The organism is Klebsiella sp. CSG-1 (assembly GCF_056521145.1).
The window spans coordinates 57,672-110,523 of the sequence record NZ_JBWNLD010000012.1; the positions used below are offsets into that span (position 1 = coordinate 57,672).

At 52.6% G+C, this 52,852-nt stretch carries 53 protein-coding genes (1 of these 53 running past the window's edge); 16 read left to right on the forward strand and 37 right to left on the reverse strand.

The window, feature by feature from the left end:
- The 7 genes from AC007G_RS23615 to AC007G_RS23645 all read right to left on the reverse strand — a co-directional run.
- Positions 1-281, reverse strand: partial view of an alpha-galactosidase gene (locus AC007G_RS23615; RefSeq protein WP_094898570.1) — the beginning only. It extends 1,843 nt beyond the left edge of the window; the window shows 281 of its 2,124 coding nt (coding positions 1-281); it begins with the start codon at positions 279-281; its stop codon lies beyond the left edge, outside the window.
- Between the two features lie 113 nt (positions 282-394).
- The gene (locus AC007G_RS23620; RefSeq protein WP_032690112.1) at positions 395-1,390 is read right to left on the reverse strand and encodes a substrate-binding domain-containing protein; all 996 of its coding nucleotides are present in this window, start codon (positions 1,388-1,390) and stop codon (positions 395-397) included.
- Between the two features lie 105 nt (positions 1,391-1,495).
- Positions 1,496-2,773: an MFS transporter gene (locus AC007G_RS23625; protein WP_032696653.1), complete on the reverse strand. Its 1,278-nt coding sequence runs from the start codon at positions 2,771-2,773 to the stop codon at positions 1,496-1,498.
- On the reverse strand, positions 2,770-3,261 hold the full coding sequence (locus AC007G_RS23630) for a NanQ anomerase/TabA/YiaL family protein (RefSeq protein WP_032696654.1): 492 nt from the start codon (positions 3,259-3,261) through the stop codon (positions 2,770-2,772). Before AC007G_RS23630 ends, AC007G_RS23625 begins: the two co-directional genes overlap by 4 nt.
- A 15-nt stretch (positions 3,262-3,276) precedes the next feature.
- Positions 3,277-4,200 (reverse strand): dihydrodipicolinate synthase family protein, encoded by a 924-nt coding sequence (locus AC007G_RS23635; RefSeq protein WP_099973694.1) that lies wholly within the window; start codon positions 4,198-4,200, stop codon positions 3,277-3,279.
- A gap of 17 nt (positions 4,201-4,217) precedes the next feature.
- Positions 4,218-5,429: a PfkB family carbohydrate kinase gene (locus AC007G_RS23640; RefSeq protein ID WP_032696656.1), complete on the reverse strand. Its 1,212-nt coding sequence runs from the start codon at positions 5,427-5,429 to the stop codon at positions 4,218-4,220.
- Between the two features lie 227 nt (positions 5,430-5,656).
- Complete coding sequence (locus AC007G_RS23645; RefSeq protein WP_032696657.1) at positions 5,657-6,205, reverse strand: helix-turn-helix domain-containing protein; 549 nt, start codon at positions 6,203-6,205, stop codon at positions 5,657-5,659.
- Positions 6,206-6,305: 100 nt separating this feature from the next.
- On the opposite strand from AC007G_RS23645, the gene AC007G_RS23650 reads away from it, so the two are divergent.
- Entirely contained in the window at positions 6,306-6,965 is a 660-nt protein-coding gene (locus AC007G_RS23650) for an AzlC family ABC transporter permease (protein ID WP_064385841.1), read from the forward strand.
- Positions 6,965-7,288, forward strand: coding sequence for an AzlD domain-containing protein (locus tag AC007G_RS23655; protein WP_032690115.1), 324 nt, complete (start codon positions 6,965-6,967; stop codon positions 7,286-7,288). The genes AC007G_RS23650 and AC007G_RS23655 overlap by 1 nt, the downstream gene beginning before the upstream one ends.
- Positions 7,289-7,329: 41 nt before the next feature.
- Here the strand turns inward: AC007G_RS23655 and AC007G_RS23660 are convergent, their stop codons facing one another.
- The 9 genes from AC007G_RS23660 to fdhD all read right to left on the reverse strand — a co-directional run bounded on the left by AC007G_RS23660 (position 7,330) and on the right by fdhD (position 13,737).
- The gene (locus tag AC007G_RS23660; RefSeq protein WP_032690116.1) at positions 7,330-7,884 is read right to left on the reverse strand and encodes a P-loop nucleotide/nucleoside kinase family protein; all 555 of its coding nucleotides are present in this window, start codon (positions 7,882-7,884) and stop codon (positions 7,330-7,332) included.
- A complete protein-coding gene (locus tag AC007G_RS23665; RefSeq protein ID WP_032690117.1) occupies positions 7,881-8,318 on the reverse strand; it encodes a PTS sugar transporter subunit IIA in 438 nt (145 codons plus the stop codon). The genes AC007G_RS23660 and AC007G_RS23665 overlap by 4 nt, the downstream gene beginning before the upstream one ends.
- 9 nt (positions 8,319-8,327) lie before the next feature.
- The gene (locus tag AC007G_RS23670; protein WP_004869323.1) at positions 8,328-8,597 is read right to left on the reverse strand and encodes a hypothetical protein; all 270 of its coding nucleotides are present in this window, start codon (positions 8,595-8,597) and stop codon (positions 8,328-8,330) included.
- Between the two features lie 66 nt (positions 8,598-8,663).
- Positions 8,664-9,506 (reverse strand): class II fructose-bisphosphate aldolase, encoded by an 843-nt coding sequence (locus tag AC007G_RS23675; protein WP_032696659.1) that lies wholly within the window; start codon positions 9,504-9,506, stop codon positions 8,664-8,666.
- A complete protein-coding gene (locus tag AC007G_RS23680) occupies positions 9,493-10,860 on the reverse strand; it encodes a PTS sugar transporter subunit IIC (RefSeq protein ID WP_032690118.1) in 1,368 nt (455 codons plus the stop codon). Before AC007G_RS23680 ends, AC007G_RS23675 begins: the two co-directional genes overlap by 14 nt.
- Positions 10,853-11,167, reverse strand: coding sequence for a PTS sugar transporter subunit IIB (locus AC007G_RS23685; RefSeq protein WP_032690119.1), 315 nt, complete (start codon positions 11,165-11,167; stop codon positions 10,853-10,855). The genes AC007G_RS23680 and AC007G_RS23685 overlap by 8 nt, the downstream gene beginning before the upstream one ends.
- Positions 11,168-11,178: 11 nt before the next feature.
- A complete protein-coding gene (locus tag AC007G_RS23690; protein WP_032698474.1) occupies positions 11,179-12,159 on the reverse strand; it encodes a 6-phosphofructokinase in 981 nt (326 codons plus the stop codon).
- Between the two features lie 401 nt (positions 12,160-12,560).
- Positions 12,561-12,773 carry a YdgH/BhsA/McbA-like domain containing protein gene (locus AC007G_RS23695; protein WP_032690121.1) on the reverse strand — a complete coding sequence of 71 codons (213 nt, stop codon included), beginning with the start codon at positions 12,771-12,773 and terminating at the stop codon, positions 12,561-12,563.
- Positions 12,774-12,900: 127 nt separating this feature from the next.
- Positions 12,901-13,737: a formate dehydrogenase accessory sulfurtransferase FdhD gene (fdhD, locus tag AC007G_RS23700; RefSeq protein WP_032690122.1), complete on the reverse strand. Its 837-nt coding sequence runs from the start codon at positions 13,735-13,737 to the stop codon at positions 12,901-12,903.
- 157 nt (positions 13,738-13,894) lie between these two features.
- Here fdhD and fdnG point away from each other — a divergent pair, with 157 nt between their 5' ends.
- From fdnG to AC007G_RS23725, 5 genes are all read left to right on the forward strand, one after another.
- Entirely contained in the window at positions 13,895-16,945 is a 3,051-nt protein-coding gene (fdnG, locus tag AC007G_RS23705) for a formate dehydrogenase-N subunit alpha (RefSeq protein WP_102047536.1), read from the forward strand.
- Between the two features lie 12 nt (positions 16,946-16,957).
- A complete protein-coding gene (fdxH, locus tag AC007G_RS23710; protein WP_004869304.1) occupies positions 16,958-17,860 on the forward strand; it encodes a formate dehydrogenase subunit beta in 903 nt (300 codons plus the stop codon).
- Positions 17,857-18,492: a formate dehydrogenase cytochrome b556 subunit gene (fdoI, locus tag AC007G_RS23715; RefSeq protein ID WP_032690125.1), complete on the forward strand. Its 636-nt coding sequence runs from the start codon at positions 17,857-17,859 to the stop codon at positions 18,490-18,492. Before fdxH ends, fdoI begins: the two co-directional genes overlap by 4 nt.
- On the forward strand, positions 18,489-19,418 hold the full coding sequence (fdhE, locus tag AC007G_RS23720) for a formate dehydrogenase accessory protein FdhE (RefSeq protein WP_032696662.1): 930 nt from the start codon (positions 18,489-18,491) through the stop codon (positions 19,416-19,418). Before fdoI ends, fdhE begins: the two co-directional genes overlap by 4 nt.
- A gap of 197 nt (positions 19,419-19,615) precedes the next feature.
- Positions 19,616-20,539, forward strand: coding sequence for an alpha/beta hydrolase (locus tag AC007G_RS23725; protein ID WP_142630961.1), 924 nt, complete (start codon positions 19,616-19,618; stop codon positions 20,537-20,539).
- Between the two features lie 15 nt (positions 20,540-20,554).
- Here AC007G_RS23725 and fabY read toward each other — a convergent pair whose 3' ends face one another.
- From fabY to yihU, 10 genes are all read right to left on the reverse strand, one after another.
- On the reverse strand, positions 20,555-21,496 hold the full coding sequence (gene fabY, locus AC007G_RS23730; protein ID WP_032690128.1) for a fatty acid biosynthesis protein FabY: 942 nt from the start codon (positions 21,494-21,496) through the stop codon (positions 20,555-20,557).
- Between the two features lie 44 nt (positions 21,497-21,540).
- Positions 21,541-21,978, reverse strand: coding sequence for a D-aminoacyl-tRNA deacylase (gene dtd, locus AC007G_RS23735; RefSeq protein WP_004869291.1), 438 nt, complete (start codon positions 21,976-21,978; stop codon positions 21,541-21,543).
- 2 nt (positions 21,979-21,980) lie between these two features.
- On the reverse strand, positions 21,981-22,835 hold the full coding sequence (locus tag AC007G_RS23740) for a virulence factor BrkB family protein (protein WP_032690129.1): 855 nt from the start codon (positions 22,833-22,835) through the stop codon (positions 21,981-21,983).
- Between the two features lie 2 nt (positions 22,836-22,837).
- The gene (yihX, locus tag AC007G_RS23745) at positions 22,838-23,428 is read right to left on the reverse strand and encodes a glucose-1-phosphatase (RefSeq protein WP_032696664.1); all 591 of its coding nucleotides are present in this window, start codon (positions 23,426-23,428) and stop codon (positions 22,838-22,840) included.
- Positions 23,429-23,537: 109 nt separating this feature from the next.
- The gene (locus AC007G_RS23750; RefSeq protein WP_102990862.1) at positions 23,538-24,425 is read right to left on the reverse strand and encodes an aldose epimerase family protein; all 888 of its coding nucleotides are present in this window, start codon (positions 24,423-24,425) and stop codon (positions 23,538-23,540) included.
- Entirely contained in the window at positions 24,409-25,782 is a 1,374-nt protein-coding gene (locus AC007G_RS23755; protein WP_047665435.1) for an MFS transporter, read from the reverse strand. Before AC007G_RS23755 ends, AC007G_RS23750 begins: the two co-directional genes overlap by 17 nt.
- A gap of 102 nt (positions 25,783-25,884) precedes the next feature.
- Entirely contained in the window at positions 25,885-27,318 is a 1,434-nt protein-coding gene (locus tag AC007G_RS23760) for an MFS transporter (protein ID WP_047663672.1), read from the reverse strand.
- A 72-nt stretch (positions 27,319-27,390) separates the two neighbouring features.
- On the reverse strand, positions 27,391-28,401 hold the full coding sequence (locus AC007G_RS23765; RefSeq protein ID WP_102990863.1) for a zinc-dependent alcohol dehydrogenase: 1,011 nt from the start codon (positions 28,399-28,401) through the stop codon (positions 27,391-27,393).
- Positions 28,402-28,433: 32 nt separating this feature from the next.
- Positions 28,434-29,321, reverse strand: a complete 888-nt coding sequence (locus AC007G_RS23770) for an aldolase (RefSeq protein WP_047663669.1) — start codon at positions 29,319-29,321, stop codon at positions 28,434-28,436.
- Between the two features lie 25 nt (positions 29,322-29,346).
- Entirely contained in the window at positions 29,347-30,237 is an 891-nt protein-coding gene (yihU, locus tag AC007G_RS23775) for a sulfolactaldehyde 3-reductase (protein WP_047663668.1), read from the reverse strand.
- A gap of 172 nt (positions 30,238-30,409) precedes the next feature.
- On the opposite strand from yihU, the gene AC007G_RS23780 reads away from it, so the two are divergent.
- Complete coding sequence (locus tag AC007G_RS23780; RefSeq protein ID WP_047663667.1) at positions 30,410-31,306, forward strand: sugar kinase; 897 nt, start codon at positions 30,410-30,412, stop codon at positions 31,304-31,306.
- Between the two features lie 39 nt (positions 31,307-31,345).
- Positions 31,346-32,149 (forward strand): DeoR/GlpR family DNA-binding transcription regulator, encoded by an 804-nt coding sequence (locus AC007G_RS23785; RefSeq protein WP_047663665.1) that lies wholly within the window; start codon positions 31,346-31,348, stop codon positions 32,147-32,149.
- A gap of 87 nt (positions 32,150-32,236) precedes the next feature.
- On the opposite strand, the gene AC007G_RS23790 is transcribed toward AC007G_RS23785, so the two are convergent.
- From AC007G_RS23790 to typA, 4 genes are all read right to left on the reverse strand, one after another.
- Positions 32,237-33,505, reverse strand: coding sequence for an MFS transporter (locus AC007G_RS23790; protein ID WP_142630962.1), 1,269 nt, complete (start codon positions 33,503-33,505; stop codon positions 32,237-32,239).
- A gap of 105 nt (positions 33,506-33,610) precedes the next feature.
- Positions 33,611-34,591, reverse strand: a complete 981-nt coding sequence (locus AC007G_RS23795) for a sugar phosphate isomerase/epimerase family protein (protein WP_047663663.1) — start codon at positions 34,589-34,591, stop codon at positions 33,611-33,613.
- Positions 34,592-34,598: 7 nt separating this feature from the next.
- Positions 34,599-35,309 (reverse strand): GntR family transcriptional regulator, encoded by a 711-nt coding sequence (locus AC007G_RS23800; RefSeq protein ID WP_004869280.1) that lies wholly within the window; start codon positions 35,307-35,309, stop codon positions 34,599-34,601.
- Positions 35,310-35,518: 209 nt separating this feature from the next.
- Positions 35,519-37,342: a ribosome-dependent GTPase TypA gene (typA, locus tag AC007G_RS23805; RefSeq protein WP_032690133.1), complete on the reverse strand. Its 1,824-nt coding sequence runs from the start codon at positions 37,340-37,342 to the stop codon at positions 35,519-35,521.
- Positions 37,343-37,720: 378 nt separating this feature from the next.
- Between typA and glnA the strand changes: the two genes are divergently transcribed.
- The 3 genes from glnA to glnG all read left to right on the forward strand — a co-directional run bounded on the left by glnA (position 37,721) and on the right by glnG (position 41,785).
- A complete protein-coding gene (glnA, locus tag AC007G_RS23810) occupies positions 37,721-39,130 on the forward strand; it encodes a glutamate--ammonia ligase (RefSeq protein WP_004127100.1) in 1,410 nt (469 codons plus the stop codon).
- A 187-nt stretch (positions 39,131-39,317) separates the two neighbouring features.
- Positions 39,318-40,367 (forward strand): nitrogen regulation protein NR(II), encoded by a 1,050-nt coding sequence (gene glnL / locus AC007G_RS23815; RefSeq protein WP_004869278.1) that lies wholly within the window; start codon positions 39,318-39,320, stop codon positions 40,365-40,367.
- Positions 40,368-40,375: 8 nt separating this feature from the next.
- Entirely contained in the window at positions 40,376-41,785 is a 1,410-nt protein-coding gene (glnG, locus tag AC007G_RS23820; RefSeq protein WP_032690144.1) for a nitrogen regulation protein NR(I), read from the forward strand.
- Positions 41,786-41,828: 43 nt separating this feature from the next.
- Here the strand turns inward: glnG and hemN are convergent, their stop codons facing one another.
- On the reverse strand, positions 41,829-43,202 hold the full coding sequence (gene hemN, locus AC007G_RS23825; RefSeq protein ID WP_133960198.1) for an oxygen-independent coproporphyrinogen III oxidase: 1,374 nt from the start codon (positions 43,200-43,202) through the stop codon (positions 41,829-41,831).
- Positions 43,203-43,390: 188 nt separating this feature from the next.
- Positions 43,391-43,897 (reverse strand): Der GTPase-activating protein YihI, encoded by a 507-nt coding sequence (gene yihI / locus AC007G_RS23830; protein WP_032690135.1) that lies wholly within the window; start codon positions 43,895-43,897, stop codon positions 43,391-43,393.
- Positions 43,898-44,482: 585 nt separating this feature from the next.
- On the opposite strand from yihI, the gene yihA reads away from it, so the two are divergent.
- On the forward strand, positions 44,483-45,115 hold the full coding sequence (gene yihA / locus AC007G_RS23835; RefSeq protein ID WP_032690136.1) for a ribosome biogenesis GTP-binding protein YihA/YsxC: 633 nt from the start codon (positions 44,483-44,485) through the stop codon (positions 45,113-45,115).
- A gap of 135 nt (positions 45,116-45,250) precedes the next feature.
- On the opposite strand, the gene spfP is transcribed toward yihA, so the two are convergent.
- A complete protein-coding gene (spfP, locus tag AC007G_RS23840) occupies positions 45,251-45,298 on the reverse strand; it encodes a small protein SpfP (RefSeq protein ID WP_071892919.1) in 48 nt (15 codons plus the stop codon).
- Positions 45,299-45,463: 165 nt separating this feature from the next.
- A complete protein-coding gene (gene polA, locus AC007G_RS23845) occupies positions 45,464-48,250 on the reverse strand; it encodes a DNA polymerase I (RefSeq protein WP_032690137.1) in 2,787 nt (928 codons plus the stop codon).
- Between the two features lie 396 nt (positions 48,251-48,646).
- On the opposite strand from polA, the gene AC007G_RS23850 reads away from it, so the two are divergent.
- The gene (locus AC007G_RS23850) at positions 48,647-49,555 is read left to right on the forward strand and encodes an acyltransferase (protein ID WP_032690138.1); all 909 of its coding nucleotides are present in this window, start codon (positions 48,647-48,649) and stop codon (positions 49,553-49,555) included.
- 75 nt (positions 49,556-49,630) lie between these two features.
- Here AC007G_RS23850 and dsbA read toward each other — a convergent pair whose 3' ends face one another.
- The 3 genes from dsbA to AC007G_RS23865 form a co-directional block, all read right to left on the reverse strand.
- On the reverse strand, positions 49,631-50,254 hold the full coding sequence (dsbA, locus tag AC007G_RS23855; protein ID WP_032690139.1) for a thiol:disulfide interchange protein DsbA: 624 nt from the start codon (positions 50,252-50,254) through the stop codon (positions 49,631-49,633).
- Between the two features lie 27 nt (positions 50,255-50,281).
- On the reverse strand, positions 50,282-51,268 hold the full coding sequence (locus AC007G_RS23860) for a serine/threonine protein kinase (RefSeq protein ID WP_032698470.1): 987 nt from the start codon (positions 51,266-51,268) through the stop codon (positions 50,282-50,284).
- Positions 51,269-51,343: 75 nt separating this feature from the next.
- Complete coding sequence (locus AC007G_RS23865) at positions 51,344-51,613, reverse strand: YihD family protein (RefSeq protein ID WP_004869260.1); 270 nt, start codon at positions 51,611-51,613, stop codon at positions 51,344-51,346.
- A 71-nt stretch (positions 51,614-51,684) separates the two neighbouring features.
- Between AC007G_RS23865 and mobA the strand changes: the two genes are divergently transcribed.
- Positions 51,685-52,266 carry a molybdenum cofactor guanylyltransferase MobA gene (mobA, locus tag AC007G_RS23870; protein ID WP_180888801.1) on the forward strand — a complete coding sequence of 194 codons (582 nt, stop codon included), beginning with the start codon at positions 51,685-51,687 and terminating at the stop codon, positions 52,264-52,266.
- Positions 52,263-52,769 (forward strand): molybdopterin-guanine dinucleotide biosynthesis protein MobB, encoded by a 507-nt coding sequence (mobB, locus tag AC007G_RS23875; protein WP_046853298.1) that lies wholly within the window; start codon positions 52,263-52,265, stop codon positions 52,767-52,769. Before mobA ends, mobB begins: the two co-directional genes overlap by 4 nt.
- The last annotated feature ends 83 nt before the right edge of the window (positions 52,770-52,852 follow it).

Consider the following 52,852-nt stretch of genomic DNA (forward strand, 5'->3'; position numbering starts at 1 on the left):
TGGAAAATCCCGGTAGTCACAAAGACCGGCGAACCATCCAGGCCCTGACGATGCCCTTCAATTCCCGGCGCGCCGAACAACCCGTGGCCCAGTTCGGCCATCAAGGTGACCGGCGAGTCAACATCAAGGCGACCGTTGGCGATCGGGCGAGCAAGTGTGTCAGCATCCTGCGGCGAAAAGTGAGCTAAATGCGGCCCCCAGTAGATAATTTCGGCGAACGGCTGGGTTTTGATTACCACATCAACCGTGGCGCTTTGCAGACGTAAAATCGAATCAGACATCAGACATCTCCACAACAAGGAATGTCTTACTGTTGATCCGAAACGTTTCGGGTAACAACCAAAACGTTTCGGATCCGTGATCGAGTGCAGAAATTAGCGTTGTAGAAAGACGATCAGGCGGTTTCGCCAGGGATGAATTCAGGTTGCCAGAGCACCTGTAAAGAGGAGAGATCGTCACCGGCGATCAGCCGCCGGACCATCTCTGCAATCTGCCGGCCGACGCCCTGACGGGTGGACTGAACCACCGCAGCGACCGGAGTATCGATAATGCTGTCCTGCGGCAATCCGTCATAAACCACTAATGACACGCGGCTATCGCCGGTCAGGCGACCCAGCTGCGAGAGCGCCATCGCCGCGCCGTCGCCGTGGGTATTGCAGTCAGTGACGATCGCCGTCGGCGGCTCCGGCAGGCGCAATAGCTCCAGCGTAGCCTGGTATCCGCCGCGTCGGGTGGGCGACACGCTACGCAGCCAGCTATCGGACAGACCCGCTTCACGCAAGGCGTCCAGGTAGCCGTTACGCCGCTGAATGATAAACGCCTGGCTGTTGTTTTCCCCCAGCAGGGCGATGCGCCGATGGCCCTGGCTGATTAAGTGGCGGGTCGCGCGATACGTCCCGGCATAATTATCGAAATCAAACCAGGCGTAGGGCTGCGGCAGGCGGCTGCGACCAAGAGCGAGGAACGGGAACCCGGAGGAGAGCAACTGCGTCAGACGCGGATCGTCATCCAGCGTGTGCGCCACGATCAGCGCATCGACTCGCCGGCTTTGCACCATGCGCATATAGCCATGTTTATCCGCCTGCTCATCATCCGCGATCAGCAGCAAATCAATTTCATAACGCGCCAGCTCATGGCTAATCTCCCCGACCATCTCGAGAAACACCGTGTTATTCAGCGGAGCCGGACGTACGGGGAACACCAGACCCACGGCATCGATTTTGCCCATTTTAAGACGCCTGGCAAAGGTATTGGGCCGATAGCCGCGGCGTTTCGCTTCTGCCTCGACGCGGGCTCGCGTCTCCTGCGACACGTCATCATAGCCGTTTAATGCCCGGCTGACGGTGGTGACCGAGATCCCAAGTTCTTTAGCAATGGCTTTCAGCGACATATGTATCCCTGTCTTCGCGGAGAATGCGGCTAGTTTCCCGCAATACGGAGATGGCGTCCAGCAACAGCGACAAAGCGCCGACCGGCGCTTTGTTTGAGTCAAGAACTACTGCGCCAGAGGTTTGCGCACAAAGAAGCCATAGAGACAGGCACCAAGGAACAGCAGGCAGCCGCCGAGAATAAAGACATTGGTGAACTGGCCGGTAGCATCAAGGATAATCCCGGTGATCACGGGTGCCAGCGCGGCACCGAGGAAACCGCCAAAGTTCTGGATCGCACCGAGAGAAGCAACCTGCTCTTTTGGCGCCATATCCGCCGCCAGCGCCCAGATAACCCCGGACGGCATTTGCGAGCAGAAATAGCCCAGCGTCAGCAACGTAATCGCGGTACCGCTGTTGCTGACAAACGGAATAGGCATCACAAAACAGGCCGCCATTGCCGCACCCAGCACAATCGGCACCTTCCGCGCCGTTACCGCCTGAACGCCTTTACGCACCAGGCGGTCAGAGAGCATCCCACCACACAGGACACCAAGAATACCGGCGAAGAACGGAATTGATGCAATGAAACCCGTTTGCTTCAGGCTGAAGCCCAGGGACGTTTCCAGATAGCCAGGCAGCCACGTCAGATAAACCCAGATAGTAAACATGATGCAGAAGTTGCCAGAGATCATGAACCAGGTTGTTTTGTTGCGAAACAGCGCGCCCCAGCTTACCTGCGGTTTATCCGCCGTAGTCACAGCGACTTTACCGGTATGGATCAGCATAGCTTCCCGCGCGTCCGGGTCGCGATAAAACTTCAGCCATGCCAGCACTAACGGAATCCCCAGCAGACCAACGGCGATAAACATCCCGCGCCAGCCTACCCACAACAGCAGAATGGTCAGCAGCGGAGGTGCAATAGCGTTAGCGATTTGCGAACCGGTATTGATGATCGATGTCGGTAGTCCGCGTTCTTTATCGGAAAACCAGCTCTGAGTAATCTTGATACCCGAGGTAAAGAACGGCGATTCAGCGACCCCCAACAGCACCCGTAGACCATAGAAAAAACTGTAAGTATTTACAAACCCCATCAAAAAAGTCACGGCGGACCACAGAGTCAGCGCACCGGTGAACATCTTCTTAGGACCGAAGCGGTCGACCAACCAGCCCGCTGGTAGGTTCGCCAGCGCATAGGGCCAGAGAAACGCCGATAGTAGCAGACCCATTTCGGTACCGGAAAAACCAAACTCCTTCGAAATCGTGGTATTGGCGATACTCAGGTTGGCGCGGTCAAGATAGTTCACTACCGCAGCCAGCAAAAGAATTAAAATAATCCCCCAGCGGCGACGGGAGAGTTTCGGAGGTGCAACTGCCGTGGCGGCAGTCGAATTTACTATGCTCATACCACCTCCTCAAGTAACGCACGATCGATTTTGATGACCGCTTTACGCAGAGGGGTTATCCCGCCATCCTGCGGATGGCAACACGGTCGATGGATATCTTCCGGGAAGAAAATCACGAACATACCGGGCGTTAACGTTACCTGCGTCTCTTCTTCTTCAACCTGCCAGAACATAATGTCCTGTTGCGGCGTACGGTCATCCACAACGCAATGCAGTCCGCTTTCTACGCGACTGACCCCCATGCGCTCATGGCCGGAGATCAGATATTGAATATCGATAAATTGACGGTGCGACTCCGGGCGCGCCTCTGCAAAAGGTACGCTGTCCATCTCCTGCAACAGACAGAATAGCTGGCCGGGGATCAGGTCGATTTTACCCGGCGCGAAATCCTGAAAATCGTTCTTAGCGAGGAAAGCCAGCGCCTGACGAATTACCGGATGGTAGGCTGATGCCTGCTCTGGCCATGCCTTAAGACTGGTTACGATCATAATGGCATCCTCTGCTTAGCCCACGATACGCTGACGCCACTGTTCGGTTCCGGCACGAATCTGGTCGAGAATCACCGTCAGCCCCCAGAACTTTTTCAGCACATCGTCCTTGTTAACCCGACAGGTGATACTGTCAAAAGTCCCCAGGCGCTGATGATAGATTTTGGCGTTTTTCGGATAGCCCAGCGTTTCAGTTACAGCCCCCAGAGAGAGGAAAATCGCCAGTTCATCGGCTAATACGCGTTGGTTTTTCCCCTCGCGCCACAGCCAGCTGTATAGTTCAGGGTGGAAGTTGGTAAACACGCCGCTAAAGCCCTGTGACCCCGCCAGAATCGCAGGCCAGGCAATCGCCGCGTTAGCGTTAATGACGTTAAGCGGCGTACCCTGCGCCAGGCGTACGCGACGTTCAACGGTCGCCAGATCGCAGCTCACGTCCTTCAGCACAACGAAGCGGCCGCTCTTAGCGCACCAGGTAAATTCATCATCACTAAGCAAGCGGCGATAGGGCGCCGGGCACTCGTAAAGGCCGAGTGGTAGCGAGGCCGGCAACGTTTCTAACAGCGTGTTCAGCGTTGCGTAGAAGACTTCGCTGCCCTCATCACGCGGATCGAGGTGGTTAGTCACCAGTACCAGAGCATCAATGCCGGTCTGCGCCATCGCCAGCAGCTCGGATTTTTGCGCTTCAATATCATCACTGATATGGCCAGAAGCGATAACCGGAATACGGCCATTCACGTGCTGTACCACAAAATGCGCCAGCTCAACGCGTTCTTCTAAAGAAAGGAACTGCATTTCGCTTGACTGGCAGACGGCAAACAGCGCATCAACTCCCTTCTCCAGATACCAGTCGATTAATTTCGCCAGCGCCGGATAATCAATCCGATCGTCAACTGTAAATGGCGTCAACATTACTGGAACAATACCGTTGATCGTTTTCATATTATTTTTTCCCGAGTTCAGAGGGTACGCAGTCGTGCGTTTGCCTGTTCAAAATCAGGCATGTTGGATGCCCCTTCTAGTTCAACAGCCAGAGAGGCGAAGGCGGAGGCCCAGGTTGCGGCCTGCACCAGACTGTTTCCGGCGGCAAGCGAGGCTGCCAGCGCACCGTTAAAAGCATCGCCGGCACCGGTGGTATCTACGGTGACGGCTGGGAAAGCGCGAATATGGCTGAACTGCCGGTTATCCAGCAGCAGTGCACCGCGCGACCCCATCGTAATCAGCACTTTTTTAGCGCCTAGTCCGGCAATACGTAGCGCTGCTTCTTTTGCCGAATCAAGATCGTTAATTTCGATTCCCGATAATAATGACGCTTCCGTTTCATTCGGCGTAATGACATCTACAAAGGGAATGCTGGGGATAATTTCAGCCGAATAGGGAGCAGGATTAAGAATAACTCGCTTACCCAGATCATGAGCGATCTTAATTAGCGAATGAGTGGCATCGAAATTATTTTCCAGCTGAACTAATAAAACGTCAGATGAAGACAATTCCGGAATAATGGTCTGAATTTCATTATAGGTAACAGTCGTGTTCGCTCCAGAATAAATAGCAATCATATTTTCGCCATTCTCTTGAGAAACGTAAATAATCGCATTGCCGGTTGGTTCACTCTCTGACTGATATAGCGTGTAAGAGTGGATTGCAGAGCGAGTTAAATGATCTGCCGCTAAATTACTAAACTGATCTTTACCCACCTTGGCAACAAAATGTACCTGAGCACCGGCTTTACTGGCAGCCGTTGCCTGGTTCGCACCTTTCCCACCCGGCCCCAGGCTGCTGCCCTGCGCCATTAGCGACTCCCCTCCTCTCGGGAAGCGTTCGACCTTAGCCACAATGTCAACATTGAACGAGCCAAATACACATACCTTACCCTGCATAAATTTTCCTTTTTGTCGCTCATCGCCTGGTGATTTGCGGTGATTAACAGGTTGCAGCAGCACCTCAAAACTATCTCCGGTTTCAGAAATAAGTTCAGCCTGCAAACTACGCCGTGAAATAATTGCTCCGCCATAACAACGCTGCACCAACCCCATCTCTGAAAGAGTATTTAAGTCGCTGCGTATAGTTTCTTTTGTGACATTAAAATGAGCAGAAAAATAATTTACATAACCCCGCTCGTGCTCATCTAAATATTGCAAAATAGACTTTCTACGTTCTTCAAGAAACATAATTAACCCCGATATCACCATTGCAGTATACGAACCACCTAAGGGCGGAAGAGTGATATCAATCCCATGTTTCCAGACGAAACGGAAGCAAACAAAAATGACAAAAGGAGTGAGTAGAAAGAGATATTCCTGATGCTATAGGATATTAAACAATATATCTGTCATTAATATATTTAGCGACATAACATTCTGCATATTACGAATATATACGCAGAATGTTATTGAAATTAATTATGCTCAGCCACCAACAGCGCCTGAGTATCCGGTTCCAGCGCCTGGAAAACATGTTCCTGATCCGCCGGATAGCAGATGTAATCTCCTTCACCTAGCTCTTCCGGCGCTTCGGTCAACCCGACCCGCGCGCGCCCCTGAGTAATAATAATATGCTCAACCGAACCCGGTGGATGGGGGTGAGAAATTCGGTCAGCGCCTGGCTGCGTCAGTAATAAATAGATATCGCGGCGGGCACCCGGCGGACAACTCGCCAGCAAAATAGCCTGGTAATGGGCCTGTTCGGCCACCACTTTGGTTCCTTCTCCGCGACGCAATACCTGTGTCTTTTGCGCCTGCGGCTCCAGCAGCTGCGCAAAAGGGATATCCAGCGCGACGCAGAGGGCCCACAGGGTCTCCAGGCTCGGATTACCGTTGCCCGATTCCAGCTGCGATAACGTTGATTTAGCAATACCCGCCCGGCGCGCCACTTCCGCCAGCGACAGCCCGGTACGTGCACGTTCACGTACCAGACTTTTGGCAATCAGGCTAATTGGCTGTGTCATACACGGCTCCACGTTTTTTATATCGAACGATTCGTTCGTCTTGAAAATCGATACTGATGCGTTCATTATAATGGAAATTCGTTCGATATGGCTAAATAGTATGAAGCAGCACCTCTCCTGTCTCAAAGCAGACACTATCAAAGCGATAGCGTTAGTGTGCCTGGCAGTCGGCATCGTCGGCATGTCCTACGGTTCGCTGGCGATAGCCTATGGCTTCCCGGTCTGGGTTCCGTTTGCGCTCTCCCTTTCGGTACTGGCAGGCGCCTCAGAATTTATGTTTATCGGCATTATCGCCAGCGGCGGGAACCCGCTAGCCGCTGCGGCGGCAGGCCTGCTGGTCAACGCCCGTCATATTCCGTTCGGCGTCACGGTGCGCGACCTGGTCGGCAAACGCGGCGTCAGCCTGCTGGGTTGCCATATTATGAATGATGAGAGCGTGGTGTTCGGGCTCTCGCAAAAAACGCCGGAACAGCGTAAAGCCGCCTACTGGCTGTGTGGCCTCGGCGTGGCGATGATCTGGCCCGCAGGGGCACTGCTCGGCGCCATGGTCGGCAAGCTGTTACCCGACCCGGAAACCATTGGTCTGGATGCGGTATTCCCGGCTATTTTGCTGGCGCTGGTCATTCCGGCGTTTAAGAAGCGCACCACCTTAATTCGCGCCTGCAGCGGCGCAGCGCTATCCCTTGCCACCGTTCCCTTCGCTCCGGTGGGTTTGCCGGTGCTGCTCTCTCTGTTTGGTTTGATGACGAGGAAAAAATAATGGCTGATATCACGCTGTTCATCGTCGGCATGGCGATTTTATCGGCAGGAACCTATTTGATGCGCCTGGGCGGGGCGAAGCTCGGCAGTCGTTTAGCGCTTTCTGAACGATCTCAGGCGCTGCTTTCCGATGCGGCAACGGTGTTGCTGTTTTCTGTGGCCCTGGCGACCACCTTTTATGAAGGTGAACATTTTGCTGGCATGGCACGAGTGCTGGGCGTCGGTTTCGCCGTTTTTCTTGCCTGGCGCAAGATGCCGCTGATCGTGGTGATTATTTCGGCGGCGGTGGTCACGGCGCTGCTGCGTCTGGCCGGGCTTTCATAGGCCGGACAGGCGTAAGCGCTATCCGGCAATCAGACGCTCCGTCAACCTAGCGTCTGCTTAATCCACGCCGATAGCCTGACAATATCCAGCGGTTGCTGTTGATCCACCGTGAAGACCGGGCCAAATCGCATCGGCTCAGCCCGTTCAGCCAGCAGGGCAAGTTCCGGCAGATATTCTTCTCCGGGGTGTCCCGCGCGACGCTCCTGCAGGCGCGTGGCATAGCGTGACACGGCAAGCTCAGGGGAGATTTGATTCCAGATCTCAACCACTTTCTCAACCCCCGCCTGATGCAGCAACCGCTGCAGAGTTTCCCGGGGCTGGAAACCGAACCAGGCGTCGATTAACCAGATAACGTTGGCTGGCGAATTCCCGATGATCGACCAGATAACCTCGTAGGCCGCGCATCCCAACTGACGGTTAAAAGGCCGATCGATGTCGGTAAAGCACGCCATAAACGGCTCTTTAATCTCATCGATGGTCAGGAGCGGCAGGCCAAAGGTTTGCGATAGCGCCTGGGTTATCGTGCTCTTTCCCGAAGCGGGGATGCCGTTAATTAAGATCACGGTTTTACAGCCTGCAGTGAGATGTCTGTTCATAACAACGCAATCACCTCTTCTCTGGTACTGGCGGCGCGAAGCCTGGCCATGGTTTCGTTATTGTCCAGCAGCGCAACAATCGCCCGAATTCCCTCTTCAATATGCGCATTACTATCCTGAGCGCCGAACATAATGACGATATCCGCTCTGTCGCTTCCGGCAAATTGAATCGGTTTATCTAATACCACCAGACTGAAGCAGTTTCGCTTCACCCCGCACTCCGGTCTGGCATGGGGAATGGCAATCCCCTCTTCGAATACGTAATAAGCTCCATGATTGAGAGTATTATCAATAACCGCTTTACTATAACTCTCAGAGATATACCCGTTCGCCACCAGGGGACTGGCGGCAAGCTCAATCACCTTGCGCCAGTCAGACTCCATCACGCCGACCTGAATCGCATCGGCCTCAATCAGCAAATCTTTTATGGTCATTACGCCTCCCTAGATATTACGGCGAATAATATTGCGTAACTCATCAATACGAATAAATAGTGCGTCGATATCCTGACGATGTATTTTGCTTTTAGCATACACCGATAGCGCCCTGTTATACTTCAGCATCAATGCCTTCTGGATTTCACCATTGCCAGGCTCGCCCTGCAGTTCATTTTCCAGCGTCTTTATTTCCTCAGCCAGCTCACGGGACAGCCGATCATAATCCTGCGGCGGATGATTCTCTTTTTTCCACAACGCTTTCAGTGATTGAAACATAATCTTCTCCCGCCCTGACGGGTGCAGGGCTAACCTGGTAATAACAATCTATTATTGCGGTTTGGACTATTTAAATAATTCCATTTTTTCCATCAGCACCTGCGTGACCGCATTATTGGCGGGAATTAAAAACTTACGCACGCTGTCATTAACCTTGCCTTTTTCAAAAGTGGTTTTACATTGGTCAACCCACTGCACGTTCATTTCTGTGCCCACATTGACCTTATTAATCCCTTCAGTCACCGCTTTACGCATATCCTCATCACTGACGCCGGTACCGCCGTGCAGCACCAGCGGAACGCCCGTAGCCCGGCTAATCTCCTTCAGGCGCTGATGCTGGATCTGCGCCTTTCCGGTATAAAGGCCGTGCACCGTACCGACGGATACAGCCAGCATGTCAACCTGGGTCTCATTTACAAAGCGCGTGGCGTCTTCGACGGTGGTAAAACAGATATCCTCTGCGGCAACGGCTTTACCATCTTCTGAACCCCCGATGGCGCCCAGCTCCCCTTCCACGGTGATATTCCGCGGCCGCGCCATTTCCACCACAATCCGCGTATTGCCGATATTTTCTTCGAGCCCCAGGTGTGAACCGTCATACATAACCGATGAAAATCCGGCATTCATGGCCGTTTCAATCGCGCTGATATCAGAACAGTGATCCAGATGCAGACAGGTTGGCACATTTTCACTTTCCGCCAGTGAGCGGACGGCATCCACCAGTAAACGATAGCCAAGATATTCCGCCGTACCGGTCGAGATTTGAATCATTAAAGGGCTATTGCTCTTTTGCGCAGCTTTAAAAAAAGCCGGTAGCATTTCAATACAGTGCAAATTAAATGAGCCAATAGCTTTGTAATTTCTTTGCTGGGCGACTTTCAGAATATCGTTGAAATTATACAGACTCATGAATATTTTCCCCTTTAGGCTTAGATGATGTACCGTTTACGAACCATGCCAGTGCGGCGACAAAAACAATAAACAAGGCGACAAATAACCAGTTATTCTGCAAGGCATGGCCTAATACCAGCCCTGAACTAATGACATCTGAATCACTGAATGTGACGCCGGTAAAACCGTAGCTTTCAAGCATCGGTACCAGAATGGCAGGCAGGAAAGTAATAAACAGACCGTGAACCACGCCGCCAATCATTGCCCCGCGACGCCCCCCCAGCGCATTACCAAAGACGCCCGCCGTACCGCCGGCAAAGAAGTTGGTTAACAGTCCCGGGAGGATCATCGCCAGGCCAAACATCGGGAAGACCAACATGCCGATGATCGAACCCACGGTAGTCGCCAGGAATCCCACGATGACCGCGTTCGGGGCATAAGGGAACAGTACGGGGCAGTCCAGCGCTGGTTTCGCATCCGGAACAATACGCATGGCAATACCGCGAAAAGCCGGGACCAGTTCATTCAGTAATAAGCGCACGCCGCTGTAGAGGACAAAGACCCCTGCCACAAACTGAACAGACTGCATAAAGGCATACATCATGTAGTTCACGCCGCCGGAAAACTGGGCGATATACTCTGGTCCGGCCGCCAGCGCCGGAATCAGGTACATGGGGACCATCACCACCGCCATGGCGAGATAGGTATCCTGCAGAAACTTGAAGTTATCAGGCAGTTCAAGATCTTCAGTGGAACGGGAGCCTTTACCCACCACTTTGGCCACCGCTGCCTGGACTAAATATCCGATGGTGCAAAAATGGCCGAGAGCCACATCGTCAGAATCGGTAATGCGTCTGACCACCGGCTGCGCTAATGCCGGCATCAGTACCGCCATGACGCCGCCAAAGATACCGCCGGTCAGGATCAGCGGCAGCCCGGTCAGCCCGGCTTTGTAGCCAATCACCGTGCCAATCGTCGCCATCCACAGCAGCGCCTGCCCGGTGAGGAAGATATATTTCAGCGGCGTCAGGCGGGCGATAATAATGTTAACGGCAAAGATCACCATCAGCGTCAGCGCCACTTCAGAACCCAGCTCCCGATTCGCCAGACCGGCGATAGCGGCAACATCGGTGATGTATCCTTTCATCCCGAAACCGTGGGTGAAGATATCGTTAAGGAAGCTCAGGGTGGCGACAATAATATTAATGCCGGCCATCATAATTAAGAACCCGAGCAGCGTTTTAAATGTCCCCTCTACTGTTTTACCCACTGACTTCTTCTGTAAGATCAGACCCAGCATGGCAATAAACGCGATTAATATCGAAGCCTGGCCGAGCAAATCTTTGACAATAAACTCGATAAAGCTATTCATGATCGGCCACCTTCAGATTACGCTCCTTCAGGAATGAGACGATTTTTCGCTCAATTTCATCTTTATCCGTCAGCTTGTTGAGGACCACCACTCGTTTTATTTCCTCTTCAGTAGCGTCGGCAGTTAATATGTCGGCAAATGTTTTTTGCGTCAGAATAATGTCAGATTTAAATGCTCCAGCTTCAGATACGGTGGTATGTTCAATATGTGCAGGAATTTCCAGCTTCTTTAATACTGCTTTCGCCGTCATTTCGATGGCAAAGCTTGAACCGAGGCCGCAGCCACATACGCAAAGAATTTTCAGCATGTAGGGTCTCCTCAAATAATATTGAGTTGTTTGGCAAGTTTATAATGATGTCCTTCGATATCTACCAGACGTTTTTTCATACTGACTAAGTCAATTGGAATAGGTTTATTGCTTGAATTTATAATAATGGCTTTATTTTTCATTCCTGACTGAATACAGCGAACAACTTCATTCGCCATGATCGTGCCCTGGTAAATTTCTTCGCAGGTCGGGTCGCCGCTGCGCAGTCCATAGCCGATGATGGTTTTACGGATGCGGACACCGATGCGTGGCTCAAGCTGCTTGATCATCGTATCGATAGCCCCTTGAAACCCAGGTGAATACTCCCTGGTGTAACCTTCAGAGCAAAGTATCACCACGCTGTTTTGCTCGCGAAGCTTGCCTCTGACGCGCTCAGCCAGATCCTCTAATGGCATCTGTGCTTCCGGGATCAGCGCAATATCGGCATTACTTTTAATCGCTGACTGCAGCGTTAGCTCTCCACAATACCCTCCTAATATTTCAACCATAAACACCCGTCCAGGTAATGCCCTGCCGGTATTTCTTAAACGAGAAACCTCCTTGATAATTTGTTCGCAGGCTGTAGAAAATCCGATAGTATAATCACTACCGTATACATCGTTATCGATAGTCATCCCGACACCGAAACAGTTAATATCAAATTCGCTAAGCGTATTAAGGAACTGTAGGCTACCATCACCACCGGCCATAATAAGTACATCAAGGCGCAGTGACTTAATTTTCCTGGCTATAGTTTCATACTCATTTCTCAGCAATTTGCGAGTGGTTCGGCCGGACGTAATAACAGGCAGTGAACAAATAGAGAAATCGACAAGATCCCGCCAGGCGATGTCCTGGTGATTTTTATCGAGCAGCCCTGGTATTCCACCATTAAAAATGGTGATCTCCGCGCTCGCGAGTTTCGCAACCTGAAAAATGAAATTATTAATTCCAGATACATCGCCGCCGCTAATAACAATACCGATTTTCATGGTCACCACCGTCATATTTGCTTGCCCACATTTATCCCTAAGTTCAAGACCTGGATTTGCAATCAAGATCACATAATTATGATTAATTTATCCGTTGTAACGATTGACAGATATAAATATGGAGTGTTTTTTGTGATGAACATCTCACTTAAAAGATGAGATCGTCTTAACAGTTATTTTTAAATAACTTTATTATTCATTAGGTTAAATATTGAGAGGAGAGCGCGTCATTTTGCTTGCCAGAGGCTTAACCTCGTTGCCAAAAGCAAAGAAGAGAAACGTGATAAACACCACATTTTTTTGAGGAGAAGTGGAGGCGTTGGGTGGAGGGATTTCACGATGATGAAAGCACAAAAACAAAAAAAGCGCCCGCAGGCGCTCTTTCGACGGTGGTGCCGGTTTTATTTGTTCAGTTCTGCCGTCATATGCACGCGGTTACCGGTGAAGGCTTCGGTGATGGTGTAAGAAGAAGCACCGGCGGCCTGAGCCTGAGCGGCGATTTTCGCTTCCGCGCCGTCCATTGTAGAGGAGGTTGCGCTCACTGACTGTGCAGCGAAAGAACCGAAGGAAGCGGTAAGAGCGATAACTGCAGCAAAAGTTTTGATGCTTTTCATGATGTAAATCCTTCATTAAGTTGTTTGGGTTAGGCGTTTTGCCTTGATGTGATAAATAGTAGACCTCACAACCCACAACTAAAAGCGGAAGGATTTGCTCTCATCATTCAAAAAAATTGACTTATTTTTAACCTGCGATCAGCCGCTGCGGATGGGTGTAAACCGTCGCCCTGCCCGGGCGGCAAAAGCCCACCAGCGTCAGGTTGCAACGTTCCGCGACCTCCACCGCCAGCGCAGTGGCGGCGGAAACCGCAAACAGAATTTCCACCCCGCACATTGCCGCCTTCTGCACCATCTCATAGCTGGCGCGGCTGGAGACTAACGCCGCCCCGCATTGCCAGTCATCGCCCTCTTCTACGCGCCGCCCCAGCAGTTTGTCCAGCGCGACGTGACGCCCGACATCCTCGTGTCCGCCCGCCAGCTCACCAGACGGACGCAGCCACGCTGCCGCATGGGTGCAGCCGGTGATATGGCCAATCGGCTGAACATCACGAAGCTGCTCCAGCGCGCGATCGAGATTCCCCAGGCTAAAGGTTTGCGTGAAAGGTAAAGGTTGCACCGGCTTGCCGATATCGTTGAGCTGCTCAACGCCGCAAACGCCGCAGCCGGTACGCCCGGCCAGCGCGCGACGGCGCTCTTTCAGCCCCATAAAACGACGGCTGGAAAGTTCAATCTGCACTTCCAGACCGTTGCAGGCCTGCACCACCTCCATCCCGTAGATCTCGCGCCGGTTTTCAATAATCCCTTCGGATAATGAGAAACCGACGGCAAATCGTTGCAGATCCTTGGGAGAGGCCATCATGACAACGTGTGAGATACCGTTATAGACCAGCGCCACAGGAACCTCTTCGGCTAATTCGTCAGACTGCGGATGTTGCAAATCATCGCGCTTCCAGAGCGCGACCTGACGACATCCTGTGATGCTTGTCACATTTTCAATTTGTTCGGGAGGGTTCTTATTCACTTTGTCTTAACCGTATTGGAACAGGCATACACACAATGTGGTATTCTTTGCATACCCCTTCAAGTGAAAGGGTGATCACCCCCCAATTCTGAACCTTTGCGGCGCTTACCGCAAAGTAAATAACTACATGTGACAATGTCGATACAAGGAGTGAACCATGCAGGTCAGCAGAAGGCAGTTCTTTAAGATCTGCGCTGGCGGTATGGCAGGCACAACGGCTGCAGCGCTGGGTTTTGCCCCAGGCGCCGCGCTCGCGGAAACCCGGCAATATAAGCTGCTGCGTACCCGTGAAACCCGTAACACCTGTACGTACTGTTCTGTCGGTTGTGGGCTGTTAATGTATAGCCTCGGCGACGGTGCGAAAAACGCCAAAGCATCCATCTTTCATATCGAAGGTGACCCTGACCATCCGGTCAACCGTGGTGCGCTCTGCCCGAAAGGGGCGGGTCTGGTCGACTTTATCCATTCCGAAAGTCGTCTGAAATTCCCGGAATATCGTGCGCCAGGCTCCGACAAGTGGCAGCAAATCAGCTGGGATGAAGCGTTCGATCGCATCGCGAAGCTGATGAAAGAAGACCGCGATGCCAACTTTATCGCCAAAAACGACGCCGGCACTACCGTCAACCGTTGGTTGACCACCGGGATGCTGTGCGCTTCAGCCTCCAGTAACGAAACCGGCTATTTAACGCAGAAATTCACCCGCGCGCTCGGTATGCTCGCGGTCGACAACCAGGCGCGCGTCTGACACGGACCAACGGTAGCAAGTCTTGCTCCAACATTTGGTCGCGGTGCGATGACCAACCACTGGGTTGACATCAAAAACGCCAACCTGATCGTGGTGATGGGCGGTAATGCCGCTGAAGCGCACCCGGTAGGGTTCCGTTGGGCGATGGAAGCCAAAATTCACAACGGCGCGAAGCTGATTGTTATCGACCCACGCTTTACGCGTACCGCGTCGGTAGCCGACTTCTATACCCCGATTCGTTCCGGGACTGACATTACCTTCCTGTCAGGCGTTATCCTGTACCTGCTGAATAACGAAAAATTCAACCGCGAGTACACCGAAGCCTATACCAACGCCAGCCTGATTGTGCGTGAGGATTACAGCTTCGACGACGGGTTGTTCAGCGGCTATAACGCGGAAAAACGCAGCTACGATAAGACCAGCTGGAACTATGAGCTGGACGAAAACGGCTTCGCCAAACGCGATACCTCCCTGCAACATCCGCGCTGCGTATGGAACCTGCTGAAACAGCACGTTTCCCGCTATACCCCGGACGTCGTGGAAAACATCTGCGGTACGCCGAAGGCCGACTTCCTGAAAGTCTGCGAGTACATCGCCGAAACCAGCGCACCGGATAAAACCGCGTCATTCCTCTACGCGCTCGGCTGGACGCAGCACTCTATCGGCGCGCAGAACATCCGTACCATGGCGATGATCCAGCTGCTGCTCGGCAACATGGGGATGGCCGGTGGCGGCGTGAACGCCCTGCGCGGTCACTCCAACATCCAGGGGCTGACCGACCTGGGGCTGCTGTCGCAGAGCCTACCGGGTTATATGACGCTTCCGAGTGAGAAACAGACCGACCTGCAAACCTACCTGACCGCCAACACGCCGAAGCCACTGTTGAAAGATCAGGTGAACTACTGGGGCAACTACCCAAAATTCTTCGTCTCAATGATGAAGGCCTTCTTTGGCGATAAAGCGACGGCGGAAAACAGCTGGGGCTTCGACTGGCTGCCGAAGTGGGATAAGGGCTACGACGTCCTGCAATACTTCGAGATGATGCACCAGGGCAAAGTGAACGGCTATCTGTGCCAGGGCTTTAACCCGGTGGCCTCATTCCCGAATAAAAACAAGGTGGTCGAATCGCTGTCGAAACTGAAGTTCCTGGTGACCATCGATCCGCTCAACACCGAAACGTCCACCTTCTGGCAAAACCACGGTGAGTCGAACGATGTCGATCCGGCGAAAATCCAGACCGAAGTGTTCCGTCTGCCCTCCACCTGCTTCGCCGAAGAGAACGGGTCTATCGTCAACTCCGGGCGTTGGCTGCAGTGGCACTGGAAAGGCGCGGACGCCCCGGGGATTGCGACCACCGACGGTGAAATTCTGGCCGGTATCTTCTTACGCCTGCGGAAAATGTACGCCGAAGAAGGCGGCCCGACGCCAGAACCGGTGCTGAATATGACGTGGAACTACTCCACGCCGCACGAACCGGCTTCGGAAGAAGTGGCGATGGAGAGCAACGGTAAGGCGCTGGCGGATCTGACCGACCCGGTCACCGGCGCGGTAGTGGTGAAGAAAGGCCAGCAGCTCAGCTCCTTTGCGCAGCTGCGCGATGACGGCACCACCTCCAGCGGCTGCTGGATCTTCGCCGGGAGCTGGACGCCGGAAGGCAACCAGATGGCCCGCCGTGATAACGCCGACCCGTCAGGGCTGGGTAATACGCTGGGCTGGGCCTGGGCGTGGCCGCTCAACCGCCGCATCCTGTATAACCGCGCCTCGGCGGACCCGCAGGGTAAACCGTGGGATCCGAAGCGTCAGATTCTGAAATGGGACGGCGCCAAATGGGCCGGTATGGATATTCCGGACTACAGCGCCGCCGCACCGGGCAGCGATGTCGGGCCGTTCATCATGCAGCCCGAAGGCATGGGTCGCCTGTTTGCTCTCGATAAGATGGCGGAAGGTCCGTTCCCGGAACACTATGAGCCGTTTGAAACGCCGCTGGGCACCAACCCGCTACACCCGAATGTCGTCTCTAACCCGGCCGCCCGCGTCTTTAGCGGTGACCTGGAACAGATGGGTAAAGCGGATAAGTTCCCGTACGTCGGTACCACCTACCGTCTCACCGAGCATTTCCACTACTGGACCAAGCATGCGCTGCTCAACGCCATCGCCCAGCCGGAACAGTTCGTGGAAATCGGCGAGAAGCTGGCGAATAAGCTCGGCATCGCGCATGGCGATACCGTTCGCGTCTCCTCCAACCGCGGCTATATCAAAGCCAAGGCGGTGGTGACCAAGCGTATTCGCACGCTGAAAGTGGACGGTAAGGATATCGATACGATCGGTATTCCTATCCACTGGGGCTATGAAGGGGTGGCGAAGAAAGGCTTTATCGCCAACACGCTGACGCCGTTCGTCGGCGATGCGAACACGCAAACGCCGGAGTTTAAAGCCTTCCTCGTGAACGTGGAAAAGGTGTAACGGAGACGACTTATGGCTTATCAATCGCAAGACATCATTCGTCGTTCCGCGACTAACGGTTTCACTCCCGCGCCTCAGGCGCGGGACCACCAGCAGGAAGTCGCGAAGCTAATCGACGTCACCACCTGTATTGGCTGTAAAGCCTGTCAGGTCGCCTGTTCAGAATGGAATGACATCCGTGATGAAGTCGGCAGCAACGTCGGGGTGTACGATAACCCCGCGGATCTGACCGCCAAATCCTGGACGGTAATGCGCTTCTCGGAAGTGGAACAGAACGACAAACTGGAGTGGCTGATCCGTAAGGATGGCTGTATGCACTGCGCCGATCCAGGCTGTCTGAAGGCCTGTCCGTCGGAAGGGGCAATCATTCAGTATGCCAACGGCATCGTCGACTTCCAGTCCGAACAGTGTATTGGCTGCGGCTACTGCATCGCCGGCTGTCCGTTTGACGTCCCCCGACTCAACCCGGAAGACAACCGCGTCTACAAATGTACGCTGTGCGTAGACCGCGTCACCGTGGGCCAGGAACCGGCATGCGTGAAAACCTGTCCGACCGGGGCGATTCACTTTGGCTCCAAAGAGGACATGAAGGTGCTGGCCGGCGAACGCGTCGCCGAGCTGAAAACTCGTGGATATGACAATGCGGGCCTGTACGATCCGGCTGGCGTAGGCGGAACGCACGTGATGTACGTACTGCACCACGCCGACAAGCCGAATCTGTATCACGGCCTGCCGGAAAATCCGGAAATCAGCGCCACCGTGAAGTTCTGGAAAGGTATCTGGAAACCGCTCGCGGCGGTAGGGTTTGCCGCGACCTTTGCAGCCAGCGTCTTCCACTATGTCGGGGTCGGTCCGAACCGTGCGGAAGAGGAAGAGGACAACCTGCATGAAGAGAATGACGAGGTGCGCAAATGAAAAGACGTGACACCATCGTGCGCTACACGGCGCCGGAACGCATCAACCACTGGGTCACCGCCTTCTGCTTCATGCTGGCGGCGATAAGCGGACTGGGATTCTTTTTCCCGTCCTTCAACTGGCTGATGCAAATCATGGGCACTCCGCAGCTGGCGCGCATTCTGCACCCGTTTGTTGGGGTCATTATGTTTGCCTCATTCATCATCATGTTTTTCCGCTACTGGCACCATAACCTAATCAATCGGGATGATATCTTTTGGGCGAAGAATATTCGTAAGATCGTCGTCAACGAGGAAGTGGGTGACACCGGGCGCTATAACTTCGGCCAGAAATGCGTATTCTGGGCGGCGATTATTTTGCTGGTTCTGCTGCTGGTCAGCGGTGTGATCATCTGGCGTCCGTATTTTGCGCCTGCGTTCTCAATCCCGGTAATCCGGTTAGCGCTCATGCTGCATTCATTTGCCGCCGTTGCCCTAATTGTGGTTATCATGGTGCATATTTACGCCGCCCTGTGGGTGAAAGGCACCATTACCGCGATGGTGGAAGGCTGGGTTACCAAAACATGGGCGAAGAAACATCACCCCCGCTGGTACCGAGAAGTTCGCCAGAAACAGGAAAATAAGACTGAATGAGTATTCGCATAATCCCGCAAGATGAGCTGGGTTCGAGCGAGAAACGCACGGCGGATTATATTCCGCCGTTGTTATTCCCCAGACTCAAGAACCTCTACAACCGCCGCGCAGAGCGTCTGCGCGAGCTGGCAGAGAACAACCCGCTGGGCGATTTTCTGCGTTTTGCCGCGCTGGTCGCCCACGCGCAGGAAGTGGTGCTCTACGACCACCCGCTGCAAATGGACCTGACCGCGCGCATCAAAGAAGCCAACGCGCAGGGCAAACCGCCGCTGGATATTCACCTCCTGCCGCGCGATAAGCACTGGCACAAGCTGCTGCATTCGCTCATTGCCGAGCTGAAGCCGGAGATGAGCGGTACCGCGCTGGCGGTTATCGAGAATCTGGAAAAATCCTCCGATCTGGAGCTGGAAGAGATGGCAAGCGCGCTGTTCGCTTCCGACTTCTCGCAGGTGAGCAGTGATAAAGCGCCGTTTATCTGGGCCGCCCTGTCGCTCTACTGGGCGCAAATGGCCAGCCTGATCCCAGGTAAAGCCCGCGCCGAATACGGTGAAGCACGCCAGTTCTGCCCGGTATGCGGCTCAATGCCTGTTTCCAGCATGGTGCAGATTGGGACCACTCAGGGGCTGCGCTACCTGCACTGCAACCTGTGTGAAACTGAATGGCACGTGGTGCGCATCAAATGCAGCAACTGCGAACAGACCCGCGATCTCAACTATTGGTCGCTGGAAAATGAAGACGCGGCGGTGAAAGCCGAAAGCTGCGGTGACTGCGGAACGTACCTGAAGATTCTGTATCAGGAAAAAGATCCGAAAGTGGAAGCCGTGGCCGACGATCTCGCCTCGCTGGTGCTGGATGCCCGCATGGAGCAGGAAGGCTTCGCCAGAAGTTCGATTAACCCGTTTATGTTCCCGGGTGAAGGGGAGTAAATCCCCTCATAGTGCCGGGTAATCCAGGTTACCCGGCACTCCACCCCGATGCGCAAGCACCTCAGCCGAGGAACGCCTTCGCTTTAGTACGCCCCTCTCCCGGCCCCGGCGCTCATTTCTCACAAAAAAACCCTTTTCTATCGGCTGCAATCCAGGCTATAACACTGTATATCCATACAGATTGAAAGAATATAATGATGGCACTGGAACAAGGTATCGCCCGGCTGGTTGAGGAGTTTATCGCCGCAGGGCGCCCCTCTTCACGACAGCAGAATATTGATGACCGGAGGGCGGGTTATGTAGCCAGTGCGGTGCTGGCCGGAGAAAGCGAAACGCGTGTGCAGGTGGACGACATCACGCTGGAAGGAATCAATTTTCGCGTGGTATCACCGCAGAATGCTGCCGGTCCTCTACCTACCGTTATCTACTATCACGGCGGCTGTTTTGTCAGCGGCGGCTTCGCCACCCACGATAAACAATTGCGCCAGCTGGCGTATGAAAGCGGCTGCCGGGTGATTGCCGTGCAATACCGGCTGGCGCCCGAGCAGACGTTTCCTGCCGCGCACGATGACGCGGAACGGGGAGCGCAGATTATCCGGCGCCACGCAGAGTCGCTTGGGGTGGATACCTCGCGAATCACCCTTGCGGGCGATAGCGCGGGGGGGAATCTGGCTCTCGTCACCGCGCTACGACTGAAAGCTGCGGGGACCTGGCTGCCCGCGCAGCTGATTCTGATTTATCCCATGCTGGACGCTACCGCGGCTTCGGCAAGCTACATCAGCAACGGAGAGGATTACATCATCACCCGGGATACGCTGCTGAGCGGCTACGAAATGTACCTGCCCGCCACGGAATCTGCACACCCGGAGGCCAGCCCGCTCTGGCGTGACGACTTCAGCGGTCTGCCGCCCGTGCATATCCTCACCGCCGAATATGACCCGCTGCGCGATGAAGGCGAAGCGCTGTACCAACGGATGGTTGAGCAAAATGTGGCCTGTACCTGCCAGCGCTATGCTGGCGTGATTCACGGTTTCTTTCAGCTGGGTGGCATCAGTCTGGCGGCGCGCCATGCCATGGGAGATATCGCCTGGCGAATCCGTTCGCCAGGTCGGTCGCTATAATCGCTGCGGCGGGAATTACTCTTCTTCGTTCCCGCCCTCTTCATACGAACCAAACGGCTTCGCGGGCAGAACGATGTAAATGCCTTCAAAAATGGCGCCCAGACTCTCGCCGCCAAACAACTCAACCTGCAGCTGCACGCGGGCTTTACGTCCACGCGCCAGACGGTCGAGATCGCCGCTGAGCGAACCCAGATCGGCCACTGCGCTCGGGCGGCCGCTAATCGGCTGGCTGTAACGGATATGGGCATCGGCGAGAATAATCGTACCGCCCAAATGCCGTTCGCGCAGCATCAGCCAGATCAGCCCCCAGCCGGTCAGCGTCGCCAGGGAAAACAGACTTCCGGCAAACAGCGTATGGTGCGGATTCTGGTTACCGGCTTCGGGCATGGTGGTGATGAAATTTTTGCCGGTGTACTGCTGAATGCGCACACCCATTTTTTCGCTGAGCGGAATGTGCTGATACCAGGCCTGCTGCAGCTGCCCGCACCAGTCGCCGCGATGCAGAATATCGTCCAGCGAGGCGATCGGTTTAATCATCAGGAAGTGGCGGATAGGCGTGGTGGTTGGCGTGGTAATCTCGCCCTGGTTAACAAAACCGAGCTTGGCAAAAAAATCCACCGCGTCTTCGCGAGCGCTACAGGTCACGCGCTTAACGCCCTCCTGACGGGCGACGGACTCCAGCGTCATCGCCATCAGCGTACCCAAGCCTTTATCCTGCACCGACGGGTGTACGGCCATAAAACGAATAGAGGCTTCGTTCTCCGCATTGATATATAGCCGCCCGACGGCAACCAGGTTGCCTTCTTCATCCACTACCATCTGGTGATGCGCCATCGCATCCCAGGCGTCACGCTCCGATCCTTTGGGCTGATGAAGCGGCTTACGCAACATCTCCCAGCGGAACTGATAGTAGCTCTCGAGTTCGTCTTCTGTTTGCGGTACACGAAGGTGATACATAGCTGTACTCTCTTTTGTTACCCGCAGCCGGCCCGGAAGCTGGCTCATACCTGCAACCAAAAGGTCACAGGACCATCATTCACCAGTGATACCTGCATATCCGCAGCGAATCTCCCGGTTTGTGTGTTCATCTCCTGCTGGCGACAGCGCGCGACAAAATAGTCATACAGCGCTTCTGCTCTGTCAGGGGCGGCCCCTTTGGAAAAACCCGGGCGCATACCCCGTTCGGTATCCGCTGCCAGCGTGAACTGTGAGACCACCAGCACGCTGCCGCCGGACTGCTGCACATTCAGATTCATTTTTCCTTCGGCGTCGCTGAAGATACGATAGCCAAGCACGCGCTCGCACAGGCGATTCGCTTTTTGCTCATCATCGTCTTTCTCGACGCCCAACAACACCAGAAGCCCCGGGCCGATTTCACCCGTCACCTCGCCCTCCACGGTTACGCTTGCACGGGATACGCGCTGAATTAATGCAATCATAGTTATTCTGTTTCTTCTTTTTTAAGTTTGCGGTATTCCTCGAGAGTGACAGTAATTTCTGCCCCAAGCAAGACGATACACCACGTCCAGTACACCCAGACAAACAAAATAGGCACCACGGCTATCACGCCGTAAATCAGCTGGTACGACGGGAACGCCGTGATATATAAGGCAAACGCTTTTTTACCCGCCTCAAATAACAGCGCCGCCACCAGCGATCCGATAATCGCATCGCGATTGCGTACCTGGGTCGTCGGTACAATGCTGTAAAGCAGCCAAAACGCCGTCCACGATAAAATCAGCGGGAAGAGACGCAGCACATCATCAATCACGCCGTTCAGTTCGCTTGCCCAGCGCAGAGACAGCAGATAAGAGCTGATGGCCAGGCTCGCCCCCGCTAGCAGCGGCCCCAGCGTCAGAATCATCCAGTAAACGGCAAACGAGTAAATTTTGGACCGGGTGCGCGTGCTGCGCCAGATAGTGTTCAGCGCGCTATCAATAGAATACATCAGCAGCAGTGACGTCACGATCAGCCCGAAGGCGCCGACGGCCGTCATCCGGCTGGAGTTCGCGACAAACTGTTCGATGTATCCCTGGATGACATCCCCCGTCGCCGGGATGAAGTTAGCGAAGATAAAATGGCGAATCTGCCCGCTGACCTCGGAAAACATCGGAAATGCCGAGAACAGCGCAAAGACCACGGCGATCAGCGGCACCAGGGAGAGTAACGACACGTAGGCGAGATTCCCCGCCAGCGTGGTCATATGGTCTTCATCAATGCGCCGCCACAGCAGTTTTATCCAGGCCATCAGGGGCCGGACGCGGTGCTTTGCTTTTTGATGAACGGTTTTGAGCATAGTTATTTCGCAAAGTAGGCGGGGATGGTCTCCTTTCCGGTCACCAGAATACTGGTGATCCCCAACTGGTTAGCCCCCGCGATATTATCGGCGTTATCGTCAAAAAAGACCGTATCCTCCGCAGAAAAACCTTCCGACTGCAGGACGCTTTGATAGATTCGCGCCTCGGGTTTGCGCATCCCCATTTCCTGGGAAAGATAGATACGATCGGCGGCGGCCCGCACCTGCGGATATTCATCCGGCCAGAAAGTGGTATGCAGGCGATTGGTATTCGACAGGACAACCACGCGGTGCCCCTGCTCACGCAGTTTTTGCATAATCGCGATGACGTCAGGGCGCAGAGAGACAAAAACGGCCTGCCAGCCGTGGGAAAACTGCTCATAGCTCAGCGGCATATTCATTTCATGGCACATCGCCTGCGCAAAGGCCTCATCGCTAATTTCACCGCGTTCGTGCTGATGGAACGCCTCGCCCATGGTGAAATGCTGCTTGAGCGTCGCGAGCGGGATACGGCTCAAATCGCTCCATGTCCCGAGTACCCGGTTGAAGTCGATGTCGACAATCACATTACCTAAATCAAAGATATAGAGCATTTTTGTCTCCTTGCGCGCCATGAAAGATTAACTGTAGCGGGAAAGGCGGGGTTTGACTATGGAGTTAAAAGCAGAAAACACCCGCCCTGAGTCGGGTGTTTATCGAGGATCATAAAATTTCTTTAAAAGACCAGCGTGTTTCAATGATCTGCGGAGCGCCTGGATAGACAAACTGCGGTAAATGGTTAATCGCATTCGGCGCCTGAGTGATTGGGTTAACACATGTTGCATCAGGCTGTTTATCAAACACAACCAGACTTTGTGCGGCCGATGTCATCACCATATTCAGCTTACCAGGCCACTGTAATCGGACATTAATCCCGGAAGAAAATCCAAAACAATCGTCCCATGGGCCCGGCAGAGGGGATATCCGATTGCCCGTCGGTAACTCATTGCTCCCCGCCTCTTCTTGCCAGTCGGCGTTAAAGATGACCTGCAACTCGTCATCCGTATTCAAATCAAGCCGTTTAGCAAACCACGGGTGCCAGCCAGCAGACGCAGGAAATGTTTCCGATTCCGAACGGATTTCAAGACGCAGAATGACACTATCTTCTTCAATTTTTAGCGTTTGTAACACTTCCCCTCGCCAAGGCCAGGGTGAATCCAGTGGCATACGCAGCGTCAACGCCTCCACTTTATGCTCGACAACTTCCCATGATGAATAACAGGCCATCCCGTGCAAGGCATGCGGGGGTTTATTCGCTGGCAAAGTATAGCGTTTATCTCCTACATTAAGCGTCGCATAGCCAAGCCGTCCAGCCCAGGGCACCATCGGAAAACAGCCATACTGAAACGCTTTTCGCTGTGGGGCCCACTGCCGCAACACCTCAAAACCAAACGCCTGTAATGATGTAATCCTGGCGCCGTCATGCGGATAGACCTTGAGACGAATATGACCGTGTTCCAGTGACACAGCCTTACCTTCTGGCCCTGGCCAGGGGGCGTCAAAAGCGCGCTGTAGCGCAAGCTGATGCTGATTATTATCTTCGGTTTTCATGTGATTGTTCTCGGATATAGCAGTAAGAAGTTAATGGTTTCTTCGCGTCTTTTTTATTGTTTGAATGTGGCTCGATAAGCCAGACACAGATAAATGAAAGGGTTGAAATAACAAACAGGAACAGTGCGACATACCACGGTCTCCCCCCACCTAAAGCCAGCAGGCTGGATGCAATCAGGGGACTTAACCCCCCGAGAATGGCAGAAAATTGGTAGGCAAAGGAAAGACCGGTGTAACGGACCCGAATGCCAAACATGCGGGTAAATAGAGTGGGCTGCACAGCAAACATCATGGTTGGCCCAAGGTTATAACCCAGGATCATACTGCACCAGATGATCGGGGTACTTTTCGTGTCCAGCAAAAAGAAGAAAGGAAACGCAAAGAGGACGCAGAAACCCGCGCCAAATAAGTACATTTTCCTCTGCCCGATACGGTCGGAGATCCAACCCACCAAAGGGCAACACACAATGCCAATAGCCGACGCGATCAGCATACCGGTTAATGGAATATCCCTTGATAGCGCCAGCTGGCTGGAAATATAGACAATACCAAAAGCATTAATGATGTTTGACGAAACGCTCTCTGCCAGCCGGGCCCCAAGTGCGAGAAGAATATTGCGCGGATGTTTACGAAAGAGCTCAATCAACGGCGGCGCGACTTTTTCATGTGATACCGGCGGCTTCTGCTTTTTAAAATCCAGAGTCTCTTCGGTATGAAGGCGTATAAACATCCCGACAATCAGCATTACGGCAGAAAGCCAAAATGGGATGCGCCATCCCCAGGAAAGAAACTGCTCCTGGGTCAGAAAATGATTACAAAGCGCAAACACACCGGTTGCCAGCATAATTCCAACAGAGGCAGCGGTTTGCGGTAGAGCGCCTAAGAATCCGCGCTTTGCCTCAGGGGCCGACTCAATCGTCATTAATGCCGCTCCGCCATATTCTCCGCCAAGGCCAAATCCCTGAATCAGACGAAGAACCATCAGCGTGACGGGTGCCCAAATCCCAATATCCTGATAGGTAGGAATAAAACCTATTAAAAAGGTTGAAGTACCTACGATACCCAGCGTCCAGATCAGCGTGATTTTTCGCCCAACTTTGTCACCGAAATGACCAAAAACAATCCCTCCTAATGGGCGGGTTAAAAACCCCACGCCAAAGGTTGCGAATGCGGCAATCAAACCAATAAAAGGATCGCTGTCAGGAAAAAACAGAGGAGCAAACACCAGTCCCGCAGCCGTGCCGAAGATAAAGAAATCGTACCATTCCATCAGAGCACCAGCGAAGCTCCCCATGACAACCCGTCTCATGGCTTTGCCGGATAGCCCTTCTCTCGGTATCGGTAATCTTTCAGACATCATTTTTCCTCTCCAGGTCGACGAGAGATGCACACAACAAAATGGCTTCAAAAGATGGAGACCCTTCGTAGTAAACGCGTCGATATCAATCGACGCGTACGATCACTTCTCCAGTTCGGCCAGCACCTGAGCATCCTCAGCGTCCACATTCGCGCCAAGGGGTTCCCAGTTAATCAACACACAAGTCAGGAATCCCAGGAAAGGAACAATTGCCAGCCAATAAAACGCCTCTGTTTTTAATGCGCCCCACAGCATAGGCCAGAAGATAAGCCCGGCAATTGCTCCGGTACGCATAATCGCTCGTGCGAATCCCACGCCAGTCGGACGAATGCTGGGAGGATAGGAAAGGGTTGCGATAGTCATCCCTAAACCGCCTGGCCCTGCAGAATGGAAGAAAATGATGGCACCCAACAAGCCTAAAGAAAGCCATGGATTGGTCGTCGCTAACGCGCCTAACGCCAGCAAGGCAACAGTCACTAATGCGAATCCATACATAGACTGCAGACGTGTACCTAATCGCTGAAGGATGAGTGAACCAATCAAACCACCGGTAATCCCGCAGAGTGCGTTCACAGCCGCAGAACCGGTTAGCGCTCCGGTCAATCCTCCACTCAATATCCCCGCTAGCGTCAGAGGCAGATAAACACCGACGGCGTTATATTGCCAGGCCTGCATGGTCGCCACAACGCAGCCTAAAATAGTGCGTTTACGATAGCGCGCGTTAAACAGGATGCCGTACCCGCCGCGGAACTTACCTTCTGGCTTCTCAGATGACAAACTTTCTAATGGTGATGGAGAAGCCACGCGAGCGTGAACGCCATAGCGGGTTGCCAGAATGCCACAGGCTTCTTCATAACGCCCAACACGCGCAGCCCACATAGCGGACTCACCGATGAAGAAATAGCGCAGGATCATAATGCTGACAGCAAAAATCGCCCCCACGAAAATCCCATAACGCCATAATTGTTCTTCAGCAACACCGGACAGAAGTAACGGAAGCAATACAAGATAGACAACGGTTGTTGAGACGTACCATGCCATTTGCCAAAGGTTAACTGACGACCCTGTTTTCTTAGATGTTGAACCCCGCAGCTCCGCCACGGCATTTGTTGCCAGAGGAAAATCAATGCCCAGGCCAAATCCCATAACCACACGACATACCAGCACCCACCAGATATTGGGAGCAATAGCGACAGCGGCGGCACCTATCGTGCATAGCCCCATCCCGATGATAAACGCACGCTTTTGACCAAAACGGTTAATCACCCGGTTTGCTAATAACCCGCCAATCAAGGCCGCCACTAAAACAGAAGCGTTCACCGTTGCCGCAAGACCCGGTGAAATACCGAATTGCGCAGCAATGTATTTGTTGCCGAATCCCACCATCGCCGCCTGATAAGCATCAATGAGAATGCCACCCAGAGCGATAAAAATAACGCCGATACTGGTATTAACAGCTGAGTTTTTATTAACAATATCAATCACGTCTTGTGGACGACTGATTGAATAAGTTACAGGACTGGTGATTTGACTCATCGCAGTATCCTTTTTCATTGTTGTATGTAGGTGGCGCGGCTGTTTTGCAGCGCCAGACAGAGGGTTACATCATTAAACCTCAGCAAATTGCAGCATGACTTTTATGGAATCATTCTGTTGTGCACGTTCAAACGCCTTCGCCGCATCTTCGACCGGGAACAGATCTGTCACCAGTTCACGAGTGTCAAACTGGCCATCGGAGAGCCACCCAATCACCACGTCAAAATCCTCCGGGATGTACATGCCGGAATTCAGCAAATCCCGTTCAAAACGCTGCATCATAGGGAGAGGGATTTCACGAGGGCCGCCTGGCACCCCCATGCATACCACCGTTCCGCCGGCATAGACACGAGTGCAGGCATCATTTAGCGTTGCCTGAGCAGCAACCACATCTATCGCTCCCGTAAAGCGAACCTGCGGATCAAGCTCGCCGGGAGCCCAGACTTCAGCAGCACCAAGCTTTAATGACAGCGCTCGTTTAGCGGCATCGGGCTCGATAACGGTAATTTTCCCCGCCCCCATAATGCGGAGTGCCTGAACAATGGATAAGCCAATGGTTCCTGCACCAATCACCAACACGCTCTCAAGTGAGGCTTTCGGCATACGGTTAACACAGTGGCGCGCACAGGCGGCCGGCTCAGCAAAAGCCAGTACTTTCAGAGGCAGGGAAGCAGGTGCAACATGGCAGTTTCTCGCCGGTACAATATGCTGCGAACGAGCAAACCCTGGTGCACGGAAACCCGCAACCTGCGGAGGCTCGCACAGATTAAAGCGGCCTGCTTTACAGGCACGACATTCCATACACGCCATAATGGGGTCGACGACAACATGGTCACCCGGTTTAACCTCTTTTACCTCACTACCGACTTCCGTTACGCGTGCAGCAATTTCATGTCCTGGGACAACAGGGGGCTTAGCAAACGGATGCCCCCCCTTCAATACATGCAGGTCAGATCCGCAAATTCCATAGAATACCGGAGCAATACGAACTTCATGGGGTTTGAGTTCCTGGTGTGGCACTTCAACATACTGGGTAGTGACGCTCCCAATATCAGAAAATAAAACCTGGGTAATTTTATCCATTGTCATTCTCCAAATTCGTTATGAACCGGTGATTAGCGTTGAGCAATACCTTCATCAACGATTTCAGCTAAACGCTGCAGGCGTGGAACGGAAACATCACGCAGCATCGTTTGCGGATCCTGAGCACCGATAACCGAAGCCCACACGGCTCGACCGGCCAGGAATCCTGAAGCCCCCGCTTTCATTGCAATGCGCACCGCACGTCCAAAAATATCCGCATCAACGCCCGAGGAGAGAATGACCCAGGGCATCTTCATTTGATCATTAAGTTTCTGGCACGCGGCGAGTAACGTCTGTTGATCGCCCTTACCGCCTAACGGCATTTCTGCTTTATAGAGGTCGGCGCCTGTGTTCCCAAGTTCTGCTGCAGCAGCAACAATGGCGCCTTCGCGGTCAAACTCCCAACCACAACGAGGAGGACGCACCACCGGTTCAATAATGCTGACCAGCCCGGCGCTACGACAACGTTCAACGAACTCATTCACCATCGACAGGCGCGCTTGCGCAGGTTCATCTTCACGCCACAACACCAACAGTTTCATTGCCTTTGCGCCCATCTGCCGCGCCTGATGAGGGTCAATAGCTTTATCAATTTCAACGCTGTCAACCGGGATGCCATTACCGGGGATAAAACGATCGGCAGCGACAATCAGACCACATGAATCAGCCACCGCACCCTGTGACACGATCTGATCCAGGCAAAATTGCTTATCGGCAAGGACCGCAGAAGCATAGGGGGACAAGATGCGCGTCGCAGAAACTTTAAAATCAGTTAAAACGCTATCCGCTATCGGCTTAGCATGCCCGGAAGCCGCAAACATCAAACGCATTGCTTCACGCTGATCGACGGCCAACATGGCAAATCCGCCGCCAGGGCGAGAGATATCTTTCAGGGTGTACGGGTTATTGTGGGAAGACATAGTAACTCCTGTGAACGTTTAGAATTTAAAATGAGTCCGGACGGCCAGCCTGCTGACGAACCTGAGATAACAGCGCGCTCCAGTCCTGGCGACCTCGGCCATTCTCGCTGGCGCTGGCATAATACGTTTCTGCCGCAATCCCCATGCTGAGCGGCGCTCCGGTCTGTCCGGCGACATCAACGGCGATACGCAAATCTTTCAACGCCAGGTCCACCATAAATGCGGGAGAAAGATCCCCTTTCAGCACTTTTCCAGGCCAGGTTGTGGTGAAGTGGCCTTTGCCTGCTGCCGTACCGCTCATGACTTTGATAGCCACATCCAGACTTAAGCCTAATGATTCGCAAAGCACGGCAGCTTCCGCAGACAGTGCGTTTAGCGCGATGCTCATGTAGTTGTTGATCAACTTGACGCGGATCCCCATACCCGGACCACCCGCTTCGATCATCTCAGATCCCATGCACAACAGAATTGGGCGCGCACGCTCCACCTGATCTGACGTTCCTCCTGCCAGTATCAGCAAAGTGCCATCGATAGCATTAACGGAAGTTCTGCCCACGGGGGCATCCATCATGCTGATGCCTTTTTCTTTCATCGCGTCGAGGAGTGCATCGGTTTGTAGCGGGTGAATCGTGGACATATCGATTACCAGTGCATCATGAGATACCGATTCACAGACGCCAGATTCGCCTAGCAATACCTGGCGAACAATGTCGCCATTTGGCAGCATTGTGATGACAAACTCAGCGCCCTGTGCTGCTTCGGCCGGGGTTCCGGCTGCGATGGCCCCCTTCTGAACTAACGTTTTAACGGCTTGCTGATTTACGTCGAAAACACGCAAAGCATGCCCTTTTTGCAACAAATTGTTGGCCATTGGGCTACCCATCTGGCCCAATCCCAAAAATGCGATGGTCGTCATGAACGATCTCCTGTCTTAGGTTGACAAAAAATTACAACAAAAAAAGAAAATTCCGTCTGTTTTTGAGCATATTTGTAATTTATGATTAAAAACACGACCAGCATCACTAATTTGATCATTTATGTCATTAGAATGAACAAAAGAAGACAAAATCACACAGGACAAGTCAGATATGATCAGAATTGCATGCGTTGGAATCACCGTTCAGGATCGCATTTACTCTCTGGGGAACCTTCCTGAGGGTGGTGGCAAATATCAGGCAAGCCAGTATCTGGAAACGGGAGGGGGTCCGGCGGCAACAGCGGCTGTTGCTATTGCCAGGCTCGGAGCTGAAGTTGACTTCATTGGCCGCGTAGGTGACGACAGTTGTGGAAATACCTTACTTACCGAGCTGCAAAACTGGGGGGTCAATACTTCACTTTGTCGCCAATATACCCATGCACGCTCTTCACAATCCGCAATTCTTGTTGATCATCAAGGAGAGCGAATCATCGTTAACTACCCGAGCCCGGATCTGAAGACCGATGCACAATGGCTGGAATCAATCGATTTTTCACGTTACGACATCGTCCTGGCCGATGTCCGTTGGCACGAGGGGACAGAGAAAGCCTTTACGCTGGCACGTGCGGCAGGCGTCACAACGCTGCTGGATGCGGATATGACGCCGCAGGACATCACCCCACTGGTTGCACTTGCCGATCATGCCGTTTTCTCTACGCCAGGTCTGGAACGAATGACCGGGCAAAGCAACGCCGAACTGGGTTTGCATCTGGCCGCTAAACACACTGATGGCCAGGTATATGTCACTCTGGGTAGTGAAGGGTCTTTATGGATTGCAGATGATCATCTGTGTCAACAGCCCGGATTCTCTGTGGATGTGGTCGATACTACCGGCGCTGGCGATGTTTTTCACGGAGCTATGGCCCTCGCGTTAGCGGAAAAAATGCCTACAATTCAAGCTATTCGTTTTGCCAGCGCGGTAGCAGCGATGAAATGCACACGCGCAGGAGGTCGAGCAGGCATTCCTAATCGTGAGCAAACTGAATCATTTTTGTCACTTTATGCGTAAAATAGTGAACATTTACAGGGGCAGAGTACAGGAGTATTCATGAGCATCACCGAGATTACCGGTAACCCACGACACGATCAGCTCGTTCACTATATTGCGGAGCGAGGCTACATGAATATCGAAGAACTGGCGCAGCTGCTGGATGTATCCACGCAAACTGTCCGCCGGGATATTCGTAAACTGAGTGAGCAAGGGTTGATTACCCGTCATCATGGCGGAGCCGGAAGAGTATCAAGCGTCATGAATACGGCCTTTGAGCAGCGCGAACTGTCGCTCACTCAGGAAAAGCAAGCTATTGCGGAAGCCGTTGCTGATTATCTTCCAGAACGTTGCACCGTTTTTATTACGATAGGAACAACCGTAGAAGCCGTTGCAAGGGCGTTGCTCAATCGCCATGATTTACGCATCATCACGAACAGTCTTCGTGTCGCACAAATCTTGTATAAAAACCAGGATATTGAAGTCATGGTGCCAGGAGGAACGCTACGTGCACATAATGGCGGCATCGTGGGTCCTGGAGCGGTGAGCTTTATTGAAGGGTTCAGAGCGGACTATTTAATCACCAGCATTGGAGCTATTGAGCATGATGGGACACTGCTGGAATTCGATGTCAATGAAGCTCAGGTCGCCAAAACTATGATTGAACATGCGCGTAATACGCTATTAGTTGCCGACCATACTAAATTCTCTGCCTCCGCAGCCGTCTCCATCGGCAACGCACGTAAAGTTCGGGCATTTTTCACCGATGCTCCGCCGCCAAACTCATTTAAGCAGCTGATGAGTGAGGAAAATGTTGAACTGGTCATTGCCGAGAAGGATATCCCCCGGGATATCAGCGAGTAAAAAAACCTCTTCTGCCGGGGAGATATGGTAAGAAAGCCGCAGAAATCTGCGGCTTTGAGCGAACGAGGTAAGGGTATGTAATCGGCTCTATGCCTTGGCGATCTCTAACGCCCGCTTTCTTTGGCTAATCCGCTTCACCAGCAATACTGAGGCGACGGCGCCACAGAACGCAAAGCAGGCCATGATACCAAAGACAATTTTGTACCCCAGAATGCCCGGATTAAGATCCAGGATATAGCCGTAGAGGCTGAAACAGAACATCGCAGGGGCATAGCCGATAAAGCTACCGAGAGCCATGGCGGCACCGGTCTGGCTTTCCGCAATCTTTGCCTCGCCGATGGGGGCAAAGAAGACCGCGCGCTGAGTAAAGACGATCGCCCCAAAGCCCAATGTGCAGGCCATTCCCAGATAAACCGGCATACTTTCATGAGGCAGCAGAATTAAGACCACCAGCGCAGCCGTACTGATAAAAAAGGTGTAGCACAAATATTTGCTCGGTGATTTCAGTATCTTATCCGAGATAATCCCGCCAACGGGGCCCCCGATCATCTTCAGGCAATACTGGTTAATAATGCCGTAAGCCCCCACCAGCGCGACAGGCAGCAGATAAATATTTTTCAGGAACGGAATAAAGAATGTTAACCCGCAATAGACGGCATAGACAAAAAAGACGTTGACCGCAATCAGCCATATTGTCTTATCTTTCAATACGGAGGACATACTGGTGTTTTTCTTTTCTTCCTGTGGGCGATCAACGGCTGTCGTTTTCACCTCATCATCATCCCGATTCAGCACGAAGAAGATAATGATCCCGACGCTAATAACGATAATAGAATAAAACCAGATCCCTGCTTTAAACCCTAACAGGCCACTGCCAAACCAGGCAAAAACCGCCAGCGCAGAAAACGCTACGATGGTATCGACAATACCCCGTCCGGTTTCAAAGAAACCAAACAACCGCCCCTGCTGTTCGCTATTCCCCAGACGACTAACCGACTTTAATAATACCGGCCAGTTCATCATATCGCAGGTGACACCAAATAGTGCCCAGACAAAGAGAATCCCCCAGTATCCCGGCATGGTTGTCAGATAGATACCTAACAGTCCGGTGGCGATAAGCGAGAGGGACATGGTATATTTGCGCGGTAATTTATCGGCAAAATAGATTGAAAGAAAGAAACCAATTGTCGTGACAAACGAGTTCACAGACATAGCATTGCCAATTTGACCATTGGTCAAATGAAAATACTCTTGCATCGGTATATAGAAAGCATCCTTTAGCGAAGGCAGTTTATAAATCGTACCACCACACAGTGTCAATAAGCTAAAGAGTGCCCATTTCTTTTTTGTGAGCATATAATTCCTTAATGATTTTACAATCATTTAGTTTTAAAAGGAAAAAGAACCCTGACCACGCCTGACGGGTGGCATATCAAAAAAATTAAAAATCAGAGATTGAAATTAAGAGTTAATAATGCAGCTGGCCTCACTTTTTATTTCCTGCAGCGTTGTTCTGACAAATGCTAACTGTTGAAGAGCATCCGCTTTTTCTTTCAATAACCGGGTTTCCAGCTGTGAGGCATCGGGTAACGGTGTTTCGCTCATTTCCCGCCACGGGATCCACGGGTTGTCGCCTTCATCGGCAAAGCGGAATGCCGGGGCATAATAGTCCACTTCTTCTTCCAGGCCGTAGGCGACCACCTGGGGTTGTTCGTCGCCCAGGCAAATCAGTCTGGTGAGCAACGCCTTAAACGGCATATCCCCTTGGCCGGAGACGCAGGCCTGATGTCCGAGACCGTTATCCTGCGGCATAATTAACGCATCTTTAATATGAACCTGAGTAATAAACGGAGACATCGCCTCTAATGCATGCAGCGGATGTTCGTTGGCATTAATCATATTCGCAAAATCAAAAAGCAGAGAGAGCGAAGACATACCGCTTTGCTCTATTAATGCGGTCAGCTCGTGGCTTTTTAGATCCTCATGCTGCTCAAGAGTAAAAGTCAGCCCGCTATCCTGATAACGTGCCTTCAGATACTGGATATCAAGAGCGATTTTTGACAGAACATCTTGTAAATGCCCCTCATAGCGAGGGTAAAATCTGACGGAGCTGGCGCCAGTTTTTAATGCTATATGCGTTACATGGTCGATCGCTTGTTTATCTGAAGAACTGGTCTCTATATGGACATCAAGCTGCAATCTCTGTGCTTTTTCAGAAAAAGCGGCAAGTTCAGCATCACTCATTTTACCTAAGGAGCGCGTTTCACCATCGAGAACATGAATTTTCACCCCGCGTAGATTATTTTCATGGGCGATATCTAATAAATCGCCGGGTAATATACGCTCAAGCCGCATATTAAGATGATATGCATAGGCGTGAAGATAAAGAGGAAGGTTATCGACACGGGAGAGGATTTTTTCTGCATCGTATTGAGTTAGCATAACGTACCTACAAGTTAATAAAGAGGTCTACCGCCTCAAACCGCCAATATTCAATATCTATCTGAATGATATTGCCATCGCTGTCAGCCCGGTGTTTTTCAATAAGAATGGCCGGCATACCTGAAGAGCCGCCAATGAATTTACTGATATCGCCGGACATTCTGACCGGTTTAAATACGAGCTTTTTGGTTACGACGTCCTTTTGGTACTCATTTTTCCAGACCGAGGAGAAGGATTGGTTTTCAAGCTGTTCAATAAACCCTGGAGCGACATTCGGGTTAATAAAGGTTTCGTGATAAAACACTTTATGCCCTTCCAGCGCCCCCCAACCGGTGATGAGGTACAGTTCATCAGATGCCGCTGTCGCAAGAAGCGGTCGTGCGGCCTCGGGGTAATTTGCCGTGCGGCTTTTTTCAATAAATCCCCAGGAGGGTTCCCGACCTTGTTCAAGCGCGGCGCGCTGAAAGCTGGCGGAGAGCTCCGGACTATAATTAAAACGGGGCTGGGTCACGAACCAGCCCTTCCGGTCTTTACGGAAGATTCTCGATTCCGCCTCCAGGCTGAGGAGCGCCTGCCGCAGGGTCATCCGCTTAATCCCCAGCAGTTCGCCTAATTCTCGTTCGGAGGGGAGTTTACCGCCAGGCGCGGTGAGCCCTTCCCTCAGCCAGTGATCTAATTTTTCCTTCGCATTTTCGACGGTAGACAGATTTGTTGTCATTGTTTAACCCAATTGGTTTAAACCAGTTCATGAATCTTACTCCGACGTGCAAAAAAAAAACAATATCTCCGTTATTCTTTGGGGATAAATGTGACCGGCCTCTCTTCGGAAAGCGAGTGGCTCTCTGCTGACTGACGCGCGGCTATCGCGCCAGGGCAAAAAAAAACCCCGCCATCAAGGCGGGGTTCTGGCATCGACAGAAGCGGGAATTAATCTTCTTTCGCACCGCGCATTGCGCGTTTACGGTCGTTCTCGGTCAGATGACGTTTACGGATACGAACGGAAGTTGGGGTCACTTCTACCAGTTCGTCGTCATCGATGAACTCCAGAGCCTGCTCCAGGGTCATCTTCACTGGCGGAACCAGGACCGTTGCTTCGTCAGTACCGGAAGCACGCATGTTGGTCAGTTTCTTACCGGTCAGGCAGTTTACAGTCAGGTCGTTAGAACGACTGTGAATACCGATGATCTGGCCTTCGTAAACTTCAGCACCGTGACCCAGGAACAGCTTACCGCGGTCCTGCAGGCTGAACAGGGCAAACGCAACCGCTTTACCCTGACCGTTGGAGATCAGTACGCCGTTCTGACGCTGGCCCACATCGCCCGCACGAATGTCATCGTAGTGGCTGAAGGTGGAGTACAGCAGACCAGTACCGGAAGTCATGGTCATGAACTCAGAACGGAAGCCGATCAGGCCACGGCTTGGGATCACGTAGTCGAGACGTACGCGGCCTTTGCCATCTGGATTCATGTTTTTCAGGTCGCCTTTACGCTCACCCAGAGCCTGCATGACAGAACCCTGATGCTGCTCTTCAACGTCCAGCGTTACGTTTTCGAACGGCTCTTGTTTACGGCCGTCGATTTCGCGGAAGATAACTTTCGGACGGGAAACCGCCATTTCGAAACCTTCACGACGCATATTTTCGATCAGAACCGACAGGTGCAGTTCACCACGACCGGAAACGCGGAATGCATCAGCATCCGGAGTTTCTTCAACGCGCAGCGCCACGTTATGCACCAGCTCTTTGTTCAGACGGTCAAGAATCTGACGAGAGGTAACGTACTTACCTTCTTTACCACAGAACGGAGAGGTGTTAACGCAGAAGAACATGGAGACGGTTGGCTCATCGACTGACAGCGCCGGCAGCGCTTCAACATTCTGCGGATCGCAGATGGTGTCAGAGATGTTCAGTTCGCCCAGACCGGTGATCGCGATGATATCGCCCGCTTCAGCAATATCGCTGTCGATACGCTCCAGGCCCAGGTGGGTCAGAACTTTACCCACTTTACCGTTACGGGTTTTGCCTTCGCTATCAACGATAGTGACCTGCTGGTTTGGCTTCACTTTACCGCGTTTGATGCGGCCGATGCCAATGACGCCAACGTAGTTGTTGTAATCCAGCTGGGAGATTTGCATCTGCAGCGGACCATCAAGGTCAACGTTCGGTGCCGGAACACGATCGACGATAGTCTGATACAGCGGAGTCATATCTTCAGCCATATCTTCGTGATCCAGACCCGCAATACCGTTCAGCGCAGAAGCGTAAACGATCGGGAAGTCCAGCTGTTCGTCGGTAGCGTCGAGGTTAACGAACAGGTCGAATACCTGATCGACAACCCAGTCAGGACGCGCGCCAGGACGGTCAACTTTGTTGATGACAACAATGGGCTTCAGGCCATGAGCAAATGCCTTCTTGGTTACGAAGCGCGTCTGCGGCATTGGGCCATCCATTGCGTCAACAACCAGCAGAACGGAATCAACCATGGACATTACACGCTCAACTTCACCACCGAAGTCGGCGTGCCCAGGGGTATCAACGATGTTGATACGGTAGTCATTCCATTTAATGGCGGTGTTTTTCGCGAGGATGGTAATCCCACGCTCTTTCTCCAAATCGTTGGAGTCCATCACTCGCTCTTGAGTTTCGGCACGCGCGTCGAACGTACCGGATTGCTGCAGCAGCTTATCAACCAGGGTAGTTTTACCATGGTCAACGTGCGCGATGATGGCGATATTACGCAAATTTTCGATCACAACTTTGCCTCAGGCATTAGAAATAGCGCGTTATTGTACACGGATTAATCGCAGTACAAAACAGGATCACAAACATCCTCCACAAACAAGTATTGCAGAGTTTCTTTGTGATCGCTTTCACGGAGCGTTAAAAGGGTTATTCAAGGTCAATTGCACCAAAATAGTGCCCAATGTTCACACAATTGCACTATATTGGTGCAATGCATTCATAATGGTGCAGCCCTTTTGCACGATGGAGTGCATGATAACGCCTTTTGGGGGCAATTTAAAAGTTGGCACAGATTTCGCTTTATATTTTTTAAGGCAACAACGCCACATTAAGCAGCTAAAAAGTTTTCGTTACCACGACGACAATGACCAATCCGGGAGAGTTTAAGTATGTCCGCTGAACACGTTTTGACGATGCTGAACGAGCACGAAGTGAAGTTTGTCGATCTGCGCTTCACCGATACCAAAGGTAAAGAACAGCACGTCACAATTCCTTCTCATCAGGTAAATGCCGAATTCTTCGAAGAAGGCAAAATGTTTGATGGCTCCTCGATTGGTGGCTGGAAAGGTATTAACGAATCTGACATGGTTCTGATGCCGGATGCGACCACTGCGCTGATCGACCCGTTCTATGAAGAACCGACGCTGATCATCCGCTGCGATATCCTGGAACCAGGTACGCTGCAGGGCTACGACCGTGACCCGCGCTCCATCGCCAAACGCGCGGAAGAATACCTGCGCTCTACCGGTCTGGCGGACACCGTTCTGTTCGGGCCAGAACCTGAGTTCTTCCTGTTCGACGATATCCGTTTCGGCGCCTCTATCTCCGGCTCCCACGTTGCTATCGACGACATCGAAGGCGCATGGAACTCCTCCACCAAATACGAAGGTGGTAACAAAGGTCACCGCCCAGGCGTGAAAGGCGGTTATTTCCCGGTTCCGCCGGTTGACTCCTCTCAGGACATCCGTTCCACCATGTGTATGATCATGGAAGAGATGGGCCTGGTTGTTGAAGCTCACCACCACGAAGTGGCTACCGCGGGTCAGAACGAAATCGCTACCCGTTTCAACACCATGACCAAAAAAGCGGACGAAATTCAGATCTACAAATACGTTGTGCACAACGTGGCGCACCGTTTTGGTAAAACCGCGACCTTCATGCCGAAGCCTATGTTCGGCGACAACGGTTCCGGTATGCACTGCCACATGTCTCTGTCCAAGAACGGCGTTAACCTGTTCTCTGGTGACAAGTATGCAGGCCTGTCTGAACAAGCGCTGTACTACATCGGCGGCGTTATCAAGCACGCTAAAGCGATCAACGCCCTGGCAAACCCGACCACCAACTCCTACAAGCGTCTGGTCCCGGGTTACGAAGCACCGGTCATGCTGGCTTACTCTGCCCGTAACCGTTCCGCTTCCATCCGTATCCCGGTAGTCACCTCGCCGAAAGCACGCCGTATCGAAGTGCGCTTCCCGGACCCGGCGGCTAACCCGTACCTGTGCTTCGCAGCACTGCTGATGGCTGGCCTTGACGGTATCAAGAACAAAATCCATCCGGGCGAAGCGATGGACAAAAACCTGTACGACCTGCCGCCGGAAGAAGCGAAAGAGATCCCACAGGTTGCAGGCTCTCTGGAAGAAGCACTGAACGCGCTGGACGCTGACCGTGAGTTCCTGACGGCTGGCGGCGTGTTCACCAACGACGCTATCGATGCTTACATCGCCCTGCGTATTGAAGAAAACGACCGCGTACGCATGACTCCGCACCCGGTTGAATTCGAACTGTACTACAGCGTCTGATTTTGCTGTAAATCCCCGGTATTCCGTGTTGTGGCGTGGGGTACCGTGGATATTTTGTTGCCGTGGAAACTTTCAGCCCATCTCAGGATGGGCTTTTTTCTCCACCAACACTCTGATCTCATGCGCTTTTTATCTATAAAAAGCTATACTGCACTAAAATGGTGCACTCTTTTCAGGAGACTGTCAGATGGCAACAGGCACTCAGCCCGATGCTGGGCAGATCCTTAACTCTTTAATCAACAGTATCTTACTGGTCGATGACGACCTGGCGGTGCATTACGCGAACCCGGCCGCGCAGCAGCTGCTGGCGCAAAGTTCACGTAAGCTCTTTGGCACGCCGCTTCCGGAACTGTTGAGCTACTTTTCACTGAATATCGGCCTGATGCAGGAAAGCCTGCTGGCGGGCCAGGGCTTTACCGACAACGAAGTGACGCTGGTTATCGATGGCCGCTCGCATATCCTGTCTCTGACCGCACAGCGCCTGCCTGAAGGCTATATCCTGCTGGAGATGGCACCGATGGATAACCAGCGACGCCTGAGCCAGGAGCAGCTGCAGCACGCCCAGCAAATCGCGGCGCGGGATTTGGTTCGCGGGTTGGCCCATGAGATCAAAAATCCTTTAGGCGGCCTGAGAGGCGCTGCGCAATTGTTGAGTAAAGCGCTGCCTGACCCGGCGTTGATGGAATACACCAACGTGATTATTGAACAGGCCGATCGCTTAAGAAATCTGGTCGACCGCCTGCTGGGGCCGCAGCATCCAGGGATGCACGTTACCGAAAGCATCCATAAGGTCGCCGAACGGGTTGTGAAGCTGGTCTCGATGGAACTGCCGGATAACGTCAAACTGGTCCGCGATTACGACCCGAGCCTGCCGGAGCTTCCTCATGACCCGGACCAGATCGAACAGGTTCTGCTGAATGTCGTACGCAACGCGCTGCAGGCGCTGGGGCCAGAAGGTGGCGAGATCATCCTGCGCACCCGTACCGCCTTTCAGCTGACGCTGCACGGCGTACGTTACCGCCTCACCGCGCGTATTGACGTCGAGGACAACGGCCCGGGAATTCCGTCCCACTTACAGGATACGCTGTTCTACCCCATGGTTAGCGGTCGCGAAGGCGGTACCGGTCTGGGGCTCTCCATTGCCCGCAGTCTTATCGATCAGCACTCCGGCAAAATTGAATTTACCAGTTGGCCAGGACATACCGAATTCTCGGTGTACCTGCCTATTCGGAAGTAGAGGTGTTTATGCAACGAGGGATAGCCTGGATCGTTGATGACGATAGCTCCATCCGTTGGGTGCTTGAACGCGCGCTCACCGGAGCAGGCTTAAGTTGTACAACGTTTGAAAGCGGCAACGAGGTGCTTGATGCACTCACCACCAAAACCCCGGATGTACTGTTATCTGATATCCGGATGCCGGGAATGGATGGGTTGGCGTTACTGAAACAAATCAAACAGCGTCACCCAATGCTTCCGGTCATCATAATGACCGCGCATTCGGATCTGGACGCGGCGGTCAGCGCCTATCAGCAAGGTGCCTTTGACTATCTGCCCAAACCTTTTGATATCGATGAAGCGGTGGCGCTGGTTGATCGGGCGATTAGCCATTACCAGGAACAGCAGCAGCCGCGTAATGCGCCGATTAATAGCCCGACGGCCGATATCATCGGCGAAGCGCCGGCAATGCAGGACGTCTTTCGCATCATCGGGCGCCTGTCGCGTTCATCAATCAGCGTATTGATCAACGGCGAATCCGGTACCGGTAAAGAGCTGGTTGCGCACGCCCTGCACCGCCATAGCCCGCGGGCAAAAGCGCCGTTTATCGCACTGAATATGGCTGCAATCCCAAAAGACCTGATCGAATCTGAACTTTTCGGTCACGAAAAAGGGGCATTTACCGGCGCCAATACCGTACGTCAGGGACGTTTTGAGCAGGCTGACGGTGGGACTTTGTTCCTCGATGAGATCGGCGATATGCCGCTTGATGTACAGACGCGCCTGCTGCGCGTGCTGGCCGATGGCCAGTTCTATCGCGTTGGCGGCTATGCGCCGGTGAAGGTAGACGTGCGAATTATTGCGGCAACCCACCAGAACCTTGAGCAGCGCGTGCAGGAAGGAAAGTTCCGTGAGGACCTGTTCCACCGCCTGAACGTGATTCGCGTTCATCTGCCGCCGCTGCGCGAGCGCCGCGAAGATATTCCCCGCCTGGCGCGGCACTTCCTGCAAATTGCCGCCCGCGAACTGGGGGTCGAAGCCAAGCTGCTTCATCCGGAGACGGAAACCGCGCTCACCCGTTTAGCCTGGCCTGGTAACGTCCGCCAGCTGGAGAACACCTGCCGCTGGCTGACGGTGATGGCAGCAGGCCAGGAGGTTCTGACGCAGGATCTTCCCAGCGAACTGTTTGAAACCGCGATTCCCGATAGCCCGACGCATATGCAACCGGACAGCTGGGCAACCTTACTGGGACAGTGGGCCGATCGCGCTCTACGTTCCGGTCATCAAAACCTGCTTTCTGAAGCGCAGCCGGAGATGGAGCGGACGCTGCTTACTACTGCCCTGCGTCATACGCAAGGGCATAAGCAGGAAGCCGCGCGACTGCTAGGATGGGGACGTAATACGCTAACGCGCAAGCTGAAAGAGTTAGGAATGGAGTAATGCTTCGCTGTCCCGGCAGGCCTGTCGCCCGCCGGGATAGTGTTTAAATTACCCGGGAGAACTGCTGCATCCGCGCTTTCTGACGCAGATAGGCGTCAAAGCACATGCAGATGTTGCGAATCAGCAGACGGCCTTTTGCCGTCACCTGAATGCCCTTGTCATCCACATCCACCAGCCCATCTTTTGCCAGCGGTGCCAGCAGCGCCAGATCGTCGGCAAAATAACGCTGAAAATCCACTTCCCACCGCGTTTCCACCGCAGAGAAATCGAGATGGAACTGGCAAATCAATGCCTTAATAACGTCACGACGAATACAGTCATCGCGGGTCAACGCGATACCGCGCCAGAGCGCATCTCCGGTTTCATCAACCTGTTGATAATAGAGCTTCAGCTCTTTCTGGTTCTGCGCGTAGCAGTCGCCAATCATGCTGATCGCCGACACCCCCATCCCCAGCAGGTCGGTATCGCCCTGAGTGGTGTACCCCTGGAAATTACGGTGCAGGACGCCGTCGCGCTGAGCAATGGCCAGCTCGTCATCCGGACGGGCAAAGTGATCCATGCCGATAAACTGATAGCCGGCGTCGGTGAGTGAGACAATGGTCTCCTGCAGGATATCCAGCTTCTGTTCCGCCGAAGGCAGGTCGGCATCTTTGATTTTACGCTGAGCGGCGAAGAGCGTCGGCAGATGCGCATAGTTGAATACGCTCAGACGATCGGGGTTGAGCTCGGCCACTTTTTGCAGCGTAAAGGAAAAACTCTCCGGCGTTTGTTTCGGCAGGCCGTAAATCAGATCGATATTCGTCGAGGTAAAACCAATTTCACGCGCATGGTTGAGCAGGGCAAAGATAAACGTCTCATCCTGCTCGCGGTTCACCAGCCGCTGAACCTCTTTATTGAAATCCTGCACGCCCATGCTCAACCGGTTAAAGCCTTCCGATCGGAGATGATCCAGAACATCCAGTTCAATTTCACGCGGATCGACTTCAATCGAGATCTCTGCATCGGCGTTAAAATTGAAATGGCTGCGCAACAAACGCATTAAGCGGCTGATTTGCGCTTTATTCAGGTAAGTGGGGGTACCGCCGCCCCAGTGCAGCTGGTGCACCTGACGCCCGGCAAAGAGCGGCGCGCGATGAATAATTTCCTGCTCCAGCACATCCAGGTACTGGTCGGCTTTATGCTGCTGGCGAGTCACAATTTTGTTGCAGCCACAGAAATAGCAGAGCTTGTGACAAAACGGAATATGCACATACAGCGATAGCGGACGCTGCGGGTAGCGAGCTACCGCCGCGTCAAATTCTGCCGCACCGAACTCAGGCGAAAACTCCAGTGCGGTGGGGTATGAGGTATAACGTGGCCCCGAATAGTTATATTTCTGGATCAGGGCCAGATCCCAGTCGATTAACTGCACAGACATGCTCACTCCTTCCGATGGTGCCGTCGGCGGGTACGCCGCCCCGGCCCAACCGCACCTCGGGTAATGAGCCGGTTGCGCAGCCATTTCTGACGCCGCGACAACCGTCGTAGTTTAACGAATAACCACAGCAGATAACATACAACCAAAAGGGTTATAAGCAGGACCGGGAATCCGATTGAGTGCAAACGTTAGTTTCCACCCTTCAGCAGACGCATCATATCTTCCTGACGCTCTTCTTCTTCCTCATCCTCGTCATCATCGTAGGACAGGCCAAGCTGCTGCATCAGCTCATCAATACGATCGAGTTTGGCATCGACCCACGACTGCTCTTCAGCATTCAGGGTGCCGCCCTCTTCCAGACGTTCCAGCAGCGCGTCCAGGCGCTCATCGTTTTCCAGCAAATCCAGCTCAGCCTGTGGTGAAAGCATAGGTTTCTCGCTCTTCGGTTTGTGCTGCTTAGGAGCCGGGGTGCTTTCAGTCACGCCCAGCGGAATCGGTTTTTTACTCCCAATACGCGGATCTTGCTGCTGGCTCTGTTTTTTGCCGGATGATGCGGCATCACCGCCGGTTGCGCGACTTCCTGCCGCGTGACCACGATGTTTCTTCTGGCGTTTGCGATCGCGGGATTCCTGATTCATTTCTTCACGTGTCTTGCGATGCGTTTTGCCACGGGGTACGGATGTCGGTTTTTTCATATAGGTAATCTTCAGATTCGTTTTCTTCAGTATAGAATTGAGGCGGAATCTAGCAGAAAGCAAGCAAAGAAAAAAGGCGACAGATTACTCTGCCGCCTTTTTCCTCACTGACAACCCTTAGCGGGTTTCCACTTTCCCTGTTAGCTCACGACGCACCCTGTCTTTCCTTTAGCAAATAACAGTCCCTGTTATCTCCCTTTCCTTGTTAAAACGTCTCCAGACGTTTGTCATCCTGACATTAATCCCGGGTCTTCGCCTCCCTGGCGCTCCTGACAACTCATCCTGAGTCACTTTCCTGCTGGCTTCCTCGCCTGTGCCCATTACTTTACCGTTTTAATCAAATCCTACAACCAACCACAAAGTAAAAATGGCTATTTAAGATTGTTCTATACAGTTAATTGTATGAATTTTAATGCTTTAACACTACCCACACCGTCGTTTCTCATCGATTGCCTCGACATTGAATGGACAATGTCTCACAAAGTGAAGGGTTTTTACTTACGGCAGAGGATGCGGTAAAAACAGCCTTTTTCTGCTGTTCAGGTATAATCCCCGCCATAGCCTTATTTAACGGAGACGACAGTCTTGACTAACTGGAACTATCAACAGACGCATTTTGTCACCAGCGCACCCGATATCCGCCACCTTCCATCCGATACGGGTATCGAAGTTGCCTTTGCTGGTCGCTCAAATGCGGGGAAATCCAGCGCCCTGAATACGCTCACCAACCAGAAAAGCCTGGCGCGTACTTCTAAGACCCCTGGCCGCACCCAGCTAATCAACCTGTTTGAAGTCGCCGAAGGCAAACGCCTGGTCGACCTGCCGGGTTACGGCTACGCTCAGGTCCCGGAGGAGATGAAGATCAAATGGCAGCGCGCTCTGGGTGAATACCTGGAGAAACGTCTGTGCCTGAAAGGACTGGTGGTGCTGATGGATATCCGTCATCCGCTGAAAGACCTCGATCAGCAAATGATCGAATGGGCCGTAGAAAGCGATATCCAGGTACTGGTTCTGCTCACCAAAGCCGATAAGCTGGCCAGCGGCGCACGTAAAGCGCAGGTCAATATGGTGCGTGAGGCGGTTCTTGCCTTTAACGGCGATGTGCAGGTTGAACCCTTCTCTTCGCTGAAAAAATCAGGCGTGGATAAGCTGCGTCAGAAGCTCGACAGCTGGTTTAATGAGATCCCTCCTCAGGAAGAGATCGCCGACGGAGAGTAATCGCCGTTGTTTTCCCGGATAGCGGCGCCTGACGCCTTATCCGGGCTGCGTCATCAGCCCACCGCAGTCCGCCAGAATTTTCTTTCGCGCAATAAAAAACGCCCCGGTCATAAATGACCGGGGCGGCTAAAATATTCAGCCAAATCCGATTACGTGAAGTAAAAGGTCTGAAAGATAGAACATCTTACCTCTGTACCCTACGTCATTAACTCTACTCTTCTTTTGGTTACGGAGAAAGCACTTTTTGTAGTTTTTTTTCACTCTTTACATAGCAAATTCAAATGATCATCACAAAACGCTATAAGTTATGTTGCTTACTTACAGGAAATCACCTTATCCACTGAATACTTAGTGCGCTTGATCCCAGTTTTCTCCGCTTCCCACTTCCACCAGCAGCGGTACCGCCAGCGTGGTGCTATTTTCCATCAGTTCGTGCACCTTTTTCGCCACGGCATCAAGGTCATCTTTGTGCACTTCAAAGACCAGTTCATCGTGCACCTGCATGATCATCCGCACCCGCGGCTTCTCGGTCAGCAGCCATTCATCAACGGCGATCATCGCGCGCTTGATAATGTCAGCCGCCGTCCCCTGCATCGGGGCGTTGATCGCCGCACGTTCGGCGCCAGCACGACGGGCGCCGTTGCTGGATTTGATGTCCGGAAGGTAGAGGCGACGGCCATCCAGCGTTTCGACATAGCCCTGCTCTTTTGCCTGTGCCCGGGTACGCTCCATGTAATCGAGGACGCCAGGATAGCGCTCAAAATAGAGGTCCATATATTTCTGCGCCTCTTTACGCGGAATATTGAGCTGCCGGGCAAGGCCAAATGCGCTCATGCCATAAATCAGACCAAAGTTAATCGCCTTGGCACTTCGACGCTGCTCGCTGCTTACGCTCTCCAGCGGCAGGCCAAAGACCTCTGCCGCCGTTGCGCGGTGGATATCTTTACCTTCCGCAAAGGCGGTCAGCAGGCCTTTGTCACGCGACAGATGCGCCATAATGCGCAACTCAATTTGTGAATAGTCGGCAGAGACGATGAGGTAATCCGGCGGCGCGATAAATGCCTGACGAATACGACGCCCCTCTTCGTTACGCACCGGAATGTTCTGCAGGTTAGGATCGGTGGAGGAGAGACGCCCCGTCGCCGTTACCGCCTGATGATAAGAGGTATGCACGCGGCCGGTTTTAGGGTTAATCATCAGCGGCAGCTTGTCGGTATATGTCGACTTCAGCTTCGCCAGTCCGCGATATTCCAGAATAACTTTCGGTAACGGATAATCCAGCGCCAGTTCTTCGAGCACTTCCTCGGAAGTTGAAGGCGCGCCGCCCGGTGTTTTCTTCAGTGGTTTAATGCCTTGTTTTTCAAACAAAATAGTCTGAAGCTGCTTGGGTGAAGAGAGATTGAACTCTTCACCCGCGATCTCGTAGGCTTTCTGCTCCAGCTCGATCAGGCGTTTGGCAATCTCCTGTGAATGGGCATGCAGTACGGCCGGATCAATGTTGACCCCGTTACGTTCTACGCGGGAGAGCACCGGTACCAGCGGCATCTCAATATTTTTAAAAATATTCAGCGGACCTTCATGCTGCTGCAGCTTCGGCCACATCTTCAGGTGCAGCTGCAGGGTGACATCGGCATCTTCCGCCGCGTAGCGGCCGGCTTCTTCCAGCGCGATCTGGTTAAAGGTGAGCTGATTTTTACCTTTACCCGCAATCTCTTCAAAGCTAATCGTTTTATGCTTCAGCCAGCGGTCGGCAAGGCTGTCCATATCATGACGGCCCGCCACGCTATCAAGAATGTAGGATTCCAGCATGGTGTCAAAAGCGATACCGCGTAACTCAATGTCATAGTTCGCCAGAATTCCGCGGTCATATTTCAGGTTTTGCCCGACCTTCAGCAGATTCTCGTCTTCCAGCAGGGGTTTCAGCAACGTCAGTACGCGTTCTCGGGAGATCTGATCCGGTGCATCGAGATAATCATGCGCAACCGGTACATAGGCGGCAACGCCGGGCTCGATGGCAAACGACAGACCCACCATATTGGCAGAAATATTATCCAGACTGTCCGTTTCCGTATCAAACGCAAACAGCGGCGCTTGTTTCAGCTTGTCGATCCATTCGATCAGCGTCTGCTCATCAAGAATAGTGACGTAGTTTTCCGCAGACAGCGTCGCCACCACCTCGGCTTCTTCTTCCGCTACTGCCACCGCTTCTGTCGGTTTTACGGCTGGCTTCACGCCTTTTGACTGCATCCATTTGCCGGATTCAACATCGGTGATCCAGCGCTTAAATTCATACTTTTTGAACAGAGCCAACAGATCATCCGCCGCCGGCGGCAGCACGTGCAGCTCTTCACAGCTCAGATCCAGCTCGACGTCGGTTTTAATCGTGGCCAGCTGATACGAGAGGTAGGCCACCTCTTTATTCTGTTCCAGCTTCGCCGCCATCGTTTTGGCACCACGGAAGGTCAAACCGGCAATTTTTTCTGGCTCAGCGTACAACGTATCCAGCCCTCCCAACCCCTGCAGCAGCGCCTGAGCCGTTTTCTCGCCCACGCCGGGTACGCCGGGAATGTTATCGGAGGAGTCGCCCATCAGCGCCAGGAAGTCAATAATCAGCTCTGGCGGAACGCCGTACTTCGTCACCACTTCTTCCGGGCCAAGAATGGTATTGGTCATGGTATTAATCAGGGTAATTCCCGGCGTGACCAACTGCGCCATATCTTTATCACCGGTACTGATGAGCACCGGACGGCCCGCTTTTTCTGCTTCGCGCGCCAGAGTTCCGATCACATCGTCCGCTTCGACGCCAGGCACAGCCATCAGCGGCAGCCCCATCGCCTTCACCATGGTATGCAGCGGTTCGATCTGCGCCCGCAGATCGTCCGGCATCGGCGGACGATGGGATTTGTAATGCTCAAACAGTTCGTCACGGAAAGTTTTCCCTTTGGCATCAAATACCACCACGGCATGCGTGGGTTGATACTGGAGGATCAGGCTTCGCAGCATATTCAGCACGCCATACATAGCGCCTGTCGGTTCTCCGGCGCTGTTAGTCAGCGGTGGGAAAGCGTGATACGCCCGGTAGAGGTAAGAGGAGCCGTCAACGAGGATAAGTGGGTTTTCTGGGATCTGAACCATAATTTCCGTGCCTGTTTATCAGATTATGGGTAAAGGATGCCACAGACAGGCCTGAAAACCTGAATTTTTCCCGCATTTCACCAAAAAGATTCGTTGATCCGGTCGATCGTGCGGCGGCAATATCTGTGGATAACTTTGTGCATAGTTTTATAAGGATAGCTGTCTGCTCTGAAATAAAATAACAAAAAACATAATTTAAGTTTATTTATCATAAAGTTAATTATTGATCCTTGCTTTTAATACCTTTCTAATGACTCAATGTTCCATGTGGATATAAGATCCGCCTTTTTTTCTGTTCTGGTAAGACCCGTCATTTGCTGCGTTTTCTGGTAAAATCAGCCTCTTGCACGGTTTAACTGCGCTCTTTATCAGCCTAACTTTCTGAATAAACTAACTATGTCGAGATTACTCGCTGCAATAACACTTCCGCTGAGTATCGCCCTTACCATCTTAGTCACCATTATCTGTTCCGTACCGATAATCATCGCCGGGCTGATTAAACTTCTTGTACCCATCCCTGCGGTATGGCGTGCGATTTCCCGTTTCTGCAATTTCATGATGTATTGCTGGTGCGAAGGGTTGGCACTGCTGCTCTACCTGAATCCCAGACTGACGTGGGACGTGCAAGGTCTTGAAGGGCTGAATAAGAAAAACTGGTATCTGCTTATCAGTAATCATCACAGCTGGGCGGATATCGTGGTGCTCTGCGTGTTGTTCCGCAAGCATATCCCTATGAATAAGTACTTCCTTAAGCAACAGCTGGCGTGGGTGCCTTTTATCGGGCTTGCCTGCTGGGCGCTGGATATGCCCTTTATGCGTCGCTACTCGCGAGGTTATTTAATTCGCCATCCTGAGCGTCGCGGTAAAGATGTTGAAACCACTCGCCGCTCCTGCGAGAAATTTCGCTCACATCCGACGACCATCGTCAATTTTGTAGAGGGTTCACGTTTTACCGAAGACAAGCAGCGGCAAACCCGTTCACCTTATCGCAATTTATTACCACCGAAGGCCGCTGGTATCGCGATGGCGTTGAACGTGCTCGGTGCTCAGTTCGATAAGCTGTTGAACGTCACGCTTTGCTATCCGGAGAACAACCAGAGGCCATTTTACGATATGTTAAGCGGCCGGCTGACGCGTATTGTGGTTCGCGTTAATCTCGTTCCCGTGGCGGAAGATCTGCACGGCGACTACGTGAATGACAAAAACTTTAAGCGCCGTTTCCAGCGTTGGTTGAATGAACTGTGGGAAGAGAAAGATCGTCAGCTGACGGAAATCATGCGGACAAAAGGACGCGAGGAGCGTTGAACCTGATAATGATGCCACCTCGACAGGGGGTTTAACAGGGATATTAAAAAAGCCGGTCAGTGACCGGCTTTTTTTTTACTTCTTCTCAACCAGCTGCTTAACAGTATCCGCATACTGGGCGACAAAGGCGTCCATATTGCTGGTATCCATCCCCTGCGGGTTCAGCTGATATTTGCCGTCGACGTACATTGCCGGTACGCCCTGCAGCTGGAAGTCAGCGGCCGCTTTTTCCTGCTGAGCAACCAGGGATTTCACGACAAAGCTGTTCCATGCCGCATCGTAGTCTTCACCTTTCACGCCAGCATCAACGAAGACTTTACGAATATCAGCCACGGTCTGCACGGTCTGGGTTTTCTGTACCGCTTCAAACATCGGCACAGTGATCTTATCTTCAACGCCCAGCGCCATCGCTACGGCCCATGCCTGGGTTAAGTCTTTACCCAAAGGCCCGAGGAATTCAACGTGGTACTTGGTCATTTTGACGCCTTCCGGCAGCTTTTTCTTCACGTTATCAGAAACGTGCAGCACTTCTTCAAACTGATAGCAGTGCGGGCAGTAGAACGAGAAGAACTCAAGAACCTGAGGCGCGCCGGCTACGGGCTTATCAAGGGTGATGTACTGCTTACCGTCGGTGATCTGGGCAGCAGAAGCACTAAAAGCCAGAATCATACCAGCCAGCGCCAGCCAAATTTTTTTCATGTTTACGTCTCTCCTGGAAATATCTGATTAATACATTGGCGTTAACTGAAGAGGGGGTTCTTGCAGAACCTTCACCTGCTCAAGAAAAGTTGCTGTCTGCCCCCGCCAGTAATCTTCCCCGGTAAGCCAGGGGAAATTAATAGGGAAAGCAGGATCGTCCCAGCGCCTGAGCAACCATGCCAGATAATAAACTAACCGCATGGCGCGTAAAGGTTCGATAAGGGCGATTTCGTCTGAATTGAACGGACTGAATTCTTCATAAGCTTCAACGATCATCTCCAGCTGCATACGCTGCTCGGCTTTATCACCGTTCAACAGCATCCAGAGATCCTGGATGGCCGGACCGTTGCGGGCATCATCTAAATCGACAAAAAGCGGACCATCGCGCCAGAGAATATTACCGGCATGACAATCGCCGTGCAGACGCAGAATGTCCGCGTTGCCGTGCCATTGAGCGATAACTGCAGCAATCAGCTTATCTGCGGCGCAGAGGAAGTCCTTCTTCAGACCTGAGGGGATCAGCGTTGAGTGTTCAAAAACGTCTCGCGGCGCGAGCAAATACTCATTTACTCCTATCTCAGGGCGCGCGACAAAACGCGCTTTACGCCCGGTCTGGTGCAAGCGCCCCAGATAACGGCCGACGGACTCCATTTGATCGAGGTTATCAGATTCAAACTGGCGCCCACCTAAGCTGGGGAACACGGCAAAAAAGAAGCCCTGATGCTGATGAAGGGTGCTGTCATTGAAAAATAATGGCGCAGCAACAGGAACATCATCCTGCTTGAGCTGGAGGGTAAACTGGTGTTCTTCGAGGATCTGTTCGGCAGACCAACGTTCAGGACGATAGAACTTCACCACATAGCGATGGCGGTCTTCGTCCTGAAACTGGTAAACGCGGTTTTCATAGCTGTTAAGCGGAGTGAGCCCGGAGTCCACTCGCATCCCCAGATCGAATAGCCCATCGATGATGGTATCCGGGTTTAGCGTCTGAAAATTAAAAGCCTTATCGTGCATCCTGACATCCGATAATCTTAGGAATAGTTCAGGATATCATCTCATAACTCGTTCCGCGGCAGCACTTACAACCTTTTACTCTTTAATCACGCCGCGTGCGCGCAATAAGGCCGTTTTGAAATCCTCTTCGTAATCCTTCTGAATACCAGGAATAACGGCTTCTTTTGCTGAATCACGCATTTTCAGATGATAAATCAGGATATCGTCGGAAAGATCGACCAGCTCACCGTCGTAACCGGCTTCTTTTGCAAGTTTCTGCAAAAATTGCATCAGGTTCAGCTCCGGCTCTTTCTGCCAGGCTGGCTGGAGGAGTTCAATTACTTCATTCAGACGTTTACATTTCATGGTCATGCTCCTTACTCTTGATAGCGACAACTTAACAGGGTCAATCCCACAATGAAAGAGGCGATATTGATATGCAAGGCGAGGTCATAACCGGCGTTGTATTAGCAGGCGGAAGGGCCACGCGGATGGAAGGAGCGGATAAGGGATTGCAGCTACTCGATGGTAAGCCATTATGGCGCCATGTTGCAGATGCGCTGTCTCCTCAGGTGGCCAACCTGGCTATCAGCGCCAACCGTAATCTGGAACGCTGGTATGAAAGCGGGTATCCGGTGTATTCCGACAGTCTCGCTGACTTCCCGGGGCCATTAGCCGGTATGCTATCCGTGATGCAGCAGACACAGAGCGAATGGTTTCTCTTCTGTCCCTGCGATACTCCCTTTATCCCCCCATTCCTGGCTGAGCGCTTTATACAGCAGAAAAAGACCGCCCCCGTAGTCTGGGTTTACGATGGCGAACGCGATCATCCCGCTATTACTCTGATGCATCGATGTTTAATGCCCGATCTGGCAACATATCTTGCTGCAGGAGAACGACGCGTGATGGCTTTTATGCGCGACAGCGGCGGACATCGCGTTGATTTCAGCGATGTCCGCTCGGCATTTATTAACGTCAATACCCTTGATGACTTGCAGCGCCTACAGGAGCAATCATGATCCCCGTTCTCGCCATTTCAGCCTGGAGTGGTACCGGTAAAACAACGCTGTTAAAGAAATTAATCCCCGCATTGTGCGCTGCTGGCCTGCGTCCAGGTTTGATCAAGCATACCCATCACAATATGGATGTCGATCGGCCGGGTAAAGACAGCTATGAATTGCGTAAAGCCGGGGCAGCTCAAACGATTGTCGCCAGTTCACAACGCTGGGCGCTAATGACGGAAACGCCGGATCAAGAAGAGGTGGATTTGGCCTGGCTGGTTAGCAGGATGGATGCATCAAAGCTGGATTTAGTTCTGGTTGAAGGGTTTAAGCATGAGCCGGTGGCGAAGCTCCTGCTTTTTCGGCAACAGAGTGGGCATCGTATCGAGGAACTCGTCCTGGACGAGCATGTGATTGCGGTGGTCAGCGACACCTCATTAGAGACATCACTCCCACAGTTAGATTTAAACGATATTCCGCAGATCGCGGCGTTTATTCTACGATGGTTGGCAGAAGCTTAATGGCAGTGAGTATTTCAGCAATGGGCGTAAGATTACGCCCGTTTGCGTTATTCCTGCAAGATTAAACATAGCGGATAAATAAC

Bases quoted from the DNA above. Each gene is read 5' to 3' on its own strand.
- AC007G_RS23770 (WP_047663669.1), bottom strand. From the start codon at position 29,321: ATGTCTTCCCACAATAACCCGTACACCCTGAAAGATATCTCTCGCCCT.
- AC007G_RS23750 (WP_102990862.1), bottom strand. From the start codon at position 24,425: ATGAAAACCGAAGATAATAATCAGCATCAGCTTGCGCTACAGCGCGCT.
- AC007G_RS23655 (WP_032690115.1), top strand. From the start codon at position 6,965: ATGGCTGATATCACGCTGTTCATCGTCGGCATGGCGATTTTATCGGCA.
- AC007G_RS23650 (WP_064385841.1), top strand. From the start codon at position 6,306: ATGAAGCAGCACCTCTCCTGTCTCAAAGCAGACACTATCAAAGCGATA.
- AC007G_RS23800 (WP_004869280.1), bottom strand. From the start codon at position 35,309: ATGACAACAAATCTGTCTACCGTCGAAAATGCGAAGGAAAAATTAGAT.
- AC007G_RS23795 (WP_047663663.1), bottom strand. From the start codon at position 34,591: ATGCTAACTCAATACGATGCAGAAAAAATCCTCTCCCGTGTCGATAAC.
- AC007G_RS23640 (WP_032696656.1), bottom strand. From the start codon at position 5,429: ATGTTTCTTGAAGAACGTAGAAAGTCTATTTTGCAATATTTAGATGAG.
- AC007G_RS23680 (WP_032690118.1), bottom strand. From the start codon at position 10,860: ATGAATAGCTTTATCGAGTTTATTGTCAAAGATTTGCTCGGCCAGGCT.
- AC007G_RS23690 (WP_032698474.1), bottom strand. From the start codon at position 12,159: ATGAAAATCGGTATTGTTATTAGCGGCGGCGATGTATCTGGAATTAAT.
- AC007G_RS23695 (WP_032690121.1), bottom strand. From the start codon at position 12,773: ATGAAAAGCATCAAAACTTTTGCTGCAGTTATCGCTCTTACCGCTTCC.
- glnL (WP_004869278.1), top strand. From the start codon at position 39,318: ATGGCAACAGGCACTCAGCCCGATGCTGGGCAGATCCTTAACTCTTTA.
- fdhE (WP_032696662.1), top strand. From the start codon at position 18,489: ATGAGTATTCGCATAATCCCGCAAGATGAGCTGGGTTCGAGCGAGAAA.
- mobA (WP_180888801.1), top strand. From the start codon at position 51,685: ATGCAAGGCGAGGTCATAACCGGCGTTGTATTAGCAGGCGGAAGGGCC.
- AC007G_RS23670 (WP_004869323.1), bottom strand. From the start codon at position 8,597: ATGTTTCAATCACTGAAAGCGTTGTGGAAAAAAGAGAATCATCCGCCG.
- AC007G_RS23625 (WP_032696653.1), bottom strand. From the start codon at position 2,773: ATGAGCATAGTAAATTCGACTGCCGCCACGGCAGTTGCACCTCCGAAA.
- fabY (WP_032690128.1), bottom strand. From the start codon at position 21,496: ATGTATCACCTTCGTGTACCGCAAACAGAAGACGAACTCGAGAGCTAC.
- AC007G_RS23850 (WP_032690138.1), top strand. From the start codon at position 48,647: ATGTCGAGATTACTCGCTGCAATAACACTTCCGCTGAGTATCGCCCTT.
- AC007G_RS23780 (WP_047663667.1), top strand. From the start codon at position 30,410: ATGATCAGAATTGCATGCGTTGGAATCACCGTTCAGGATCGCATTTAC.
- yihX (WP_032696664.1), bottom strand. From the start codon at position 23,428: ATGCTCTATATCTTTGATTTAGGTAATGTGATTGTCGACATCGACTTC.
- AC007G_RS23685 (WP_032690119.1), bottom strand. From the start codon at position 11,167: ATGCTGAAAATTCTTTGCGTATGTGGCTGCGGCCTCGGTTCAAGCTTT.
- dtd (WP_004869291.1), bottom strand. From the start codon at position 21,978: ATGATTGCATTAATTCAGCGCGTATCCCGTGCAAGCGTAACCGTGGAG.
- hemN (WP_133960198.1), bottom strand. From the start codon at position 43,202: ATGTCTGTGCAGTTAATCGACTGGGATCTGGCCCTGATCCAGAAATAT.
- AC007G_RS23785 (WP_047663665.1), top strand. From the start codon at position 31,346: ATGAGCATCACCGAGATTACCGGTAACCCACGACACGATCAGCTCGTT.
- yihU (WP_047663668.1), bottom strand. From the start codon at position 30,237: ATGACGACCATCGCATTTTTGGGATTGGGCCAGATGGGTAGCCCAATG.
- AC007G_RS23620 (WP_032690112.1), bottom strand. From the start codon at position 1,390: ATGTCGCTGAAAGCCATTGCTAAAGAACTTGGGATCTCGGTCACCACC.
- AC007G_RS23865 (WP_004869260.1), bottom strand. From the start codon at position 51,613: ATGAAATGTAAACGTCTGAATGAAGTAATTGAACTCCTCCAGCCAGCC.
- dsbA (WP_032690139.1), bottom strand. From the start codon at position 50,254: ATGAAAAAAATTTGGCTGGCGCTGGCTGGTATGATTCTGGCTTTTAGT.
- AC007G_RS23645 (WP_032696657.1), bottom strand. From the start codon at position 6,205: ATGACACAGCCAATTAGCCTGATTGCCAAAAGTCTGGTACGTGAACGT.
- AC007G_RS23725 (WP_142630961.1), top strand. From the start codon at position 19,616: ATGGCACTGGAACAAGGTATCGCCCGGCTGGTTGAGGAGTTTATCGCC.
- AC007G_RS23660 (WP_032690116.1), bottom strand. From the start codon at position 7,884: ATGAACAGACATCTCACTGCAGGCTGTAAAACCGTGATCTTAATTAAC.
- yihI (WP_032690135.1), bottom strand. From the start codon at position 43,897: ATGAAAAAACCGACATCCGTACCCCGTGGCAAAACGCATCGCAAGACA.
- polA (WP_032690137.1), bottom strand. From the start codon at position 48,250: ATGGTTCAGATCCCAGAAAACCCACTTATCCTCGTTGACGGCTCCTCT.
- AC007G_RS23755 (WP_047665435.1), bottom strand. From the start codon at position 25,782: ATGTCTGAAAGATTACCGATACCGAGAGAAGGGCTATCCGGCAAAGCC.
- glnG (WP_032690144.1), top strand. From the start codon at position 40,376: ATGCAACGAGGGATAGCCTGGATCGTTGATGACGATAGCTCCATCCGT.
- AC007G_RS23860 (WP_032698470.1), bottom strand. From the start codon at position 51,268: ATGCACGATAAGGCTTTTAATTTTCAGACGCTAAACCCGGATACCATC.
- AC007G_RS23740 (WP_032690129.1), bottom strand. From the start codon at position 22,835: ATGCTCAAAACCGTTCATCAAAAAGCAAAGCACCGCGTCCGGCCCCTG.
- fdoI (WP_032690125.1), top strand. From the start codon at position 17,857: ATGAAAAGACGTGACACCATCGTGCGCTACACGGCGCCGGAACGCATC.
- AC007G_RS23790 (WP_142630962.1), bottom strand. From the start codon at position 33,505: ATGCTCACAAAAAAGAAATGGGCACTCTTTAGCTTATTGACACTGTGT.
- fdxH (WP_004869304.1), top strand. From the start codon at position 16,958: ATGGCTTATCAATCGCAAGACATCATTCGTCGTTCCGCGACTAACGGT.
- AC007G_RS23630 (WP_032696654.1), bottom strand. From the start codon at position 3,261: ATGATCGTAACCAGTCTTAAGGCATGGCCAGAGCAGGCATCAGCCTAC.
- mobB (WP_046853298.1), top strand. From the start codon at position 52,263: ATGATCCCCGTTCTCGCCATTTCAGCCTGGAGTGGTACCGGTAAAACA.
- AC007G_RS23635 (WP_099973694.1), bottom strand. From the start codon at position 4,200: ATGAAAACGATCAACGGTATTGTTCCAGTAATGTTGACGCCATTTACA.
- AC007G_RS23760 (WP_047663672.1), bottom strand. From the start codon at position 27,318: ATGAGTCAAATCACCAGTCCTGTAACTTATTCAATCAGTCGTCCACAA.
- AC007G_RS23765 (WP_102990863.1), bottom strand. From the start codon at position 28,401: ATGGATAAAATTACCCAGGTTTTATTTTCTGATATTGGGAGCGTCACT.
- AC007G_RS23675 (WP_032696659.1), bottom strand. From the start codon at position 9,506: ATGAGTCTGTATAATTTCAACGATATTCTGAAAGTCGCCCAGCAAAGA.
- glnA (WP_004127100.1), top strand. From the start codon at position 37,721: ATGTCCGCTGAACACGTTTTGACGATGCTGAACGAGCACGAAGTGAAG.
- AC007G_RS23665 (WP_032690117.1), bottom strand. From the start codon at position 8,318: ATGACCATAAAAGATTTGCTGATTGAGGCCGATGCGATTCAGGTCGGC.